Source organism: Bradyrhizobium sp. UNPF46, from assembly GCF_006658625.1.
Lineage (GTDB): Bacteria > Pseudomonadota > Alphaproteobacteria > Rhizobiales > Xanthobacteraceae > Bradyrhizobium > Bradyrhizobium nitroreducens.
In genome coordinates this window covers 1-56893 of record NZ_LFJB01000086.1, presented here as the reverse complement: position 1 = coordinate 56893, position 56893 = coordinate 1, and the positions used below count along the sequence as shown (strand labels likewise).

General features: G+C 63.0%; 51 protein-coding genes, 1 tRNA gene and 1 pseudogene. 32 read left to right on the top strand and 21 right to left on the bottom strand.

Annotated features, from left to right (window positions below; genetic code table 11):
- Positions 1 to 100 precede the first annotated feature (100 nt).
- Both UNPF46_RS31020 and UNPF46_RS31015 read right to left on the bottom strand, forming a co-directional pair.
- Positions 101 to 409, bottom strand: coding sequence for a DUF488 domain-containing protein (locus UNPF46_RS31020; protein ID WP_142252542.1), 309 nt, complete (start codon positions 407 to 409; stop codon positions 101 to 103).
- A 180-nt stretch (positions 410 to 589) separates the two neighbouring features.
- Entirely contained in the window at positions 590 to 1549 is a 960-nt protein-coding gene (locus UNPF46_RS31015) for a LysR family transcriptional regulator (protein WP_142252541.1), read from the bottom strand.
- Positions 1550 to 1767: 218 nt separating this feature from the next.
- On the opposite strand from UNPF46_RS31015, the gene UNPF46_RS31010 reads away from it, so the two are divergent.
- From UNPF46_RS31010 to UNPF46_RS30965, 10 genes are read left to right on the top strand one after another with little or no spacing between them, the layout of a single operon-like run.
- Complete coding sequence (locus tag UNPF46_RS31010) at positions 1768 to 3132, top strand: aromatic ring-hydroxylating dioxygenase subunit alpha (RefSeq protein ID WP_142252540.1); 1365 nt, start codon at positions 1768 to 1770, stop codon at positions 3130 to 3132.
- Positions 3110 to 3772, top strand: coding sequence for a hypothetical protein (locus tag UNPF46_RS31005; protein ID WP_246668769.1), 663 nt, complete (start codon positions 3110 to 3112; stop codon positions 3770 to 3772). The genes UNPF46_RS31010 and UNPF46_RS31005 overlap by 23 nt, the downstream gene beginning before the upstream one ends.
- A gap of 22 nt (positions 3773 to 3794) precedes the next feature.
- Complete coding sequence (locus tag UNPF46_RS31000) at positions 3795 to 4664, top strand: branched-chain amino acid ABC transporter permease (protein ID WP_142252538.1); 870 nt, start codon at positions 3795 to 3797, stop codon at positions 4662 to 4664.
- Complete coding sequence (locus UNPF46_RS30995) at positions 4661 to 5611, top strand: branched-chain amino acid ABC transporter permease (RefSeq protein WP_142252537.1); 951 nt, start codon at positions 4661 to 4663, stop codon at positions 5609 to 5611. The genes UNPF46_RS31000 and UNPF46_RS30995 overlap by 4 nt, the downstream gene beginning before the upstream one ends.
- Complete coding sequence (locus UNPF46_RS30990; RefSeq protein WP_142252536.1) at positions 5608 to 7218, top strand: ATP-binding cassette domain-containing protein; 1611 nt, start codon at positions 5608 to 5610, stop codon at positions 7216 to 7218. Before UNPF46_RS30995 ends, UNPF46_RS30990 begins: the two co-directional genes overlap by 4 nt.
- Before the next feature lie 10 nt (positions 7219 to 7228).
- Positions 7229 to 8428, top strand: a complete 1200-nt coding sequence (locus UNPF46_RS30985; RefSeq protein ID WP_142252535.1) for an oxamate carbamoyltransferase subunit AllG family protein — start codon at positions 7229 to 7231, stop codon at positions 8426 to 8428.
- Between the two features lie 26 nt (positions 8429 to 8454).
- Complete coding sequence (locus UNPF46_RS30980) at positions 8455 to 9594, top strand: ABC transporter substrate-binding protein (protein ID WP_142252534.1); 1140 nt, start codon at positions 8455 to 8457, stop codon at positions 9592 to 9594.
- A gap of 28 nt (positions 9595 to 9622) precedes the next feature.
- Positions 9623 to 10660, top strand: a complete 1038-nt coding sequence (locus UNPF46_RS30975; protein ID WP_142252533.1) for an FAD-binding oxidoreductase — start codon at positions 9623 to 9625, stop codon at positions 10658 to 10660.
- The gene (locus UNPF46_RS30970) at positions 10653 to 11198 is read left to right on the top strand and encodes an ureidoglycolate lyase (RefSeq protein ID WP_142252532.1); all 546 of its coding nucleotides are present in this window, start codon (positions 10653 to 10655) and stop codon (positions 11196 to 11198) included. The genes UNPF46_RS30975 and UNPF46_RS30970 overlap by 8 nt, the downstream gene beginning before the upstream one ends.
- Complete coding sequence (locus tag UNPF46_RS30965; protein ID WP_142252531.1) at positions 11195 to 12100, top strand: allantoinase PuuE; 906 nt, start codon at positions 11195 to 11197, stop codon at positions 12098 to 12100. The genes UNPF46_RS30970 and UNPF46_RS30965 overlap by 4 nt, the downstream gene beginning before the upstream one ends.
- 712 nt (positions 12101 to 12812) lie before the next feature.
- On the opposite strand, the gene UNPF46_RS30960 is transcribed toward UNPF46_RS30965, so the two are convergent.
- On the bottom strand, positions 12813 to 14402 hold the full coding sequence (locus tag UNPF46_RS30960) for a hypothetical protein (protein WP_142252530.1): 1590 nt from the start codon (positions 14400 to 14402) through the stop codon (positions 12813 to 12815).
- 227 nt (positions 14403 to 14629) lie between these two features.
- Between UNPF46_RS30960 and UNPF46_RS30955 the strand changes: the two genes are divergently transcribed.
- Genes UNPF46_RS30955 through UNPF46_RS30945 form a run of 3 tightly spaced genes read left to right on the top strand, consistent with a single transcriptional unit; the run spans position 14630 to position 16820 of the window.
- Complete coding sequence (locus tag UNPF46_RS30955) at positions 14630 to 15121, top strand: dCTP deaminase (RefSeq protein ID WP_142252529.1); 492 nt, start codon at positions 14630 to 14632, stop codon at positions 15119 to 15121.
- 20 nt (positions 15122 to 15141) lie between these two features.
- Entirely contained in the window at positions 15142 to 15663 is a 522-nt protein-coding gene (dcd, locus tag UNPF46_RS30950) for a dCTP deaminase (RefSeq protein WP_142252528.1), read from the top strand.
- Positions 15664 to 15677: 14 nt separating this feature from the next.
- Entirely contained in the window at positions 15678 to 16820 is a 1143-nt protein-coding gene (locus UNPF46_RS30945; RefSeq protein WP_142252527.1) for an alanine--tRNA ligase-related protein, read from the top strand.
- 5 nt (positions 16821 to 16825) lie between these two features.
- Here the strand turns inward: UNPF46_RS30945 and UNPF46_RS30940 are convergent, their stop codons facing one another.
- Positions 16826 to 18211: a tyrosine-type recombinase/integrase gene (locus tag UNPF46_RS30940; protein ID WP_142252526.1), complete on the bottom strand. Its 1386-nt coding sequence runs from the start codon at positions 18209 to 18211 to the stop codon at positions 16826 to 16828.
- 112 nt (positions 18212 to 18323) lie between these two features.
- On the opposite strand from UNPF46_RS30940, the gene UNPF46_RS37985 reads away from it, so the two are divergent.
- The 3 genes from UNPF46_RS37985 (at position 18324) to UNPF46_RS30930 (ending at position 21139) form a co-directional block, all read left to right on the top strand.
- Positions 18324 to 18400: transfer RNA gene (locus tag UNPF46_RS37985), tRNA-Glu, on the top strand.
- Between the two features lie 149 nt (positions 18401 to 18549).
- Positions 18550 to 19251, top strand: a complete 702-nt coding sequence (locus tag UNPF46_RS30935; RefSeq protein WP_142252525.1) for a hypothetical protein — start codon at positions 18550 to 18552, stop codon at positions 19249 to 19251.
- 382 nt (positions 19252 to 19633) lie between these two features.
- The gene (locus tag UNPF46_RS30930) at positions 19634 to 21139 is read left to right on the top strand and encodes a restriction endonuclease (RefSeq protein ID WP_142252524.1); all 1506 of its coding nucleotides are present in this window, start codon (positions 19634 to 19636) and stop codon (positions 21137 to 21139) included.
- Between the two features lie 140 nt (positions 21140 to 21279).
- Here UNPF46_RS30930 and UNPF46_RS30925 read toward each other — a convergent pair whose 3' ends face one another.
- Entirely contained in the window at positions 21280 to 22305 is a 1026-nt protein-coding gene (locus UNPF46_RS30925; RefSeq protein WP_142252523.1) for an alpha/beta hydrolase, read from the bottom strand.
- 1006 nt (positions 22306 to 23311) lie between these two features.
- Between UNPF46_RS30925 and UNPF46_RS30920 the strand changes: the two genes are divergently transcribed.
- The 3 genes from UNPF46_RS30920 (at position 23312) to UNPF46_RS30910 (ending at position 27023) form a co-directional block, all read left to right on the top strand.
- A complete protein-coding gene (locus tag UNPF46_RS30920) occupies positions 23312 to 24430 on the top strand; it encodes an alpha/beta fold hydrolase (RefSeq protein WP_142252522.1) in 1119 nt (372 codons plus the stop codon).
- A 166-nt stretch (positions 24431 to 24596) separates the two neighbouring features.
- Entirely contained in the window at positions 24597 to 26087 is a 1491-nt protein-coding gene (locus tag UNPF46_RS30915) for an amidohydrolase family protein (protein ID WP_246668767.1), read from the top strand.
- A gap of 3 nt (positions 26088 to 26090) precedes the next feature.
- Entirely contained in the window at positions 26091 to 27023 is a 933-nt protein-coding gene (locus UNPF46_RS30910; RefSeq protein WP_142252521.1) for a CobW family GTP-binding protein, read from the top strand.
- Positions 27024 to 27071: 48 nt separating this feature from the next.
- On the opposite strand, the gene UNPF46_RS30905 is transcribed toward UNPF46_RS30910, so the two are convergent.
- The 3 genes from UNPF46_RS30905 to UNPF46_RS30895 form a co-directional block, all read right to left on the bottom strand.
- On the bottom strand, positions 27072 to 27467 hold the full coding sequence (locus tag UNPF46_RS30905; RefSeq protein WP_142252520.1) for a GFA family protein: 396 nt from the start codon (positions 27465 to 27467) through the stop codon (positions 27072 to 27074).
- A gap of 1 nt (position 27468) precedes the next feature.
- Complete coding sequence (locus UNPF46_RS30900) at positions 27469 to 27840, bottom strand: hypothetical protein (protein ID WP_100178258.1); 372 nt, start codon at positions 27838 to 27840, stop codon at positions 27469 to 27471.
- Between the two features lie 102 nt (positions 27841 to 27942).
- Positions 27943 to 28320, bottom strand: coding sequence for a tautomerase family protein (locus tag UNPF46_RS30895; RefSeq protein ID WP_142252519.1), 378 nt, complete (start codon positions 28318 to 28320; stop codon positions 27943 to 27945).
- A gap of 158 nt (positions 28321 to 28478) precedes the next feature.
- Between UNPF46_RS30895 and UNPF46_RS30890 the strand changes: the two genes are divergently transcribed.
- Positions 28479 to 29084 carry a TetR/AcrR family transcriptional regulator gene (locus UNPF46_RS30890; protein WP_100178260.1) on the top strand — a complete coding sequence of 202 codons (606 nt, stop codon included), beginning with the start codon at positions 28479 to 28481 and terminating at the stop codon, positions 29082 to 29084.
- Positions 29085 to 29137: 53 nt separating this feature from the next.
- Here the strand turns inward: UNPF46_RS30890 and UNPF46_RS30885 are convergent, their stop codons facing one another.
- The 7 genes from UNPF46_RS30885 to UNPF46_RS30855 form a co-directional block, all read right to left on the bottom strand.
- Positions 29138 to 29611, bottom strand: a complete 474-nt coding sequence (locus UNPF46_RS30885) for a hypothetical protein (protein ID WP_142252518.1) — start codon at positions 29609 to 29611, stop codon at positions 29138 to 29140.
- A gap of 11 nt (positions 29612 to 29622) precedes the next feature.
- Positions 29623 to 30123, bottom strand: coding sequence for a hypothetical protein (locus UNPF46_RS30880; protein WP_142252517.1), 501 nt, complete (start codon positions 30121 to 30123; stop codon positions 29623 to 29625).
- Positions 30124 to 30321: 198 nt separating this feature from the next.
- Positions 30322 to 31233 carry a polysaccharide deacetylase family protein gene (locus tag UNPF46_RS30875; protein WP_142252516.1) on the bottom strand — a complete coding sequence of 304 codons (912 nt, stop codon included), beginning with the start codon at positions 31231 to 31233 and terminating at the stop codon, positions 30322 to 30324.
- A gap of 2 nt (positions 31234 to 31235) precedes the next feature.
- Positions 31236 to 32045 (bottom strand): ABC transporter permease, encoded by an 810-nt coding sequence (locus tag UNPF46_RS30870; protein WP_142252515.1) that lies wholly within the window; start codon positions 32043 to 32045, stop codon positions 31236 to 31238.
- Positions 32035 to 32892, bottom strand: a complete 858-nt coding sequence (locus tag UNPF46_RS30865) for an ABC transporter permease (RefSeq protein WP_142252514.1) — start codon at positions 32890 to 32892, stop codon at positions 32035 to 32037. The genes UNPF46_RS30870 and UNPF46_RS30865 overlap by 11 nt, the downstream gene beginning before the upstream one ends.
- Positions 32893 to 33942 carry an extracellular solute-binding protein gene (locus UNPF46_RS30860; RefSeq protein ID WP_142252513.1) on the bottom strand — a complete coding sequence of 350 codons (1050 nt, stop codon included), beginning with the start codon at positions 33940 to 33942 and terminating at the stop codon, positions 32893 to 32895.
- A 1-nt stretch (position 33943) separates the two neighbouring features.
- Positions 33944 to 35065 carry an ABC transporter ATP-binding protein gene (locus UNPF46_RS30855; protein WP_142252512.1) on the bottom strand — a complete coding sequence of 374 codons (1122 nt, stop codon included), beginning with the start codon at positions 35063 to 35065 and terminating at the stop codon, positions 33944 to 33946.
- A gap of 198 nt (positions 35066 to 35263) precedes the next feature.
- Between UNPF46_RS30855 and UNPF46_RS30850 the strand changes: the two genes are divergently transcribed.
- From UNPF46_RS30850 to UNPF46_RS30825, 5 genes are all read left to right on the top strand, one after another.
- A complete protein-coding gene (locus UNPF46_RS30850; protein WP_142252511.1) occupies positions 35264 to 36034 on the top strand; it encodes a GntR family transcriptional regulator in 771 nt (256 codons plus the stop codon).
- Between the two features lies 1 nt (position 36035).
- Positions 36036 to 36692 (top strand): aspartate/glutamate racemase family protein, encoded by a 657-nt coding sequence (locus tag UNPF46_RS30845; protein ID WP_142252510.1) that lies wholly within the window; start codon positions 36036 to 36038, stop codon positions 36690 to 36692.
- A gap of 146 nt (positions 36693 to 36838) precedes the next feature.
- Complete coding sequence (locus UNPF46_RS30840; protein WP_142252509.1) at positions 36839 to 38560, top strand: AMP-binding protein; 1722 nt, start codon at positions 36839 to 36841, stop codon at positions 38558 to 38560.
- A gap of 12 nt (positions 38561 to 38572) precedes the next feature.
- Positions 38573 to 41878 (top strand): acetyl-CoA carboxylase family protein, encoded by a 3306-nt coding sequence (locus UNPF46_RS30835; protein ID WP_181770191.1) that lies wholly within the window; start codon positions 38573 to 38575, stop codon positions 41876 to 41878.
- A gap of 197 nt (positions 41879 to 42075) precedes the next feature.
- Positions 42076 to 43941, top strand: a complete 1866-nt coding sequence (locus UNPF46_RS30825) for a sigma-54-dependent Fis family transcriptional regulator (RefSeq protein WP_181770190.1) — start codon at positions 42076 to 42078, stop codon at positions 43939 to 43941.
- 181 nt (positions 43942 to 44122) lie between these two features.
- On the opposite strand, the gene UNPF46_RS30820 is transcribed toward UNPF46_RS30825, so the two are convergent.
- Positions 44123 to 44692, bottom strand: a complete 570-nt coding sequence (locus UNPF46_RS30820; RefSeq protein WP_181770189.1) for a flavin reductase family protein — start codon at positions 44690 to 44692, stop codon at positions 44123 to 44125.
- A gap of 114 nt (positions 44693 to 44806) precedes the next feature.
- Positions 44807 to 45904 carry an LLM class flavin-dependent oxidoreductase gene (locus tag UNPF46_RS30815; protein WP_174719025.1) on the bottom strand — a complete coding sequence of 366 codons (1098 nt, stop codon included), beginning with the start codon at positions 45902 to 45904 and terminating at the stop codon, positions 44807 to 44809.
- Between the two features lie 214 nt (positions 45905 to 46118).
- Between UNPF46_RS30815 and UNPF46_RS30810 the strand changes: the two genes are divergently transcribed.
- From UNPF46_RS30810 to poxB, 3 genes are all read left to right on the top strand, one after another.
- Positions 46119 to 47045 carry a 2-dehydro-3-deoxygalactonokinase gene (locus UNPF46_RS30810; RefSeq protein ID WP_142252505.1) on the top strand — a complete coding sequence of 309 codons (927 nt, stop codon included), beginning with the start codon at positions 46119 to 46121 and terminating at the stop codon, positions 47043 to 47045.
- A 1-nt stretch (position 47046) separates the two neighbouring features.
- Positions 47047 to 47679, top strand: a complete 633-nt coding sequence (locus tag UNPF46_RS30805) for a 2-dehydro-3-deoxy-6-phosphogalactonate aldolase (protein ID WP_142252504.1) — start codon at positions 47047 to 47049, stop codon at positions 47677 to 47679.
- Between the two features lie 108 nt (positions 47680 to 47787).
- On the top strand, positions 47788 to 49524 hold the full coding sequence (gene poxB / locus UNPF46_RS30800) for a ubiquinone-dependent pyruvate dehydrogenase (protein ID WP_142252503.1): 1737 nt from the start codon (positions 47788 to 47790) through the stop codon (positions 49522 to 49524).
- Here the strand turns inward: poxB and UNPF46_RS30795 are convergent.
- Positions 49521 to 49886, bottom strand: a complete 366-nt coding sequence (locus UNPF46_RS30795) for a hypothetical protein (protein WP_181770188.1) — start codon at positions 49884 to 49886, stop codon at positions 49521 to 49523. The genes poxB and UNPF46_RS30795 overlap by 4 nt on opposite strands.
- A gap of 67 nt (positions 49887 to 49953) precedes the next feature.
- On the bottom strand, positions 49954 to 50862 hold the full coding sequence (locus UNPF46_RS30790) for a PaaI family thioesterase (RefSeq protein WP_142252502.1): 909 nt from the start codon (positions 50860 to 50862) through the stop codon (positions 49954 to 49956).
- Positions 50863 to 50996: 134 nt separating this feature from the next.
- On the opposite strand from UNPF46_RS30790, the gene UNPF46_RS37980 reads away from it, so the two are divergent.
- The 4 genes and pseudogenes from UNPF46_RS37980 (at position 50997) to UNPF46_RS30770 (ending at position 53795) form a co-directional block, all read left to right on the top strand.
- Entirely contained in the window at positions 50997 to 51317 is a 321-nt protein-coding gene (locus UNPF46_RS37980) for a hypothetical protein (RefSeq protein WP_174719027.1), read from the top strand.
- A gap of 174 nt (positions 51318 to 51491) precedes the next feature.
- Positions 51492 to 52034 carry a peptidoglycan-binding domain-containing protein gene (locus tag UNPF46_RS30780; RefSeq protein WP_142252501.1) on the top strand — a complete coding sequence of 181 codons (543 nt, stop codon included), beginning with the start codon at positions 51492 to 51494 and terminating at the stop codon, positions 52032 to 52034.
- Between the two features lie 128 nt (positions 52035 to 52162).
- Positions 52163 to 52384 (top strand): annotated as a pseudogene (locus UNPF46_RS38410) (hypothetical protein); the annotation flags it as partial.
- A 184-nt stretch (positions 52385 to 52568) separates the two neighbouring features.
- Positions 52569 to 53795 (top strand): LON peptidase substrate-binding domain-containing protein, encoded by a 1227-nt coding sequence (locus UNPF46_RS30770; protein ID WP_142252500.1) that lies wholly within the window; start codon positions 52569 to 52571, stop codon positions 53793 to 53795.
- A 19-nt stretch (positions 53796 to 53814) separates the two neighbouring features.
- Here UNPF46_RS30770 and UNPF46_RS30765 read toward each other — a convergent pair whose 3' ends face one another.
- Complete coding sequence (locus UNPF46_RS30765) at positions 53815 to 55290, bottom strand: amidase (protein ID WP_181770187.1); 1476 nt, start codon at positions 55288 to 55290, stop codon at positions 53815 to 53817.
- A 108-nt stretch (positions 55291 to 55398) separates the two neighbouring features.
- Entirely contained in the window at positions 55399 to 56505 is a 1107-nt protein-coding gene (gene atzD, locus UNPF46_RS30760) for a cyanuric acid amidohydrolase (RefSeq protein WP_142252499.1), read from the bottom strand.
- Positions 56506 to 56893 lie beyond the last annotated feature (388 nt).

Genomic DNA, 56893 nt, shown 5'->3' with positions numbered 1-56893 from the left:
TTTTGCTAGGATCTGCCGATGGCAGTCCGCCCATGATCTTTCGGCAAACATCAGCACCGTTCGAAGGCTGAAGCGTTTGACGCAGGCGATCGAAGGCATCTCAGAATGCTGCCGTCATCGCGTAATCTGCGTAGTTGCGAAGAAAGCCAGGAGGCCAGGCGTCGTTGGGACTGGTCCGCGCCACGGGGAGCTCGCGATAGCCGCCAAGCTCGGGAACATGGCGATAGTATATTCCGACCCCCGTGAGGGCCTGCTTGAGCGATCCTGCGTTGAAGTGGGGGTATCTACGCGAGGTAGGAAACCTACGCACGTCGATCAGCGCCTCAATCTTGGCCGACCGCAGAATATCGATAAAGTCAGGCAGGAGCCTATTCGAATGTCCGACGGTGAAAATAGGATCGGCGAGCATTTGCGGTTCATTGGTTGCCGCTAACACGGGTGCGTTCTGTGCAAGTTAGCAGTGGGGCGGTATGCTTGATAGTCGGCCCACAAACGCAAAGAGGACTGCCTTGAGCGGCTTCGGACAAAAGCTTGTTCGATCCATCCGTTTACCGTCGACAAGCGTTGAAGGAAGAACAGTTCTGCTTGGTCATGCGGTCGAGATGTGAAGTTTATGGACTGCTGCGCTCACAGACTTGAATAATTCGTCCACCAGTCTTGGCGCCCGGAAGCGATAGAGCCGGGCAAGTACCAGATTCTGCGGACGATCAATATCGGAGACCGGACGCGAAACTAGCTTCCCGTGGCCTTCGACCTGATAGGGCGGTACGAAATTTAGGAGCGCATAACCGAAACCGTTAGCGACTAGACTTCGCACCATCTCGAAGCTTTCGGTCCTATAGCCGATAGTCGGAGTTAGTCCCTTGCTGCCAAACAAAGATAGAAAATAGTCGCGCGTTCTCGGTTGGTCGAGGAGCACCATGGGCTCACTGGTCAGGTCCGTCAACGAACATGTCTGGCTGTGAGCCAGCGGATGTGAGGCCGGCAGCACGACCTGAACCGGCATCGACCGCAACGGGGCTGCGTGCAGCGTCGTCGGAATATCGTAATCGTACACGATGATGAGATCGAAGCCGCCGCCATGCAGCGCATCGAGCAAGGCCTCGTGCTTGTCTTCGCGCCAGCGCAGCTGAATCTCGGGATGATTGTCAGCCACTTCTTTCAGGATAAGCGGAATAAGATAGGGGGCGATGGTCGAAAGACAGCCGATGTTGATGCGCCCGACCGCCTTGTACGGCCCACGTTGCGCGACGGACTCGATTTCGCGTGCGTGCAGCAGAATGTTGCGGGCGTGGGCAGCGAGGTCTTGACCAGCCGAGGTCAGTATCAAGCCGCGGGCGTGTCGACGAATGAAAAGCTGAACCTGAAGAAATTCCTCCATTTGAGCGATGGCGGTCGAGATTGAAGCCGATGACACGTTGAGTGTTTCGCCGGCTCTTAGCACGCTCTCGTGGTTGGCCGTGGCAAGAAAATAGGTGAGCTGCCGCAGCGAGAGCTTCGGTACCGTCTCTCCGACTTCGAGTTTGTCTCGGTTCTTTTCCGAAGCCACGCTCTCTCCATATTTCGCCAGATCCCTAATTGCTCATCGAGTGAGCAAAGACAGCATCTCTTTTCGGCACGGCCGCTGAAACAGTTTGCAGTTCAAAAAATCCAAACCCGGCCTTCAGTTAAATATATTTGGCAGAACCAAGGCCCAACGCAATAGTGAGGTGGAGAGAATTTGGGAATGGTGCGGCGCACTCTGGCCGCCTAGCATGGGAGTTGGTTGTGGTTGCTCAGAAACAGTTTCTGACGGCGGCATATGGTGGCTACCTCAAGCAGGAGAGTCCTGGTGAGAACGTCGAGCTGACGCATGTAGAAAAGGGCTCTCTCGGCGGAGAGCTGCTGCGTCGCTATTGGCAACCGATAGCGTTGACTTCCGAAGTCGGCGATGTGCCGCTTGGTTTCCGCATGTTCGGCGAGGACTTGGTCGTGTTCCGCACCACCCAGGGCGAGTATGGCATTCTTGATCGCCACTGCAGTCATCGCGGCACGTCGCTGGAGTTCGGCCTTCCGACGGAAGACGGCTTGCGTTGCTGCTATCACGGCTGGCTGTTCGGGGTCGACGGCCGCGTGCTCGAGACGCCGGGCGATCCCCCCGGCAGCGCTTTGAAGGACCGTCTGTTTCATGGGGCTTATCCGGTCAAGGAATACAAGGGTTTGATTTTCGGATATTTCGGTCCGCCGTCGAGCATGCCGGAATTCCCCGTCTACGACAGTTACGACTATCCCGACGACAAGCTCGTCCCGTATTGCATCACCTATCCCTGCAACTGGCTGCAAGTGCAGGAGAACGTGATGGACCCGGCGCATGCGGTGTTCCTGCACACGCGCGTGACCTTCTCGCACTTCTCCGACACCTGGGGCGAGCTTCCGGTAATGGATTTCGTGGAGACGCCCACGGGGATGATCTACGTCACGACGCGTCGCTGGAAGGACAAGGTCTGGGTCCGCTCCAACGACATCATCATGCCGAACCTCGCTCAGGTCGGACACATCTGGGAGGACGGCCAGGACGCCAAGCAGTTCGGCCGCGTCGGCATCACGCGCTGGACCACCCCGATCGACAACACGACTTGCAAGGTCATCGGCTGGCGGCATTTCCATTCAGAGGTCAATCCGCGCGGGATAGGCAAGGAGGAGGACTGTGGCCTGGAAAAGGTTGACTTCTATGGACAGGGCATGGGCCAGTCCTTCGAAGAGCGCCAGCGCTTGCCCGGCGACTATGATGCCATCGTCTCGCAGCGTCCCATCGCGCAGCACGCGCTCGAGCATTTGACCTATTGTGACAAGGGCGTGGTGATGCTCCGGAAGTTGTTGCGGCGTGATATCCGCAGGGTAGCTGCCGGCGAGGAAGTGCCGACTTCAACGCTGCGCTCCAATGGCGTGATTCCAACCTATTGTCACGACACTGTGCTCTCGATCCCGTCGATCGCCGGGACCGACGATCTTGAACTGCAGGAGGAGGTAGGGCGTCGCGTGACCGAAATCGTGGTCGAGGGTGAGCACCATACCGCTGAAAATCGGCTCGCGATCGTCCGCGACCTTTTGATGGAATATGAGCGGTCGGTTGTTGCGCAGGCTGCGGCCTAATTCGAAGATTGCTGGGAGATACATCGTGTCGAGCAATAGTCCTATCCATCCCGGCAAGGTCGCCTGGACCGGCGAGAATCCCGGCATTTATCTCAAGGAAACGCAGGACGGAGCCTGGACCGGCCTGATGTGTTTCTTTCGGGTACTCTATTCGGATCACGGAATGGGGACCGGAATCGTCGTTCTCGATCAGCCGGGCGTGGCGCAGGGATATCCGGCCGTCCTGAATTTCTGCATCAGCGACAATGAGAGGCTGGCGCGCTATCTGATCGACGAGTTCTTCTCCAAGTTCGCCTCGTTCCGTGTCTCGCCGGGCATCCAGGCAGTCACCCATCTGTCGATGGTCGAGAGCCGCCGGGAGGGCAGCACGTCGTCGACATATTCGGAAATCGTTTGCAGCACGGATATTGAAGTCGTCGCAACCTGGAAGAAGCTCGGACCGGCCTACGCGGTCGATATGCCGGCGGAAAACGGTCCGACCAAGTTGCACCAGATGTACAGCCTGTTTCTCGATGCCGGAGAGGGCCTCATCACGATCAACGGCCGGCCGCTGGCTGGCAAGGTCGTGCAGCGCGACTTCGCCGGAACGCGAAAGAGTACCGCTTTCCTCGCGTTCTCCGAATCCTGGATGAGAGTCTGAACAAGTCCGAAGGGAAGATCCTATGTCCGACGCCCTGCAATTCCTCATCAGCGGACTGGTTGTCGGCAGCATCTATGGACTGATCGGCGTCGGGTTCACCTGCATCTACAACGTCACCGGGATCGTCAACTTCGCACAAGGCGATTTTGCCATGGTCGGCGCGATGAGTGCTATCGCAATCCAGACTGCCGGTGCGCCGATGTGGCTCGCCATCATCCTCGCAATCCTGATCACATGCATGGTTGCCACGCTGATCGAACGCACGGCAGTTCAGCCGGTTCGTGGCGATGTCATGCGCGGCATCATCGTCACGATCGGCGTCGGCGTCGTCCTGCAGGGAGCGGCTGCCGTCATTTGGGGAACGGATGCTGAGCCGATGCCCGCGTTCTCGGGTGAGAAGCCAATCCATCTGCTCGGTGCGACGCTGGTGCCGCAGTCCCTCTGGGTGCTCGGCGTGGCAGCCGTCGCGATGGTGGCGCTCGATCTGTTGTTTCGAAAGACCTATTTGGGCCAAATGTTCCGCGCCTGCGCCATGAATCCGTTTGCCGCCCGGCTTGTTGGTATGAAAGTCGAGACCATGAGTCTCGTTGGTTTCCTGATGTCGGGAGCTCTTGGAGCAATTGCCGGCATCGTGGTGGCTCCCATTGCGCTCACGCAGTACGATACGGGCCTGCAATTGGGCATCAAGGGCTTTGTTGCCTGCATCGTCGGCGGGTTCGGCGGTCCGATCGGCGCGGCCGTCGGCGGTATCGTGCTCGGGGTGCTCGAAGCGTTCGCCGCCGGCTATGTCAGCTCCGGTTACAAGAACGCGATTGCCTTTGCTCTGCTGATCGGCTTCCTGCTGTTCCGGCCCGGGGGATTGCTTGGAGACTATGAGCGGGTGCGCGCATGAAGAGGCTCCGCATCCCCATTCTGGTCGGCCTGCTCACGCTCTGCGTGTTCTCCAGGAGCGGCTATCTCGTCAGTCTGTTGGTCGTGATCGGGCTGCAGGCGATGCCTGCGATCGGACTTTCCTTGATCGCGGGTTATACCGGCCAGATATCGCTCGGACATGCCGCTTTCTACGGACTTGGCGCTTACGGCGCGGCGCTGATCGGAAAGTTGCTCGGCGTTCCAGCCTGGCTCGACGTACTGCTTGCGACGGCGATGGTTGCGGCACTCGCTTGGGCGATTGGCTGGCTCGTGTTTCGCCTTAGGGGCCACTACCTCGCGATGGCGACGCTGGCATTTGGGATCATCGTCCACGTTGGGCTGGTGGAGTTGCGCGACGTGACGGGCGGGCCTAACGGACTGACCGGGATTCCGCCGCTGACGATCTTCGGCCTGGCAGTCGATAGCGATTTCTTGTTCCTGCCGGTGGTTTGGGTCGTGACGATTGCGGGCATCGTTTGTGCGGAGAACCTCATCGCTTCGCCGACCGGGCTTGCGATGCGAGCGATTTCCGAGAGCGAGAATGTCGCGCGGTCGGTCGGCAACGACGTTCAATCGGTCAAACGCCTGGTGATGATGGTAAGCGGAATATTGTGCGCCCTCGGCGGGAGCCTTTATGCCCATTATGTCGGCTATCTCAGCCCCGGACCCTTCGACGTCGGTTTCTCTGTCAAGCTTCTGCTGATGGTAGCAGTCGGCGGATTCGCCGATGTCTGGGGTGTGCTCTTCGGGGTCATCTTCATCACATTGATTGGCGAGCTCTTGAAGCCGCTGGGTGCATACGACGTCGTGTCTTACGGCCTGCTCCTGGTGGTGAGCGTGATCTATTGCCCGAACGGTTTGTTGCGCGGAATTGCCGGGGTCGCAGACCGAGGCAAGCGGGTGATGAGCGCGGGACGCTCGGCATGAGCGAGCCATTGCTTTCGGTCCACAATGTTTCGATGAGCTTTGGTGCGTTCAAGGCGTTGTCGAATGTCGGCTTCGATGTCGGGCATAACGAGCTGGTGGCGCTGATCGGCCCCAACGGCGCGGGCAAGACCACACTCCTGAACGTCCTGTCGGGTGAATTGATACCCCAGGCCGGGAAAGTCAGCTTTGCCGGCCGCGACATTACGAGCGATCCTCCGCATCGGGTCGTTGCGCAGGGGCTGGCGCGGACGTTCCAGGCTGCAGAGCCGTTCCAGCGCCTTACGCTCAGGGAGAACGTCATGGTTGGGGGCGTGGCTCGCCAGAAGCTTGGCCTGCTGTCCTCAATGTTGGGGCGCGGGCGCAAGCTGATTGACGACGGCACGCTCGGCTCGGAGGCCGATAGCCATCTCGCGGCGGTCGGTTTGCTCGACTTGGCGGATCATCCCGCTTCTATACTGACGGCAGGACAGCGCCGGCTCCTCAGTATCGCGCGGATACTCGCTTCGGGTGCGCAGATGCTGGTGCTCGATGAACCCGGTGCCGGTTTGAATGACGTCGAAAAGCGCGCGCTCGGCGACATCATCCTGTCGCTGTCTAAAGCCGGCAAGACCATCCTTTTCATCGACCACGACATGCCGCTCGTCAGCCGCATTGCTCGCCGGATCATAGTCCTCGATCAGGGACGCGTCATCGCCAACGGCGAGCCGGCGCAGGTCAGGAGTGATCCCCGCGTGCTGCAAGCCTATCTCGGGCAGCGCGGAGTGGCTCCGGTGAAGGCCCCGCGTGTGCGTGCGCCTGCGGGTGAGCCGCTGCTCGAGGTTTCGCAGATGAGCGTGAACTATGGCGGGCTTGCAGCGCTGGACCGGATCTCGCTTGGCGTCGGTCGGGGAGAGATCGTGGCGCTGGTGGGAGCCAATGGTTCCGGCAAGAGCAGTCTGCTCCGGGCTATCGCGGGGATCGAGGTCTCCACGGCCGAACATGTCACTTTTGACGGGGTCGAGCTTGACGGCGTTTCTGCCGATCGGCGGGTCGCGCAGGGGATTAGCCTCGTACCCGAGGGGCGCGCGCTATTTTCATCCTTGACGGTGCTGCAGAACCTTTCCGCTGGACGATATGCGCGGCGGCGTGCCGGCGGATTCCATCACGTCATCTGGCGTAGCGCGTCGGAGCGGCGTCAGTTCGAGCAGCGGCTCGAAGCGGTCTACAAACTTTTTCCGATCTTGAACGAAAGAGCGATGCAACTTGCCGGCACGCTGAGCGGCGGGCAACAGCAGATGCTGGCCATTGGCAGGGCGCTTATGGGGGATCCGCGATTGCTGATGCTCGACGAGCCCTCGCTCGGCCTTGCGCCGCAGGTGCTCGCCGAGATCCTGCGCTGCGTCGAAAAGCTGCGGGACGAGGGTCTGACGATCCTTTTAGTCGAGCAGAATGTTACGGCAGCGCTCGCGATTGCCGATCGTGGCTATGTGCTGGCCAATGGCCGGGTGGTCGCGCAGGGCCCTGGCCGGGTGCTGCTGGACGACCAGCGCCTAACCGAGGCCTATCTTGGATCGAACGAGCCGCTTCCGGGCGATTCTGCGCCGAGCCCTCGCATTGTGGCGATGTGAGGCGCATGAGATGACACGTTTTTCGATAACCGCCGGCGACGTTGCGCGAACCGAACTGCACGCTGCGGACAAAGCCGCACTGGAACGCATGCACGCGGTCGAGCCGATCTGGCGGGGCGTGGCGCTGGCGCGCGACGTGATTGATTTTCCCGAACGCTCCATCCTTCATGCCGGTCCACCGGTTCGGCGGGGCCAGATCGCGCAGCCGCTGGTAAACAGCGCCATCATGGCGATCCTCTATGAGGGATGGGCGCGGGACATCGCGGCTGCTGCTGCTATGCTTGCTCGAGGCGAGGTGCGGCTCTTGCCGGCGCAAGACTACCGGACAATGGTTCCTCTTGCCGCGGTGCTGTCTCCCAACATGGCGGTCCAGATCGTTGCCGACGCACGAAACAAGGATAACGCAGCCTTCAGCCCACTCAACGGCGGCATGGCGTTGGCGCAGCGTCTCGGCCTTTGCAGTCGAAATGTTCTTTCGCACCTGCGCTGGATCAACGGGAACCTCGCCGCGACATTGGAAATCATTGTCGATCGCGACATTCGCCTGATTGAGATCGCGGACGCGGCGCTGGCAAACGGGGATGATTGTCACTCGCGTACGGCGGCGGCCACGACGCGGCTGGTGCAAGTACTCTCGCCGCGGCTGGGCGGTGAAACGCCGGAGCGGCGCTTCTTGGACCGTGCGTCCGGCTTCTTCCTCAATTTGTGGATGGCCGCGGTCAAATGCATCGCGCTTGCGGGTGAAGGCGAGGGGAGCAGCATGGTCACCGGATTCGGGGGAAACGGCATTGAGGTGGGGCTGAAGCTGGGCGGCGCTTCTGATCATTGGGTCGTAGCAGACGCGACTCCCCCCACGGGCAGTTTGCTTTCCGGATACAAGGAGGGCGACAGGCTTGGGGCGATCGGCGATAGCGCCCTGGTCGATGCGCTCGGCTTTGGCGCGATGACTTCGGCATCCTTGCTCGCTACCGCCACGCCGGAAGACCCGGAGTCTGTTGGACGGATGCGCCTGTTACCCCAGAGGCACCGGTCATTTTCGCGCACCGGCATCCATGTCGGAATGCCCGCCAGGAGGGTCGTCGAGAGCAGTTCCATGCCGGAAATTGTCCTTGGCATTCTTGATCGCGGCGGCAATGGCGGACGCATAGGCGGGGGCATCTATCACCCGCCGCGGGAATTGTTCGTCGACGCGAGTTCGGCACTCAATTGACTCAATCTTGCAAAGAGGGACCACACATGAAAATCAAGTCCGTACTGGCGTCATTGCTGCTCGTCGCCGCGGTGTCGGCCGCGCATGCGCAGGAGACGATCAAGATCGGTGGCCTGCTGGAGACCTCGGGCCCCATCGCTTCGCTCGGGCAGCCGGGGCTTGACGGCGCAATGCTCGCTGTGGAGCAGATCAATGCAAAGGGTGGCATCGGGGGAAAGAAACTCGAACTGGTCAACCTCAACACCGAGGGCGACAACACCAAGGCCGTCACGGCGGCCAAGCGCCTGCTTGACCAGAACGACGTGGTCGCTCTGGTCGGACCGATGAACAGCGGCTCGTCCTACGCCATCATCGATACCGTGCAGAAAGCGTCGACAGCCATGATCTCCAACGGCGGGTCTCGCGGCATCGTGCTGCCGCCACAGGACAAGAAATGGATCTTCCTGTCGCCACTGACCGACGTGTTGGTCCAGAGCGTAATGATGGCCGACATGAAGCGCCGCGGCGTCAAGAACGTGGCTCTTCTCAACGCAGATTCGCCGTTCGGCACCAGCGGCCGCGAACAGCTTGAAAAGAACGCGGCGTCCTTCGGCATAACCATCGTCGCGCAACAGGCGTATGGCAACGACGACAAGGATATGACACCCCAGCTCACCAAGATCCGCAGCACCAACCCGGATGCGGTCGTGATCTGGGCGACCGGACCGGGCCAGGCTATCGGCGTGAAGAACTACCGGCAGCTTGGCTTGACGGCGCCGCTCTATCTGTCGCACGCCGCGAACGACTTCAACTTCCTGCGGCTCGCCGGCGGGGCGGCCGACGACATTTTGATTCCTTCCTCGAAGATTTACGTCATCGACTCGCTGAAGGAATCCGATTCCCAAAAGGCCGGCCTGTCCTCCTTCGTGCGTGACTATCAGGCCAAATACGGCAAGCCCCCGGCTACCTTCGCCGGCAATGCTTACGATGCCGTCAATATGATCGCGGAAGCGATCCGCAAGGTCGGCCCCGATCGTGCCAAGGTTCGCGACGCGATCGAAGCGCTGAAGGATCATGTCGGGGTGACGGCCGTCTATTCTTATAGTGCCGACGATCATTTCGGCGCCAAGTCGGACAGCGTGGTCTTGCTGACCGTGAAGGACGGCAAGTTCGCGCTCGCGCAGTAGTTGGACAACCAGTCGGAGTTGAACCCGAATGACGACGATCATGCTGACTTTTGCCGACGGCGACAGCGTCCGCATCGCTAGCCGCAGCGGAGAAAATATCCTGGCGGCAGCACGTCGCGCTGGGATTCCGCTGAGCTCGGATTGCGAGGTTGGAGATTGCCAGACCTGCCGGGCGACGTGCGTTGCCGGAAAAGTCGAGTATGACGAACTGTCGTCGATTTCGCTGAGCCGGGAAGAAGTGGAGGGCGGCGAGATTTTGCCTTGCGTCACGATGGCTGCAAGCGATCTCGAACTTCGCATACCTTACGAACGGACGAAGCTCGTCCCGGTCAAGCAATTCTCCGTCAAGGTCGAGGAGATCAAACGGCTGAGCGGATCGGTCGTCGCGGTCACCGCTCGCATGCTGGGTCTTGCCCCGCTCAGATTTCTGCCCGGCCAGTACGTCCATCTTCAGGTTCCTGGAACGGCCGAATGGCGCTCCTACTCGATGGCCAATGCGCCGGGCGAAGACCGCATCCTGGAGTTCTACGTCCGCCTGCTCGACGACGGGGTGATGTCGCGTTATCTGACCGAGCGGGCCGCGCCCGGCGATGTGCTTTCGGGCCGTGGCCCGCAGGGAATATTCTATCTGCGCAGCGGAGTCCGGCCGCTGCTCATGGTGGCTGGTGGAACGGGCGTGGCGCCAATGGTTTCGATGTTGCGCCAGATGATAGCGTCAGGGGAACATCGTCCGGTCACGCTCTGCTTCGGCGTGACGGAGGCAAGCGATCTGTTCCTGGTCGAGGAATTGACCGCTATGGCGTGTTCTCTGCCGGAATGCGATCTTCGGATAGCGATCGCCCGCGCATCGCCGCGAGCCGGTTTCCACGCGGGATTTGTCACGGATCTGATCGCTGATGAGAAAGCTGCAAATTCTGATATTTACCTGTGTGGCCCGCCCGCAATGACGGACAGGGCAAGGGCGATGGTCACCGAATTCGGTGCGGTCGCTTCATCGATCTTCTCAGAAAGATTCGTGCCCAGCGCGGTAAGCGGCCTACAGGCTTCCACGAGTGCAAATGTCTAGCAGCAGTTCGCGGGAGCAAGACGGAACCCTGGCTGGAACTTCTTGCGAACTTATGGTCACGCCACGCCGGCTCTCGGCAGCCGGTTTCAGTCCATTCGGCGAAGTCATCGAGCCTGTCGGTACGGCAGTTCGGCACATGGTTACGTCAGCGTTCGAGACCGATGGCCTGCCATCGGAGCGGCTTTTGTGGGTCTATCAGTTGCCCGCACCTGCTTGCCTTCCACTGAAGGTAACCACGATGGAGCGGCATCCTCACTCGGCGCAGTTCTTCAGTCCACTTTCCTGCAGCGAATTTCTGGTCGCCGTGTGTCTAAGCGGGGAAAATGGCGAACCGGACATTGGCAAGCTGGCCGCCTTCATCGCCCGCAGCGGCCAGGGCATTGTTTACCGGCCGAACGTCTGGCATCACCCGATGGTCGCTTTGGATGGACCTGCGGTCTTTGTCGTCTCTCTTGCCAAGGGTTGTGCGGACGATAGCGTTTCCGTTACGATCGGTAGCCCTGTCACGATCGTCTCGATGCCGCAGGAGATGTCATGAGCGTACCGGTCGGGCGCGAGCGAGATTTCGTCGGTTATAGTGGTCGATTTCCAGATCCGAAATGGCCGGGTGACGCCCGCCTTGCGCTCAATCTTGTCGTCAACTACGAGGAAGGATCCGAGCCCTCGATAGCAGACGGTGATCGCGATAGCGAAACCGGGTTGATAGATGCCGCCGGTCCAGGAGGCCACGACCTTGCCGCCGAATCGATGTTTGAATATGGCAGCCGCGTAGGCTACTGGCGGCTGTCGCGCATCCTCGCTGAGCGCAAGCTGCCGGCAACGGTGATGGCCTGCGCTCTTGCGCTGGAGCGCAATCGTGCGGTCGCGGCTGATATCGTCACACGCGGTTGGGATGTATGCGCGCACGGCTGGCGGTGGGAGAATCACGCCCGGCTGGCCGAGGCTACCGAGCGCGATCGGATCGCACGTGCCATCGAGAGCTTGGCGCGGACTACCGGACAGCGCCCGCTCGGCTGGTACTGCCGCTACGCGCCGGGTGAAAACACGAGGCGGCTTCTGGCAGAAGAAGGCGGCTTCCTCTACGATTCGGACGCCTACAACGACGAGCTTCCATATTGGGTGCGCGTCGCTGATCGGCCGCACCTGGTCGTTCCCTACAGCCTTGTCACGAACGATGCCAAGTTCATCCGCGGTTCGATCGCAACTGCCAACCAGTATTTCGAAATGCTGCGCGACAGCTTCGATATGCTGTACCGTGAAGGTGAAACAGCGCCCCGCATGATGTCGGTCGGATTGCACCTCCGGATCGTTGGTCATCCCGGACGTGCGGTCGGCTTGGAGCGATTTCTTGATCACGTGATGAAGCGCGATCGCGTCTGGATCTGCCGTCGCAGCGAAATCGCGCGACATTGGCATTCCCATCATCGGCCGCTAGTTTAGCCAAGTGCCTCGAGGTTTTCGTTGCCTTGGGGCTGCCAGTATTAAGTCAGGTATCGTGGCGTTCTTTCACGGGCACGTTATGGTTGCAGGGAACTCGTCCCGAGCCTGTCATCGGGATCAACGAAGCAATGGCGGATCTGTCCCATTAGTACTCCGCCGGACTGACACTCTCTCCGCCACGGTGGTCGGCCGTCACACTGCTTTGAATGCGTCGTTCGACAAACTTCCGAGTTAGGCGGACGATCGGAGGAAATATCGCAGATTTGGGTCGTGTGGGGAAAATCGGTAGCGGTCTCCTGACTCGAACCCCCCATGGCTCACATACCAGCTCGTTCGTCCAAGCGCTTGTTTCAATGCATTTTCGAGCCTATCTGGCGAGACGGCGCGGGGTTCATCCTGACACATACTTTTGGCTTGAGCCGACCATCATGTCCCTAGGCAAACCGTGCCTGCATCGAGCGGCGTTCTCTCTGGGAACGCCGCAACGAAATCGCAACGAATTGGGTGAAACGACCGTGAACAAAACGGGACGGGATCGCTTGCCCTACTGAGAAAAATCAATTACTTAGAAGATAGCCACTACGTTCGGGACGCAGGGGTCGTCGCTTCTGATCTGCTAGCAACTCGACGTGAAGCTCTTGCAGGCGAAGAGAACGTCCTACTTCGTGGAAAGTAGCCTCTTGCCGCCTCGTTCAGCACATTATGAGCGAGTTCAAGCCGACTCGAACCGGTCACGGTACGCGGCATACTCCAAACAGTCGTTTTCGCCGCGCTCCAATAGCCTTTGTACGAGACCGCTCAGTTCGTCGCGCCGACGTCGGATGGTCTCCATAGCGACGTTCATAGGCACGATTGAGCAGCATGCCTCGGCCATGAATCTGTCTAGCAGCAGTTCCTCGATTTGATCAAGGGAGGGGGAGTCTCCCAATTTTGCGAGCTCATCCTTCACTGTTCGTCGGAGCAATTCACGCTCCTCAGGCGCGAGCCAAAGCAAGTCGCGGAATGCGGCGCGCCGTTGTCTCATGTTCTGCCGCGCCTTAGCTTGAGAGTCTGCCTCCCACGCCTTCGAGTAGATCACACCTCCCAATCTAGTCGTTTTTACATATTGGGAGAGTGAGGCGATCGTGGTGAAGTAATCCCTAGCGCCTGCTTTGGCACTTAGGAAATCACTATACACTGACAAGTCGGTATCGGCTCGGTTGGATTCCGAATCTTCGAGGCGCGGTCGTGCGCCTATGACCGACCAGCCCCCGGTTCTAGGCGCCTCCCGCGTCGTCCCCATGAGGGTGCCAACTGAGAAATTGTGCTTCACCGGCTCAGAGGCGGAAGCCAGATAGAGGCATCCGCACCTCGTCGTGTCGTCGGAGCAGAAGGCGACCAGATCTAGCATGAGGAGATCGCCCCGCCTGGAAACACTCGTCACTGTAAAGACCAGGTCATCCACCGTGCTGAAAAAGTATCCTAGCTTGGACTGCGCGCCATCCCCAGTCCAAATTGTTCTCTCGCCGATTTCCTCCGCCTGTGGTCGAAGCCAAAGCACGTCACGAACGATCGTTTCGACGAGGAGAGGGTCCTTATTCACTAGTCCTCGACTCTGCCGTATCAAGCAGAATAGTCCGTAATCCTTCCGTACCGCTGCGGAACCAGGGTGCCTGAGCCCGTGCAGCCGCGATTTGAGGAAGTTCTCATCGTGTGCCGGGATCCCCGGAAAAGGGAGCGCTTGGTTTCTGACGAAGTAGGTGCCGATCCGGTCCGACCCAAGCACACGTTTAACAACTGTCGAAAGCTGTTTGGCTGCATCGGTCTTCTGATGCGCACTATTCTTGCGACCCTTTGCGCGGAATTCCTCGAATTCGATGTGCAGCGGACCCGATATCTCCGAGCCTTCTTGGTCGGAGGTCTTCTCGTCATACGAGAAATCCTTGAGGACGCGATCGAGACGGAAATGATATTTGCTGAGCGCTTCGCGGAAGCTAGTGAAGAATCCCAAGCTGTTGCGGGACTGCGTGTGATCTTCCAAGAAAGCATCCAAAAGCGCTTCCAGAAACTCGCCTGACTCCTCCATTGCGCTTCCACTCTCACGCAGTTGCTCCCGGTCAAATCGGGCAAAGTATTTCGTCAATCGATTTGGCCATCTCACGGACCCGTGGTGGACCAATGCCGAAAATTTGCTGCGGACCGTGGGGTGGGTTGGCAGGGAGTGATGCAACTGCTCCAGTGCTGCGATGAAGGTGGTACAGAAGAAAGCATAGGGCGTCTGGGCGGCGTCCGCATCGAACGGCGCGAATTCTACGTCTTCCATTTGCCTTGAGCCCTTCCCCGCAACTAAAAGTAGCCTATCAATTTTTCCGATTGTAGCAAGAATTACAAAAATTGCGGTTGCGCCGGCGGTTATCGAATTGAGTTTATTAGATTATTCGCAATTCAGAGCATTGGTGCCCGCGCTTGGTGACGCTAAACTATCGTCCTCATACGGCAGTCAGAAATACCTTCGAAGCGGACGCGTTGATCGAGTTTCGGGAGCGCTCAATGATTTTGACGGGTTCAGAAATTCGGTCAATGCGATCGATCGGTCGGATCAAGATCGAACCGTTTGAGCCGTCGCAGATCAATCCGAATAGCTACAATTATCGTCTTGGAAGGCAGATCGCCGTTCCGACATTTAAGGATGGGCAACTCAATTTCGAACACGCCGACTTGCCCGCCGATGGCTATGTGCTCAAGCCGAGAACGATGTACCTCGGCCACACGTTCGAAGTGCTTGGCAGCAACACTTTCGCAATGCGCCTGATTGGGCGTAGTTCGTTAGGCCGTCTAGGTCTCTTCCTACAGGTTTCGGCTGATCTTGGGCATACGGGCTCATCGCACCAGTGGACGCTGGAAATTGTCGCAGCGCTGCCGTTCAAAATTTATCCGTACATGCGGATAGGGCAGATTTCGTTTTGGCAGAATTATGGAAGTCCAAATCTCTATCGTGAAGGATACGCTGCCTTTAGTGGTCCAACCCCATCGAGGCTTTAGCTTGGAGGCTATTTTCAGTCATGATCTTGACCGGCAATACCATCATTCAAGAAGTTAGTCGCAAGAAAATCAATATTGATCCTTTCGATTCAGCGAAGGTGACAACTAATTCCTATGACCTGACGTTGGGGTCCACCTTTATCCGTTACACCGAGCCAATAATCGATCCTCAAAAGCCAAACGCGCATCAGCGCTTTACGGTCGGGCCTGAAGGCGTACTTATGAAGGCCGGCGATTTCCTACTCGGTCATAGCACCGAGATAATTGGAAGCGATCACTACGTGCCGCTGATCCATGCAAAATCTGGCTTTGCGCGCCTCGGTTTATTTGTCCACGTCACAGCTGATATCATCGACATAGGATCACACGGCCAAGCGACGTTCCAACTGCACAGCACCCTGCCAATTCGGTTGTACCCCGGTGTGGCGATCGCGCAGGTGACATTTTGGATTCCGAAGGGGGACATCCAGTTATACGAAGGAAAATATCAAGGATCGCGCGGGCCCCGCGCTTCCGAAGTGTACAGGGACTTTGCGGCCTAGGACGTCAGGAAAATATGAGCGCGAGAATTGCCGGGCGAGAAGTTGCAACCGATGCGCGGCTTGACCGTCGTGCAATCGCGGATCTCAGAGACGTTATTCGCCAACGATTTTGCTCATTCTTCCGATCTCAAGGCTATTTGCCACACGCGCCTGGGTCGATCATTCCAGAAACTGATACCAGTGTATTGTTTACGGGGTCGGCAATTAGCACGCTGAAACCACACTTAGCTGCCAGCTCTGTGCCTCACGAGGGGTTGTTCATTGTCCAGAATTGTCTCCGCACTCAAAATCTGAAGTACTTTGGTAATGATGCTCATAATCTGAGTTGGGCTTCCTACTTCTCCGGACTCGGGGCCCTCGTCCGGCCGGACCAAGTGGATCGCCTTGCCGCCGATACCTGGCGGTTCTTAGTTGACGAGCTAGCGCTTCCAGTCGAACGGCTGCGCATTCAGGCCGCATCAAAAGATGTCGATCTGCTTCACTATTGGCGTTGTGCAGGCCTTCTAGGCTGCGTCGAACTCGATGCGTCTCAGCCGATCGCTTATACGCACAAATTCGGAATGGATGGAATAAGCGGACGGAACTGCAATTTCGGCGTGGTGCACAACGTGACAGGTGCCATCCGCGATATTGGAAATATCATTGTGATAGAAGCAGGAGGTCGTCCAACTGCTGTAGAGATCGGTTTTGGGGTGGAAACCATCATTAGCCGCATCCTGGACCTTCCTAACCCAATGGTGGCCTCACTTGCTTGTGACTTCTTGCTACCTTTGTCCCCCCTGGTAACTCAGCTGGCAGATGCCATTAGCGCCACTGTCGTCATCTTGGATGCGGGAGTTCGGCCTGGTCCTACGGGCAGGTCATACATACTTCGTCGTTACTTGCGGTCGACCGCCGAACTGTGTGAGAAGACAGAAGTCGATCCGGCCGAAGTCAGCGCGTGCGCCGAGCTATTCGAACGTGAAGAATTCGGAGTCGCGTCGGGAATTGCAGATAAAATAGCAGAGTATTTGAACGCGATGAAATTGCGGAATGGACACACAGCGAGAACAATGAACGAGAAGGTCAGTGCGATTTTTATGACTCTTCGACGAGGGTGTGAATTCGGACCTCGCGAGCCGATCGCGGTCGGGAAAGCAATGCGCGGCACAATCTAAGACAACTACGCGCGTTTGCCCATCGGCACCACGTTTCCATCACTCCGCGGAACTAGGGACACGACTGCCGCCCTTGCGAGGTCTTCCAAGGCGGTCGCAATGTATTTCGCGTAGTGCCGCTCGATCATTTTGACTGAGGTGTTGTGCAGTTTGGCGACCTGTTGGATGGGCAAGCCCTTTCGGAGACCGCGCACGATGCTCGAGTGCCGCAAAGCATAGGGAATCACCTCCGGCATACCGGCGCGCTCGCGAATGGCCTTCCAGGGACGTGCAAGTTCGGCTCTTTTCCACGGACCGCGTTCAGACTTCTTCCACGCGATGCCCCTCGGCTCCTGTTCATGGATCCATCGCTCGAAAAGAGGTGCATCGCTTGGCCGCCCGGCGATTGCGGGCAAAAGCACCTCAATCACATCGTCGGCCACTGGGACCGGGTCTGAGCCGCTATTGCCGCCGCGCCCCTTGTAGGAGCCCGGCACCATCAAACGCCGTGCAGAAACCTGTACGTCGCCCACGCGCATTCGCCTGACCTGGGCATACCGCGCGCCGGTCGCGGCCAGACATACGACGATCCGACATAGATCGCCATCAAATCCTTGCTCCTGATCGACTTCATACGCAGCTTGAAGGATGCCGCCAATCTCCTCATCCGTGAGAATCTGATTATCCCGAGCAACCGACACAACGTCATCATCATCGATCCGCTCGGCTTTGAAGCCGGCCTTCACAATGGCGAGGAACGTCGGGTTTAGTTTCTTCCGATCTGCGGAAAGCCGTGGCCACGCGGCATTTAGCGCGGCCTTGAGGTCATTCACGAACCGCTGCTTGGTCGTGACCTTTAAGTCCTCCGGCAAACCCTCACGCCACGTTATCAAGTCGTCTTCTTTCAAGGCATGCAGATGCACCGATGCAAGAGGAGCAGCTTCCGCAGCTTCCTGATTGCCGCGCTTTTCTTGACCAAGAACGTAGCGCCGCAGCTTGGTACCGGCGTCGGATCGGACGTCGCGACCTGTTCGGCGCTTTTCCCGAGCATCGCGTTCCCTGACGTAGGATTCAACGGCCGATCGCACGGTAGGAGCCGGGCCCGCTGCCTGCGACGCGGCTTCTGTTCTGGCTCGGGCTACGGCCTCCCGTGCCGTTCTCACGGCCTGTTCGAAGGTCAGAATCCCGTCGGCGGGCTTGTCATTGATGTCGTTGGCGACGCCGACTGGCTCCTGCTTGTAGTTGCCGCCTTCGTGGTGATTACGCCAGCGGATAAACCAAACGCCGCTCTGTCTTCCTTTGCGATAGCCCAGATGCGCTTCTGCATCCAGGCGACGCCAATGCACGCCAAGCTCGAGCCTAGAGCGCGCTTTAGCCGTCGTAACTTGAGCCTCGGTGAGAGTCTTAGACATAGCGTTCGCCGGTGTTACGTCGAATATCCGTTGAATATAAACCCATGTACGTTGGCGAACAATACTGGACTATTGGCATGCAACATATTGAAATTATTGAACGTCGGCGGACGCTGGCGAACGGAGAAGGACTCATTATTTGGCCCTCTCAAGGCTGAAACAGGGGTTCGATTCCCCTAGGGAGCGCCAGCAATTTCAGTGATTTAGCTGGCCTCATTCTTTCCCCATCTTCGCCGACCAAGTTAGAGCCGCGTATCGCGCTATCCCAAAGGGGCAATCGGCCTTGAACAACGTGCGTCGGCTTACCAAGATGATGGTGGCGGGAGGAGGTCGTTCTAATGGTGATGCAAGAGGATGATTTCGCCGAAGCGGCGGATTGCCCCCCGGACATTGCATTTGTCCGCCTTGAGAGAAAACTCCGCGTCAGGCTGAACAACCAAGCCAACTTGAGTGTTTACGAACTAATCGAGTACATGGAGCATACTAAAGCAGTGGCCGATGCCCTTGGCCTTACGTTCCTTGCCCCATTTACGATCCCTCATCCAAGCTCTTCAGACGTTCCCGACGAGTTCAGGATCTTCAAGCGTGAAGTTGATCGCTTCGCAATCCGGAGCCAAATCGCCAACGCCCGGGCTGGCGATCCGCAGACAGTGGTGCTCAGTCCTGACGAAAAGAAACACGTCCGCGCGTATATCGAGAAGGTGAAGGAGATCATCGAAGTATCTTCACTTGCGCAGGATAAGAAGGAAAATCTCCTCGACAAGCTCAATGCTTTTCTTAAGGAGCTGGACCGCGACCGCACCGGGCTCCAGAAATTCAACGACATCTTTCTGTCGCTCGCACGCACCGGCGGGGCTGCTACGAAGGAAATGGAGCCTGCCTGGAAGTGGGTTAAGCTCGCCGCCGAGGTGCTGGGGGTCCGACAGGAGGCGCAGGAGACAAGGCAGCTTCCATCGCCAACGAAGAGCGACGGTCAAGCAAGGCGTCAGCTTCCCTCGCCTGCAAAGAAAAAGGGAGATGAGGACGCTCCTGCCCCTTAAGGCCCTTCGGTGCGTAGCCGACGGGTTCGGCCGCACGAACTGCTAAGGTTATGAGGCCGGTCTCCTAGGCACACCGGGCCCATCTATAAGATCACTATCCACCGATTTCACAAAGTGGCGGATACAAGCGCGCTTTCGCTTGCGCAGACCGCAAATCACCGAGCACATTCTTCTTGTCGCAGTCCTGATTCTTTCAATGGAGGACTGCGCCTATGAAGAAGTTTTCTGAGTCTCGTTTTTGGCGACGCCTTGTCTGGTTGATGAAGCGGATCGATGCCGCCGTCACGGTGACCGCGCGAGTCATTAGCATCGTCGCATTCTGTGCCAAAGCATGGCTCTTCCTAGATCGATGGTTTGATCACCATGTTTAGAGGCCTACTTCATGGCTCGTAAAGCCGCAATAACGCGGACCTTTGGACCCATTCACTTTGAAGACCTTGACCCGCATCGGTTCGAGGACCTCGTGCGCGAGCTGATTTATGATTTCCGGCAATGGCAGAGTATCGAGGCTACCGGAAGGGCTGGCGGCGACGCCGGCTTCGACATTCGTGCATTCGAGAAGCTACCTTCCCTAGCTACTGACAGCGACGAGGACGAGCCTGTCGAGCCGCAACATCCGATGGAAGGTCCTAGATGGATGATACAAGTAAAGCGTGAAAAGACCATCACGCCATCTGACGTGAGGAAGATCTTGTCTGATGTCGATCCGGGCGATCCACCGTATGGCTACATCCTCGCTGCGTCGGCGGTCTTCTCGAAGCCGTCTTATGACCTCTTTCGTGCCGAACTCCGAAAGAAAGGAGTGATGGAGTTCTACCTATGGGGCCGCCCTGAACTTGAAGACATGCTGCACTTACCGAAGAACGATCGCATTCTCTTCACATTTTTTGGGATATCCCTCGTAAGCCGTCGGCGTGCACGCAGCACCGAAATTCGGACTGCGGTGAACACCAAGAACAAGCTCTACACGCTCTTAGGAGACCCACACGCCTTCATCGACAGAGAGGTCCTTATCAGAGACATCAATGATCTGCACTATCCCTACGCGGATGAATATCCCGACTTCAAGAAGCGGCCACGCTGGATTTATCGGACCGTAGTTCGTCATCATCCAAAGGGGCTGCTAGTTCAGAATCGCGAGTTTTTCGCTTTTGTCGACAAGATCAACAAGGAATGGGATTTCACCGATCATGCCAACCGGTTGGTGCTCCGCCGGAAGGATGTCGACGACGAAGAGCGTAAACAAGAAAGCAAGAAAGTCCAAGAAGTCCATACATGGTGGGACTTTCTACCTCGTTCGCAACGGGGAAGCTTTGAGATTGTTGGCTTCTTACCGTACTCTGATATCGCGCTTATCGATGCCAAGGGAGATGGAAGCTTCGAATGTCCCCACCTGTACGTTGAGTTTTCTAGCGCTTCTGGCCCTTATGCCGGCTTCTACGAAAAGCTCACAGTCGGAGGCGAGAAGGTACCATTAGATGACTCCTGGCGCCGTATCTCGTTCTTTCCTAAGCCTTTCCAGTCTAGGAAGATAAAGCGTCGCATACATCGCGACCGAAAAGTCGCTTTAGCTTCCGATGTGTTGAGCGCCTACCTGAAATACGAGCTCTCGCTCGATGAATTGGCAGCGATAGATGGCCGGTACGATTTCTTGCGGCAAGGAGATGTTGTCTTCATCGAAGGCGCTATTCGAAATCCGCATGAATCTGAGCGCGCGGTTGAGGTGCGGCACGTATTCAAGGGGCGGCTGGGCGACTATTTGGCAGATCAGCCTGAGCGTTTGAAGGTGCGACACGAAATCCAGCGCCAAGTAACTCGGGACGTTACAGACGATCAAGAGGTTGTAATCGTGGAGATCGCGCCCACTTGGCTTAAAGATGATGACTGACGGCACCGAGCGCACCGGGCGGACAGTCTGTTATCACCTGCTTTTGCAAATGCGAGGGACAAGATCACGCGGAAACGACAACTAAATCACGATGACGCTTTGCCCAAATCTCATCGCGTTTTAAAACGCCTCACCGCTCCCTACGCCGTCGTCCCATCGATCGACCGCCGGATCACCTTCTGCACCTCCGCGTTCGACAGGAACAGGTCGTGGTTGATGATGCCCCAGCCTTCCGCTGAGGCATCGACCACGCGCACGCCGAGCCGCGCGATGGCGGCTTTCTCGGCTGCGCCGACCCGCGTCATGCCGCCGGCGAGCTGTCCCGACAGCGCCAGCGCGCGATCGTTGGTCGAGGCGATCACGGTGATCTTGCCGGCGAGCGGGCCGATGCGCTGGACCGCCGACGAGAACACGTCCATGTCGATGTCGGGCGCGGCGAACACCACCGCGCCGATCTTGCCGGTGACCGTGTCGCCGTATTTCGCATAGAGCTGGCGCAGGCTTTCGAGCGTCAACATGGTTCCCATGCTGTGCGCAACGATGTGCACGCGGCCGGCGCTTGGTGCCGACACCAGCGCAGAGAGCACGCGCTCGAAATCGTCGCGCGACCACATCGCGCTGTCGCGGTCATAGGCATAGTCGAACAGTCCGGCCTTGGAGGGCCAGGAGAACACCACGGTCCGGCCGCGGAACCTGATCCCATCGGAGAGGTGGGCTGCATCCAGCACCGCCGTCTCGAACGTCTGCTTGAAGCCGTGCACATAGATCAGCACGTCGCCTCCGCCGGTCTGCGCAGCGAGATCGCCGGCGTCGGCCGGCACCGGTTCGATCCGATCAAGACGCCAATCGCCTATTCCGACCGAGGCGAGCGACAGGCGGCTCTCGTCCGGAGCCACCAGCCTGGCGCGCGCGAGCGTCATGCTGGACGCGCGCTCCGGCCCGAACCAGGGTTTGGTGCGACCGCCATTCACAGCCTTGCGCGTGGTGGCGACAAGCAATGTGGGATCGGCCGATAGCGACGACGCATCGAAACGCGCGCCGGTCGCGCCGAGACCTGCGCATCCGCCGAGAGCAACTGCGCTCCCCACCGAGAGAAGTCCGCCCAGGACGGCGCGGCGCGAAACAGCATGGCGGGAGTCGCGTTGCAGAAGAGATCTGACGATCACATGGAACCTTTGGGAACTTTGCCCGCCATAACGCCGCCCCGCCCTGTCCCTGAATGACAATGGGGGCGAGAAGACGGCGGAGTCTGTCTTGTGCAGTCATGCGCAGGGCAATGCGTCGCGCCGGCGCTCGGGAGCGACCGAGTCGGAGAGCAGCATCGGCCGGATGCGCGGATGGATTTCCAATGCTGGGCGAAACAGCGCACCGTGCTGTCAACCCCTTTCCGCGAAAATATTCCACTTTACCGAAATTCGGATTTGTCGTATGCGGTGGCCATCCCGGCCCACCAGAGGGGCGGTCGTACGTCGTTTCGAACGCGGGCTGGGAGTTGCGGTGGACGCGGGCGGCGTTAAAGGCGGAGCTTGCGCGTGCAGGGCGAGAGAACCTCGTGAGCGCGCGTGATCCGCGAAGACGAACGGCGCTCCTGCGTACGGCAAAACCGCGTCGTCCTGGCCGTCGTTGCCACGGTCAAGCTGTTCGAAGATGCGCGAGCTCAACCGGGCGAACGGCATCGTCAATTCGAATGGCGAGGGAGGCCAAAAGGAAAGTTCGGCTCCCGGGAGAGCGCGGCATACTGGCCGTCAGACCATCGCGCAGGGAAGGCCTGGTATCGGCTGCCCTGTATCTCCCCTGTGCACGGCGTGTGCATCTGTTCAGCACGGGGGTCTTCACGGGTGCCAGCCGGCGCCCGGCCTTCCCTGCACCCTTTCTTTCGAGAGGGTGTGACGAGGAGCACAGCTCGGGCAAATCATTGCCGCGAGACCGCGACCGCGTGCCTCAAACCGACCTGCGACAATCGCGCACGGTTCGACGGGCCGGTTCCAGCCCGGCGCGAGGCCAGGTGCAACACAATCTCAACCGAACCGGCTTAGGCCTGTCGCCTGTTCATTCCAAAGTCTTTTACGACGGGTCTCCTGCATGACATCGGCTTGGCGTTTCTCTCTCCTGCTTCTCGTCCAGCTTCTCGCGGGGGGCTCCGCCCATGGGCAGGAAGGCCAAATCGTCAAATTGTCGGCCAGCATCGAATATCAGCGCATCGCGCGCTGGGATGCCGATCAGCTCAACAAGATCCTGCAGGTCGACACGCCTGCCTTCGCCGGGATCACCACCGCCTACAGCCCGGCGCGCAACGCCGTCCAGCTCTATCGCGTGACCTATTCGTCCGTCGTGCCCGAGCGCGGCAACAAGCCGACGATCGCCTCCGGACTGCTCGCGATCCCCGAGGACAGCGGCACCTCGTTTCCGATGGTGTCGTATCAGCACGGCACCGTCTACGGGAAGCAGGAGGTCCCCTCGTTTCCGCAGCAGTCGCCGGAAACGCAATTGATGATCGCCCAGTTCGCCGGCCAGGGTTACGTCGTGATCGGCGCCGACTATTTCGGGCTGGGCACGTCGTCGGAGCCGGAAGGCTACATGGTGAAGGCGAGCCACCAGCAGGCGACCTCCGACATGCTGACGGCGAGCCGCGCCGTGCTCGATCATCTCAAGCTCACCACGACGAAACTGTTTCTCGCCGGCTGGTCGCAGGGCGGGTTCGTGACCATGGCCATGCTCGAGAAGCTCGAGCAATCGGGCGTCAAGGTCGATGCGGTCGCCACCGCGAGCGCGCCGGTCGACGCGTTCGTGGCGCTCAACGGCTTCCTCAATTTCCCGCGCAAGAACGATGCGAGCTGGGTGAATTCGCTGTTCATCCTGACGGCGTTCTCCTTCGAGAACTATTACGGCGTGCCGGGGCTCGCGCGCTCGCTGATCGCGGATGCCTATTACGACGTATCGCGCAAGGCCTACATGCGCGAACCCTTCAATCCGGCCGACGTCCCCACCGACCTGCACAAGCTGATCCGCGCCGACTATTTCGATCCGCAGTTCTTCGCGGCATCGGCCTACGGGCGCCTGGTCGCGCAGACGCAGGCGTATCGCTGGATCGTCAAGAGCCCGGTCCGCAACTATTACGGCGAGAGCGACGAAGCCATCAGCGTCGGGCTGGGCCAGCTCGCCATGACCTATCAGCGCGCGATCGGCAGCGGCAACCAGGCCGTGGAGGCGGTCTCGACCGGCAGCACCAGCCATCGCGGCACCTTCGCGACGGCCGTGCCGAAGTGGAAAACCTGGTTTGATGGGCTCTGACGGCGCGCGCGATTCCGCATGATGCGTCGGCATTGGCGGCGGTAGTCGCTCCCCCGAAAATCTGCCTCTATGCGCGCCGGGACGGCACGCGATGCGGCCGGTCTCCGCCTCCAAAGCTGCTGCCGGGCCTTTGGGGGTTTTGGCAATCGTTTTTCGGGGTGACGATATGAGCGGTTTGGTAATCAGCGGCGGTCGGGTGGTGGATCCCGCGAGCGGGATGGACGCGATCGGCGACGTGGCGGTGGTGGATGGCAGGATCGCCGCGGTCGGCACGGGCCTCGGCGGGGCCGAGCGGGTGATCGACGCGACCGGGCTGGTGGTCGCGCCCGGCTTCATCGACCTGCATGCCCATGGCCAGTCGATCCCGGCCGACCGCATGCAGGCATTCGACGGCGTCACCACCACGCTCGATCTCGAGGCCGGCGTGCTGCCGGTCGGGTCGTGGTACGAGCGCCAGGCTCGGAAGGGCCGCGTGCTGAACTACGGCGCCGCCACCAACTGGGCGTTCGCGCGCATCGGCGCGATGACGGGCTCGAATGCCGAGAGCTCCCTGGAGGCGTTCGGCAACGCCATGCGCGACCGCCGCTGGATGGACAATGTCGCGACCGATACGGAGGTATCAGGCATTCTCGAGCGGCTTTCGCGCGGCCTGAACGAAGGCGGCATCGGTATCGGCATCCTCAACGCCTACGCGCCGGGTGCCGGCGTGCAGGAGTTGACCGCGGTGTGCCAGCTCGCGGCAGCCAAGGACGTGCCGACCTTCACCCATGTCGCCTTCATGTCGCGGATCGATCCCGAGAGCGCGGTGGAGGCCTATGTTCGCCTGATCGGCTATGCCGGCGCCACCGGCGCGCATATGCACATCTGCCATTTCAACTCGTCGAGCAAGACCGACGTCGAACGCTGCCGCGGGCTGATCGAGAAGGCGCAGGCGCAGGGCCTCCCCATCACGGTCGAGGCCTATCCTTACGGCACCGGCTCGACCGTGCTGGCCGCCGCCTTCTTCAGCGATCCCGAATTCGTCGAACGCAACGGCACCGGCTATGATTCCGTGCAGCGCGTCACCGACGGCTATCGTTTCCACGACCGCGAGGAGCTGTTGAAGGCGCAGGCGGAGGAGCCGTCCTCGCTGGTGCTCTGGCACATCCTCGACACCGAGCACAACGCGCATCACCGCGACCTGCTCGACATGTCGGTGCTGTATCCCGGCGGCGCCATCGCCTCCGACGCGATGCCGTGGACGACGTCGGACGGCAAGACCTACACCGGCGATGCCTGGCCGCTGCCCGACGATGCCACCTCGCATCCGCGCTCGGCCGGCTGCTTCACCAAGTTCATCCGCGAATGGGTGCGCGAGCGCAAGACCGTGTCGCTGCTGGAAGGCGTGCGCAAATGCGCGCTGATCCCGGCCGAGATTTTGTCGCAGAGCACGCCCGCGATGCGCGCCAAGGGCCGGCTTGCGAAAGATGCGGACGCCGACATCGTCGTGTTCGACTACGAAAAGCTCTCGGATCGCGCCACGTTCACGGCGATGAACCGTCCGTCCGAGGGTGTGCGGCATCTCGTCGTCAGCGGCCAGCCGCTGATCAGCGACGGCATCCTCGACGTGGACGCGCGGCCCGGCAAGCCGGTGCGCCGCCCGGTCGTCGCGAGCTGATCGATGCCGGTCCCCATTCTCCTGGTCACGGGTTTTCTGGGGGCCGGCAAGACCACGGTCGTGAACCGGCTGCTGGCGCATGCGGAGGGGCGGCGGATCGCTGCCGTGGTCAACGATTTCGGCGCGATCAACATCGACGCCGAGCTGATCGCGGGTGCCAGCGACGGCGTCGTGAGCCTAGCCAATGGCTGCATCTGCTGTTCGCTCGAAGGCGATCTCCTGCGCACGCTGTCGACGCTGCTGCGGCGCGATCCGAAGCCGGACTATATCGTCATCGAGACCAGTGGCGTCGCCGATCCCGCCGACATCGTGCGCAACCTCATGGACCCCGTGATCCTGCGCGAGGCGCCGCTGGAGACGGTGCTCTGCGTGATGGACGCGGCGACACTGCCGTCCGCGCTGGATGACGCGTTGCATCGTTCGCAGCTCCGCGTCGCCGACATCGTCGCGCTGAGCAAGCTCGATCTCGCGGACGAGGGCGCGGGCGCGCGGATGCGCGAGGCCATCCGCGCGCAACGCGTCCCTGCCGTGGTGGTCGATGCAAAGCACGGCGCAATTCCGTCGGCCCTGCTGTTTCCCGCGCATGTTGCGCGCGCCCCCGCGCCGCGCGAGCCCGGCCCAAAACGCCCGGCGGAAGAACGCTTCGAGACCTTGAGCTGGACCTCGGAGCGTCCGCTCTCGCTGCCGCGTCTGCAGCAGGCGATCGGCAAGCTGGCACCAAAACTTGCGCGCGCAAAGGGTCTGTTCGAGACGATCGAGCAGCCCGGCCGCCAGATGGTGTTTCAATTCGCCGCCGGCCGCGCCACGCTGGCCCCTGGCGATGATGCGCCGGCGGCAGGCGCGCCGCGCGCGCGGATCGTCTTCATCGCCGAGCTCGGTGTGCTCTCGAAGGCGGAGCTCGACGCGATCATGGAGGCTTGTGTTGCCGGCAGCTAGAGCGGTTCGCGCCAATTGCAGGCGTGCCAGATCAGATCGGGCGCAGCCTCAATCCTCGACCGCCAATCCGTCGCCGTGCGCATACCATTCCGCGCGCGACGCCCAATGCACATGCCGGTCGGGTGTCGCGCCCAGCGGCTGGTCGAACGCGCCGGCATGGATGATGGCTTCGCGCCCGCTGCGCGTGAGATGCGGCATCGGGCTGCCGCAAGTCCCGCAGAACGCGGTGGCAAAGCTGCGCGCGTTCGGCAGGTCGAAGCGTCGCACGGATGTTTCCCCGCGCAGCCAGCGCAGTGCCCCGGCCTTCACGATCACCTCGCAGGCATGCGCGGTCCCGGTCGCCTTGCGGCACCGCGAGCAATGGCAGTTGAGGAAGCGGTCGAACGGACCCTCGACCTCGAACGCGACCTCGCCGCACAGGCAGCTTCCGCGGAATGCGGCCATCTCATTCCCCCTCCGGCTCGGCGGGCTTCTCGGCGGCCTCCTCGGCGTGGACCGCCGGAGCGCCGTGTGCGCCGCGCAGCCGGATCATGGTGTCGATCACGTCGACCTCGATCTTCAGCATGTCGAGATCGCGCGTCATCTCGCGCACCTCCTGGCCCTTGCGCGCCAGCTCCTCGGAGACGTCGACCGCCATCTTGCGTTCCGTCACGTTGCCCTGCGTGTTGACGAACAGCTTTGCCCGCATCCATTCGAGCCGCGCCCGCTGGGTGTCTCGCTCGAATTTCCTCTCCGCGTAGCGGCGCCGCGCTTCCGCATAGGCGCCCACCAGCGCGGTTTCCGGCAGGCTCCACAATTGCTCGACCGACATTGTCATGCCGTTCAGGTCCCTGGGCTGCGTGGGGCAGAGTGTACTCCCGCGCCTATCAGACCCTTCCGGCCGGCAATTCTCAAGAGGGGATCGGCAGATCCGCCAAGCTCACGCGAATTGGGCGACGCCGTGTCCGACCGACCAGTTCTCCGCGGGAGCGTCGAGCACGTTGATGAACACGTCCTCGGGCCGGATGCCCGGACTTTCGCCGAGCAGGTCTGCGATGCGCCGGTACAGCGCTTTTTTCTGCTCGGTGGTGCGCGAGGCGAACACGGTGATCTGGATCAGCACGGCATCCTCGCTGCGGTCGACGCCGTAGGCATTGCCGCAGCGGAAGTTTGCGGGCGAAAGCTCGCTGATGGTCATGAACTCGTCGCCCTCGGGCACGTTCAGCGCCTCGCGCATGGCGCGGTAGAGACTGTCGAGGATGGCCTGGCGATAGACGTCGGGCTTTCCTTCGCGCATGGAGATGTGGGGGAGAGGCATCGTACGTCCCTCTGCATGCAGGCTCGATCAGCCAGGCGCATCATCCGCGCCGGCCGTCGGCTCATTGACGAAACGGGCTATCAATCCCGATCAGTTTTTGACACGATGTCGAGAAAGCATGTTCTTGACACCGTGTCAAATATTTTGAGAGGCGGGATTTGAGGCCGCGCGAGTTCGATCACGACGATGTACTGCGCATCGCGTTCGACCAGTTCTGGCGCAAGGGGGTACGCGGCACCTCGCTGTCGGACATCGCGCGCGATGCCGGCGTGCAGCGCGGCAGCCTCTACAATGCGTTCGGCAGCAAGGAGGCGCTGTTCCTGCAGGCCTATGAACGCTATGCGGGGGATTATCTCGCAGCGCTGCAAAAGGCGCTCGGCACAGGCTCCCTGCGCAAGCGCCTCACCGCATTCTTCGATCTCACCATCACCAATTTCCGCTCGGGCACGCCGCCGCGGGGATGTCCGACCACGCGCGGGCTGATGGAGCTCGGCGCTGCCGAAGGCGAGGGGCTGGATGAAGACGCACGCGAGGCGTTTGCAAGCCTGATCTCGCGCATCACCGCACTGGTGCAGGACACGTTGGCGGCGGGTGCGGCGCGCGGTGAATTCGACGGCAATCCCGCGGCCGCGGCGCTGCACATCATCACGGTGACGCGCGGGCTGGCCGTGCTAGAACGCGCCTTCGGTGACGAGCCGCAATTGCGCAAGATCGCCGGGCACACGATCGATCTCGTGCTCGGCAGGAAGGGAGGTAGCGCATGATCCGGAAAAGTGTGAAGCGGTTTTCCGGAAAGATCATGCGCAAACAACAGCTATCAGCACAACGCGAGCGCGTTGACCGCCCGTGTCGCCGCATCTTCCTTGCCGGAGCCGACGAACTGGCCGACGATGGATTCGAGCTCGCCCGGCTGGTTGCGGCGCGCGACCGTCAAGAGGCGCATCAATTCAGCCTCGTCCTTGGACAGGCGCCGGCACGACGGCGGCATGAAGCACAGCTCGCATGGCCGGCCGCTGCGCAGGATTCGGACCAGCGCTGCAGCCCGTGCCACCAGCAGCGGACTGTCGGCAATATCAGGCGCCTCGTCGGCGAAGCGATAGGCCGCTTCCCAGCAATCGGACGCGCCGGTCGAATAGGCCGCTCCGATGAAGCGGAACAGCGACAGCGCGACGCGGCAGAAATCATCGTAGCTTTCGACGCCGGGACGCGCCGCAAGCGCGGCCTGGAGCGGACAAAGCCGCGGCTGGCCGGCGTCCGGGATCGTCACAGAACCGCAAATATCCGGGGTCATCAACGATCTCGTCAGTGCAATGTCGGGCTTCCGACCAGCCAGCTCTTCATCGCCATGGTGCGATCATGCTCGAAGGACCGCACCTGCCGGTCGGGCAGGACGAGGCCCGCCATGCGGAAGATCGTGGCGAGACCGCGCACCGGCGCGAGCGCCCAATCGGCGCCGACTGGCGGCAGCCAGTTCTCGAACCGCTCGCGCACGATGTCGATGCGATCCTGCTGTGCCGCGGCGATGGCGTGCAGAATTCCGTGCTCGCTGTCCGACATGCGCGGACAAGTCGGACAGTGCACTTCGATGGCTGTATGGGCGGTGCAGGCGAAGATCTCGATGATCGATTCCAGCGAGAGCACGGCATCGCCCACGCGAAAATGGTCGTACACTTGCTGGATATCGGCTGCGGTCGGAACCGCGCCTCCGCTGCGCGCCTTGGCCCGGAATCCCCAGATGAAGAGCCGTTCCGCGGCGCTCAGCGCCGGCAGGTCGAGCGTTTCGTGATGTGTCGATGGATGCATGGAGCCTCTGGCCTCTGCAGCGCGTGCGCCATCGCCGGCGCTGGATGTGTGCATCGATCGTTCCGCCAGAGCCCTCTCCAAGTCAACGCAGGCAGGGGCGATATCGAGGGCTTCTAGATTTGAAGCGTTCGATGTTCGGACGCGGGGTGTGGCCCGGCCGGGAGGCGAGCGAAGTGAAGTCGCAGGCGTGCGCGCGGCCTAGCGCGACTTCTTCTCTGCGACATCGCGAAAATGCTTCGCGATGTCGGCGCGCGTTGCAACCCAGACCCGGCCCTCCAGTTGCGCCAGCTGGGCCAGAATGGCGCGCACGGCACGGAAGCGTGCGGGCCGGCCGCATATGCGCAGGTGAAAGCCGATCGACAGCATCGAGGATCGGCCGCGCTCGGCCTCCTCGGCCAGCGTCGCAAGCGCGGCGCCAACGTAGTTTGAAAAATCCTCCGGCTGCACGAAACCGTTCGGGTGGAAGAACTTCATGTCGTTGGTGTCGAAGCCGTAGGGCAGGACCAGCATGGATCCCCATGGCGACCGGCTCCAATACGGCAGATCGTCGTCGAGTGCATTGGAATCATAGGCAAAGCCGAGCTGGGTCAGGAGATCGCGTGTCCAGATGCTCTGGCTGCCGCGCGACATGAAGCCGACCGGCGTGACGCCGGTCGCGCGGGCGATGACGTCGCGCGTCTTCTCGATCTCGCGACGCTCGGTTTCGGCATCGCCATAGAGCGCGTGCGGCAGCCAGCGCCAGCCATGCACCGCCGGCTCGTGCCCAGCCTCGGCCACGGCACGGGCAAGATCCGGCACGCGCTCGACGGCGCGGCCGCACATCATGAATGTCGCACGGATCTTTGCCTCGGCGAACACGTCGAGGAAGCGCCACAGGCCCGCGCGCAGGCCGTAGTCGAACACCTGCTCCTGCGCGAGATCGCGAACGCCCGGCGGTGATGTCGAGGCGACCTCGCCATAGCGCTCCGTCTCGGCATCGCCCTGCTCGATCGCGAGCTCGGCGCCCTCCTCGAAATTCACCACCAGCGACACCGCGACGCGGGCGCCGTTGGGCCAGACGATATCGGGTCGTGCTCTTCCATATCCGCGAAGATCGCGCTCGATCGGCATGGTCAGCGGCTTCCGATCTGGCGGCTGACGCCGCCGAAGATTTCGGCGCAGACGAGACCTGCCAGAGTCAGCAGCACGATGACGCCGGAGACGGCGGCGACGCGCACGTCGAGGCTGCCTTCGAGAATGGCCCAGAGCTTGATCGGCAACACCTCGGTGCGCGCATCGGCCAGGAACAGTGACACCGGGACGTTGTCGAATGAAGTGAGAAACGCAACAAAACAGCTCGCGACGATGCCGCGGCGGATCAGCGGCAACGTGACGCGGCGGAAAGTGTACCAGCGGCTGGCGCCAAGGCTGAGCGAGCAGGTGATCAGCACCGGATTAAGCTGCTGCACCGACGCTCCGACCATCCGGATCACGAAGGGCACGCAGATGATGGTATGGCCAAGCACCAGCGTCGCCGCTGACAGGCGGATGCCGAGCAGATTGAAGACCAGCAGCAGCGACAGGCCGAACGCCATCGCGGGCAGCACCATCGGCGACATGAACAGCGCATCAAGGAACCGCGCCGTCTTCAACTTGCTCCGCGCAAGCCCGAGCGCCGCGGCGCCGCCCAAAACGGCGGAGAGGATCGTCGCGGCCGCGGCGACCTTGAGACTGGTCAGCGCGGGCTCGACGATCTCCTGCGACTGGAGCAGCTCGACATACCAGCGCAGCGACCAGCTCGGTGGCGGGAATTTCAGCGTGATGCCGCCGGTGAAGGAAATGATCAGCACGACCAGCGTCGGCCCCAGCAAGAGCAGCATGCCGAAGCCGGTGATTGTACCGACGACGGTGGAGTAGATCCGGTCAACGAGACTACGCTGCATCGACGCCTCGGACGAAGCGGCGGGACAGGGCACCGATGGCAAACACGATTCCGGTCACTGCCAGCGTGAAGATCAGCGACAGCGCGGCCGAGAACGGCCAGTCCTGCACGCCGACGGCCTGCTGGTAGATATAGGACGGCATCAAAATGATGCGTCCGCCGCCGACCAATGTCTGGGTGATGAAGGCGGTCGCGGCGGCAGCGAAGACGAGCAGCCAGCCGGCGATGGCGCCCGGCAGCGTCAGCGGCAGGATGACTGTGATGAAGATCCGGGCGCGGCTCGCGCCCAGCCCCTCTGCCGCGCGCGTCAGATTGCCGTCGAGCCGCAGCAGGCTGTTGATCACAGGCAGCGCCATCAGGGGAAGCTGGATTTGCGTCAGCGCCAGGACCATGCCCTCCCAAGAGTAAAGCAGGCGTGCCGGGGCCTGCCACAGCCCCAGCGACAGCATGGCGGAATTGACGATGCCGTCGCGGCCGAGGATGACGATCCAGGCAAAGGTTCGCACCACCGTACTGGTCAAGAGCGGCAGCATGATCAGGAAGGTGATCAGGGTGCGCATGAACGGGCCGCTCGCGACATAGACGAGCGCGAGCGGGTAGGCGAGGATCAGCGTCGCCAGCGCGACCTCCGCTCCCAACCAAAGCGTGTCCGACAGCACCTTGAGGCTGAACGGATCAGACAGGAATCGCAAATATTGGACCAGCGATAGGCCCGAGAATTGCGGATCGCGGAACAGGCTGACCAGCACCAGTGCGGCCAGCGGCAGCACGAAGGCTGCGAAGAACAGCGCTGCCAGCGGGATCACCGGCAACAATTGTCTCGATGCATTCGCGCTGGCTGACGACATCTAGATCTTCACTTCCTTGCTGAAGCGGGTGATCCATTCGCCGCGCAGCGGCTGGAACTTGGTCCAGTCGAGCAGCACGTTGTTGGCGACGAGGTCGTCGACGCTCTTGGCCACCGTGAGGTTGGCGCCGGTCAGCGCCACCTTGCCGTTGGTCGGCATCATCATCCAGGGCGCTGCCTCCAGGCCCTTCTGCGTCTCGACCGACATCACCGTGTCGAGATAGTCGAGCACCGCCTTCGGATCCTGGTTGTTCTTGACGATCTGCGCGCTGGTGCGGATCACGACAGCACCGGACTTCGGCTTGGCGAAGGCGATGTCGACGCCCTTGGCGGCGAGCAGCGCGACGTTGTTCCAGAAATTGAAGGCTATATCGATCTCGCCCTGCTGGAACAGCGCCGCCAGCGCGCCGGGCGACGCGGCGATCGCCCCGACATTCGGCAGCAGCTTCCTCATGGCCGCGAAGGCCGGCTCGATATTGGTCTCGGAGCCGCCGTTGAGCTTGGCGATCTCGACCATGAAGGCGGTGCCGAGGCTGGAGCCGAGCCCGGTGATGCCAACGCGGCCCTTGTATTCCGGCCTCCACAGATCCTCCCACGAGGTCGGCGGCGTCGTGATCTTCTTCGGATTGTAGGCGATGCCGATCAACTGACAGGTGATGACAGGCGCATAACCGTCGGGATGGCGGAACGCGCTCGGAATGTCGGCAAGGGATTTCGACTGCTCGACCGGGAACTTCTCCAGCACGCCACTCGCGATCGCCGGGATCAGCGGGCCCTCGTCGAACAGCACCACGTCGAACGGCGGGGCGTTGCGCGAGGCCTGGATCTTGCCGATCTGGTCGACACCCAAGAGCGGTGTGAAGGTGACGCTGCCGTCGCCGGTCTTCTTGAAGGCCGGCCCGACCACCGAACGGAAGGCTTCGTCGAAGCTGCCGGGATAGGTCGTCGCCACGATCGAAGTGGCGGCGCGCAACGATGTCGGCCATCCCAGGCCTGCCGCCGCAAGCGCGGCCGAACCCGAGGTGAGCAGCGATCTACGGGACAGGCTCATATCAAACACTCCTCTGCTGATGCTTGGAAACGTCGTCGACCGGCGTGCTGAAAATGCTGACGCGCGAGACATCGGAGATCGCGAGCCAGGCCGTCTCTCCGGCCCGCGCTCTTGCAGTGCCGGCTGCGCGGGCCTGACTGATCTTCACGGCCTCCCCGCTCGCGGTGACGCCTTCGGTGACGCTGATGGCGCCGAGCGGCACGGTGGCGCGGATCGTGACGGGGATGGCGCCGGTCCGTTCGGCGCCGAACGCGATGTTTTCAGGCCGGACGGAGAGCGTCACCGGCGTGCCGCGCCTGCGCTGAACCGAACGGCCGAGATCGATCTCGGGGCCGGCGTCCAGCTGCACGCGGTCGGCGTCGGTGACGGTGCCGCGAAGGAGATTGGTGTGGCCGATGAAGCTCGAGATGAACAGGCTCGCCGGGCGGTCGTAGAGCGCATCCGGGCTGTCGATCTGCTCGATGCGCCCCTTGTTGAGGACGACGATGCGGTCGGCCATCGACAGCGCTTCCTCCTGGTCGTGCGTGACGATGATGGAGGTGACGCCGAACGTCTTCAACAGGCTCTTGATCTCGATCTGCATGTCGAGGCGCAAATTCTTGTCGAGGGCCGAGAACGGCTCGTCGAGCAGGACGAGGCCCGGATCGATTGCAAGCGCACGCGCCAGTGCGACGCGTTGCTGCTGTCCGCCGGAGAGTTCCCCCGGAAGCCGTCGCGCGTAGGTCGCCATCTGGGCGAGGCCGAGCATCTGCTCGACCTTCGCCGCGATCTCGGCGTTAGGCCGTTTGCGTGCGCGCAGTCCGTAGGCGACGTTCTCGAATACGCTCAGATGCGGAAACAGCGCATAGTTCTGGAACACCATGCCGATGCGGCGGCGATTGGCGGGGATGTGCTCGACCCGCGCGCCATCGAAGCGGACTTCGCCCGTGGATGGACGCAGGAAGCCCGCGATGATCTGAAGCATCGTGGTCTTGCCGCAGCCGGAGGGCCCGAGCAGCGCGATCAGCTCGCCGGCAGCGACGGTGAGATTGATCTCGTCCAGCGCAACCGTCGCGCCAAAGGCGTGGCCGATGCCTTTCAGATCGAGCGAATGTCCGCGCACGTCACTCAACGCCAGCTCCATCCTTATCGCTGCCCTGCGCGAGGGGGTAGCAATCGCCGTGCCAGCGCGGCTCGCTTGCTAAGGCCTTGGAAATGCCGTGGTAATATATTGGCGCCAATAATTGGCGCCAATGCAATATATGTATTGTGAACAATTATGCGGCAGGTTTGGATGGAAAATGGGCTGCGGCGGCCTGCCAGAATCCTGTAAAAGCGAGACATGAAGCGAACCCGTACCCTCAAGCGCAAGCCGAAGCGCTCCGAGCCGAAGCACAGGGAGCCGGAGGCCGTCGATCCGCGCAGCATCGACGACGATCCGGTGGTTCAGGGTATTCTGACCGCGATCAGCCAGAAGCGGCTCAAGCCGGGTGCCAAGCTCGGCGAGGACAAGCTCGCGGCGGCGTTCGGCACCACGCGGATTCACATCCGCCAGGCGCTGGCCCATCTCGCCTCGCGCAAGGTCGTGATGCAGATTCCCAACCGCGGCGCCTTCGTGTATCGGCCGAGCTGGGAGGAGGCGCAGGACATCTTTGCCGCGCGCCGCATCATCGAGACCGCGGCTGTGAGCGCCGCGATCGACCGGCTGGACAAAGCCGGCAGGGCCGAGCTGAAGGCGCATATGGATCGTGAAGCGCGCCACGATCGCAACGACCGCTGGGCCTCGCTGTCGCTGACGGCGGAATTCCACGTCTTGGTCGCCAAGCTCGCGGGCAACCGTGTGCTGCTGGAGATGTCGCGCGAGCTGATGCTGCGAACATCGCTGGCGATCGCGACCTTCGAGCAGCCGGGCGAGCCGGATTGCTCGCCCGATGCGCATCCCGATATCGGCGCGTTGATCCTCGCCCGCGACAAGGCCGGTGCGATCCACGCCATGCGTCATCACATAGAGGAGATGGAGCAACGGATCCGGCCGAAGGAAGGTGAAGACGAGGTCGACGAGCTCACCGCAATCTTCCAGGAGATCGGCGCACGGGCGCGGGCGGGCGGATAGCATGACCGGCCGGCGCATCCTCCTGATCAATCCGAACAGCAATGAGGCGACCACCACGATGATGGTGGCGATTGCGAGGTCCGCTGCCGCCGATGGTTTCGACATTGTCGGCGCCACCGCGAAGCGTGCGCCCGCGATGATTCTCTCGGCGGATGCGCTGGAGGCGGCGGCGCCGGAGGTTGAGGAGATCGCGCGGGTCAACAGCTGTGAGTGCGACGGCATCATCGTATCGGCATTTGGCGATCCCGGGCTCGCTGCGATAAAGGCCGCGATGAAGCTGCCCGCCGTCGGCATCGGCGAATCCGCGATGCTGGAAGCTGCCGGGGACGGTCGCCGGTTCGGCGTGGCGACCACGACGCCGCTGCTCAATGCGAAGATCGATGCATTGCCTGATGCGCTGGGGTTGCGATCGCTCTACACCGGCACGCGCTTTGCCGACGGCGATCCGCTTGAGCTTCTGCGCAATCCGACGCAGCTGCGCACGGCTCTTGCCGGCGCAGTCGAGGCCTGCATCGCGCAGGACCGAGCGGAGGCGGTCATCATCGGCGGCGGGCCGCTGGGTGAAGCGGCACGCGAGCTTCAGCCGATGTTCGCCGTGCCGGTCGTCACGCCGATCCCGTCAGCCGTGCGGCGGATCATTCGCCTCGTTGAGGCGTAGCGTGATTTTTCCGCGCCGCGGCATCGGCCGCGACGCGGAAAACTGTTTTCCTTGACATGACCTCTGCCGTGCTCGACGTGTAACGACGTCGCGCGACGCCACATTGCGTGCCGTCGCGACGAGAAAAGCAGCACGGGAAAGACGCCATGAACGCGGGCCTCGACGAGAAGAGCTACCTCGCCACCTTGCGCGGCCTGTGGGACAAGGCCTGGCCGCAGGGCGTGCCGCGCTCGCCGAACTATCTGCACGGCGAAGTTCCCTTGACGGAATATCTGCGCGCCTGGGCGAAGCGGAGCCCCACGCGGCCCGCGGTGATCTTCTACGGTCACGTCATGACCTATGCCGAGCTCGACCAACAGAGCGACCGCTTTGCGGCGCTGCTGGCCGCCAAGGGCGTGCGCAAGGGCGATCGCGTCGCCGTGTTCCTGCCGAACTGTCCGCAATTCCACATCGTGTTCTTCGGCATTTTGAAGCTCGGCGCCGTCCATGTCCCGGTCAGCCCGCTGTCGCGCGCGTTCGAGCTCTCCTACGAGCTCAACGACACCCAGGCCGAGGTGATCGTGGCGCTCGACCAGCTCATCCCCGTCGTCGAGCAGGTCCGCGGCGAGGTGCGCCTGCGCGAGATCATCGTCACCAGCTTTGCCGACGTCGTTCCGGCGACGCCTGCCTTTCCCGCGCCGGACTCGATCCGCACGCCACGCGTTGCGGTCGCTGGCGCGACCGATCTGCTGCCGGCGCTTGCCGCGCTGCCCGCGCCAACGCCGCTGCCGCCGCCCGGCCTCGATGACGTCGCCGCGCTCAACTACACCGGCGGCACCACCGGCATGCCCAAGGGCTGCGTCCACACCCACCGCGACATGGTCTACACCGCCGCCGCCAACTACAACATCTCGGTGCTGTCGGACGAGAGCAGCGTGTTCCTGTCGTTCTTCCCGGAGTTCTGGATCGCCGGCGAGAATTTCGGCCTGATCTTCCCGCTGTTCTCGGGCGGCACGCTGGTGCTGCTGGCGCGTTGGGACGCCGTCGGCGCGATGGCGGCGATCGACAAGTACAAGGTCACGATCACCGCGATGCCGGTCGACGGCGCGGTCGAGCTGATGGATCATCCGCGCTGGAGCGAATTCGACCTGTCGTCCTTGAAGCAGGTGCGCGTCGTCTCCTTCGTCAAGAAGCTCAATGCCGATTACCGCAAGCGCTGGAAGGATCTCACCGGCACGATCCTGATGGAGGCGGCCTGGGGCATGACCGAGACCCACACCTCCAACACCTTCACGTCAGGCTTCCAGGACGACGATTTCGATCTCAACAACCAGCCGATCTTCGTCGGCCTGCCGGTGCCCGGCGCCGAGTTCAAGATCACCGATTTCGAGACCGGCGCGCTGCTGCCGCTCGGCGCCGAGGGCGAGATCCGCGTGCGCACGCCCTCGCTGCTCAAGAGCTACTGGAACAAGCCGGAAGCAACCGCGGAATCGCTGATCGACGGCTGGCTGCGCACCGGCGACATCGGCACGATCGACAAGGACGGTTTCCTGCACTTCCTCGGCCGCCGCAAGGAGATGCTGAAGGTCAAGGGCATGAGCGTGTTTCCGCCGGAGATCGAGGCGCTGCTCGGACAGCATCCGAAGGTGCTGGGCTCGGGCGTGGTCGGGCGCGACGACGCGGACAAGGGCCAGGTGCCGGTGGCCTATATCCAGCTCAAGCCGGAGGCGGTCGGCACCGTGACCGCCGCGGATATTCGCGCCTGGTGCGCCGAGCGCATGGCCGTCTACAAGGTTCCGGAAGTGCGTATTATCGAGGCCCTGCCGCTGACGGCGACGGGCAAGGTGAAGAAGCAGGATCTCGATCCCAATGCGCCTGCTGCTGTCTGAGTGAGAGAGACGATGTCGTTCAAGAAGCTTCTGATCGCCAATCGCGGCGAGATCGCCATCCGTATCGCGCGCGCCGCGGCCGACGCCGGCATCGCGACGGTGGCGATCCATCCCGCCGACGATGCGCTGTCGTTGCATGTGCGCGTGGCCGATGACGCCGTCGAAATCCCCGGCCGCGGCGCCCGGGCCTATCTCGACATCGAGGCAGTGGTGAAGGCGGCGAAGAGCGTCGGCTGCGATGCCGTGCATCCCGGCTATGGCTTCCTCAGCGAGAATGCGGCGTTTGCAAAGGCCTGCGCTGACGCAGGCCTCACTTTCGTCGGGCCGAAACCGGCGGCGCTCGAACTGTTCGGCGACAAGGTGGCGGCCCGGCAATTGGCGAAACGTTGCGGCGTGCCGATCATCGCCGGCACCAGCGGGCCTTCCTTGATGGAGGAGATCACGGCATTCTTCACCTCGCTCGGCAGCAACGCGGCGATCGTGATCAAGGCGATGGCCGGCGGCGGCGGGCGCGGCATGCGCGTGGTCGAGAACGCATCCGATCTCGCGGAAGCCTATGCGCGCTGCCAGTCGGAGGCCAAGGCCGCGTTCGGCTTCGACGGCGTCTATGCAGAGCGGCTGATCCGGCAGGCGCGCCATATCGAGGTGCAGATCATCGGCGACAAGCACGGCGCGATTTCCCATCTCTGGGAGCGCGAATGCACCATCCAGCGCCGGCACCAGAAGCTGGTCGAGGTCGCCCCGAGCCCGTCGCTGAGCGATCCCCTGCGCGGCCGCATCATCGAGGCGGCGAAGCAGCTTGCGACGGCGGCCTCTTACGACAATCTCGGCACCTTCGAGTTCCTGGTCGACGGCACCGCCGAGGACAGTTTTGCCTTCATCGAGGCCAATCCGCGGCTCCAGGTCGAGCACACCGTGACGGAAGAGGTGCTCGGCCTCGATCTCGTCCGCGCCCAGCTCGCGGTCGCTGCGGGAGCTTCGCTGGCCTCGCTCGGCCTGGCGCAGGGATCGATCCCGAAGCCGCGCGGCTATGCCATGCAGCTGCGCGTCAACATGGAGACGCTGGACGTGTCAGGCGCGACGCATCCGACCGGCGGCGTGCTCGCTGTGTTCGAGCCGCCGTCGGGTCCCGGCGTTCGCGTCGATAGTTTCGGCTACGCCGGTTACAAGACCAGCGCGGCCTTCGACTCGCTGCTCGCAAAAGTCATCGTGCACACGCCGGGCGAAGCCTGGCACGACGTCGTCGCCAAGGCCTCGCGCGCTTTGCGCGAATTCCGCATCGACGGCGTCGTCACCAACATCGCCTTCCTCCAGGCGGTGCTGGCGCATCCCGATTTCAGGATCAACCGCATCGCGACCGACTTCATCGATCGCAACATCGCAAAGCTGGTCGAAGCCGCCGATGGTGCCGCCAAGCCGCTTTACTTCGCGGCGACGGAGCACAGTGGTGCTCACGGCACCGAGGCGCACGTCGCACAGATGGTGCCCGAAGGCACGGTGATGGTCGCTGCGCCCTTGCAAGGCACCATCGTCACCATCCAGGTCAGGGAGGGCGAGATCGTGCGCCCGGGCCAGCAGCTTGCCGTGATCGAGTCCATGAAGATGGAGCATCTCGTGATGGCCGAGCAGGGCGGCCGGGTCATGAAGCTCGTGGCTGGCGATGGCGTCACGCTGCTGCATGGCGAGCCGATCATGTATCTCGAGCCGCTCGACGTCGCGGCCGACAGCGCGGCGGCGGAAGCCGATGTCGACCTCGACCATATTCGCCCCGATCTTGCCGAGCTGATCGCGCGCCAGGCCAACACGCTGGATGCGAACCGCCCAGCCTCGGTCGAGCGCCGACGCAACACCAACCAGCGCACCGCGCGCGAGAACGTCGCGCAACTCGTCGACGACGGCTCGTTCATGGAGTACGGCAGCCTTGCGATCGCGGCGCAGCGTCGCCGCCGCAAGCTCGATGACCTCATCAAGAACACGCCGGCCGACGGCCTCATCATGGGCGTCGCCACCGTGAATGGCGAGAAGTTCGGCCCCGAGGGCGCGCGCTGCATCGTCGTGGCCTACGACTACACCGTGCTCGCGGGTACGCAGGGCCACATGAACCACAAGAAGATCGACCGCATGCTGACCTTGGCGGAAGACTGGCGCGTGCCGCTGGTGTTCTACGCCGAGGGCGGCGGCGGCCGGCCCGGCGACACCGATAGGCTCGGCATGACCGGCCTCGACGGCCCGTCCTTCGTGCAGTTCGCACGGCTCTCCGGCCTCGTGCCGGTCATCGGCGTTGTCTCCGGCTATTGCTTCGCCGGCAACGCCGCGATGCTCGGCTGCTGCGACGTGATCATCGCCACCAAGAACGCCTCGATCGGCATGGGCGGTCCCGCCATGATCGAAGGCGGCGGCCTCGGCGTCTATCATCCGGCCGAGGTCGGCCCTGTCTCGTTCCAGTCGCCGAACGGCGTCATCGACATCCTTGTCGAGGACGAAGAAGAGGCGACATCCGTCGCGCAAAAATACCTGTCCTATTTCCAGGGCGCGGTGACGGAGTGGCAGGCCGCCGACCAGCGCCTGCTGCGCCGGGCCATCCCCGAGAACCGGCTGCGCGTCTACGACATCCGCAGCGTGATCGACCTCGTCGCTGACAAGGACAGCGTGCTCGAGCTGCGCCGCGACTACGGTGTCGGCATGATCACCGCGCTGATCCGCATCGAGGGCAAGCCGTTCGGCCTGATTGCCAACAACCCGCGCCATCTCGGCGGCGCCATCGACGCCGATGCCGGCGACAAGGCCGCGCGCTTCCTGCAGCTGTGCGATGCCTTCGATCTGCCCGTGGTCTCGCTCTGCGACACGCCCGGCTTCATGGTCGGCCCCGAAGCCGAAAAGACCGCGATCGTGCGCCACGTCTCGCGCATGTTCGTCACCGGCGCCAGCCTCACCGTGCCGCTGTTCGGCATCGTGCTGCGCAAGGGCTATGGCCTCGGCGCGCAGTCGATGATCGGCGGCGGCTTCCACGCCTCGTTCTTCACCGCGGCGTGGCCGACCGGCGAGTTCGGCGGCATGGGCCTGGAGGGTTACGTCCGCCTCGGCTTCCGCAAGGAGATGGAGGCGATCGCCGACCCCGAGGAGCGCGAGACCTATTACCGCAACAAGGTCGCCGAGCTCTACGCCAACGGCAAGGCCGTCTCGATCGCCTCGGTGTTCGAGATCGACAACGTCATCGACCCCGCCGAGACCCGGCGCTGGATCATGGCGGGGCTCCGTTCGGTGCCGAAGCCGCCCGCGCGGACGGAGAAAAAGAGGCCCTGCATCGACACGTGGTGAGCGCAGTGCAGCAATCTTGATTGCGTTGCGCTAGAGCTTCAGCCGTCATTCCGGGGCGATGCGAAGCATCGAACCCGGAATCTCGAGATTCCGGGTTCGGCTCGTCGAGCCGCCCCGGAATGACGAGGGGTTCCCGATTGACATCTCCATCCGCAGTGCCAGACTTTGCACAATAATACAGGGTGGAGACGTCCGCGATGGCGAGCCTTTCGGCCTCGAACCATGTCGCCCGTGTCTTGTCCGTCGCCAATCATGTGGCCGACGTCGATGCCTCTTCGCGGATCGCCAATTCCTGGCGGCGGTGCCTGGTCAATCACAAGCTCGATCCGGCCCGGCAGGGACCGCCGCAGACGTTGACCGAAGCCGAAATCCGGCACGTTGCCGGGCCGATGGAAGAGACGATCAGGCTCGCAACGCCTGAACTCGATGACCTCGCCCGCGTGCTGCGTGACGCCGGCTATTGCGTCAATCTCGCTGACGCCAACGCCACCATGCTGTTCAGCCGCCTGCCCGGCGAGGCGGATGCGCGTCTGTTCATGGACTGGAAGATCTACACCGGCTCGAATTTTGCCGAGGCCTGCGAGGGCACCAATGGTCTGGGGACCTGCCTCGCCGAGCAGAAGCCGATCCTGGTGCATCGCGACGAGCATTTTCGCGCGCAGTGGCACATGTTCTCCTGCGCGGTCGCGCCGCTGTTCGACCATGTTGGCCGCCTCGCCGGAGCCATCAACATCACCTCTTGCCGGGAGGATCTCGAGCGCGCTGCGCATCAGCTCGCGCTTGCGGTGACGATGGAGGCGACCCGGCGCATGGAAGGGGCGATCTTCCGCGATCATTTCCGCAACGCCTGGATCGCGACCGTGCCGGGCGACGGCGGCAGCGGTCTGCTTGCCTATGACGACGATCGCCGCATCGTCGGCGCCTGCCGTTCGGCGCGCGCACTGCTGGGCCTCACCGACGGCTTGATCGCATCCGGGATCGACCTGTCGCGCTACGTCAAGTTCGATCATCATGCAGGCCGCGGCGCGGACGAGCTCGTCGAGCTGCGCCGCGCCGACGGCAGCGCGCTGGGCCAGGGTCATGTCGCGCCGCCGCTGCGCGCAAGATCCTCTACGCGCCCGGTTGCACCGCGCCGCGACGCGCCTGTCGACCGTTTCGACGCGCTGTATCGGCTCGCCGGCCGCGATCCCGGGCTGATCAGAAGCGTCAAGCGGCTCCGCAGCATAGGCGATCACAATCTGCCCGTGCTGCTGTATGGCGAGACCGGCGTCGGCAAGGATTTGTTCGCCCGCGCCATCCACGCCGCGAGCGGCCGGGTGCGCGGCAATTATGTCGCGCTGAACTGCGCGGCGATGCCGGAGAGCCTGATCGACGCCGAACTGTTCGGCTACGAGGCCGGCGCTTTCACCGGCGCGCGGCGCGACGGCTCGAAGGGGCTGATCGTGCAGGCCGACGGGGGCACGCTGTTCCTCGACGAGATCGGCGACATGCCGATCGCACTGCAGACGCGGCTGTTGCGGGTGCTGGAAAACCGCGAGGTCTGGCCGCTCGGCGCGCTCAAGCCTGTCGCCGTCGATATCCGCCTGATCAGCGCCACCCACCGCGACCTCGGCCGCATGGCCGAAGAAGGCGCATTCCGCGCCGATCTCTATTTCCGCCTGCGCGGCCTGGAGGTGCGGCTGCCGGCCCTGCGCGAACGCGCCGACCGGGACGACGTCATCCGCCAGATCGCGCGCGAGGAGGCGCCGAATTGCCGCGTCTCGGACGAAGCGTGGTCGCGGCTCTCCGCTTATTCCTATCCCGGCAACATTCGCCAGCTCCGCCACGTGCTGCGGCTCGCCGGCTGCACGGCGGAGGATGCGGTGATCACCGATGCCGATCTCGATCTGCCGCCGTTCGGCGGGCGAGCAGAACCCGATCTCGCCGCGGCCGAGCGTGCCACGATCGTCGAGGCGCTGCGCAAGCATGGCGGCCGCGTCACTGAAGCTGCCCGCGCGCTGAAGCTTGGCCGCGCGACGCTCTATCGGAAAATCAAGCAGCTGAAGATCGAGGCCGCGCAGTAGACGTTTCCTTCTTCCCCTCTCCCCCTTGTGGGAGAGGGTGGATCGCCGCGTAGCGGCGAGACGGGTGAGGGGTTTCTCTCCACGAGTCCAACTCTCAGCTGAGCGCGCGGAGATATACCCCTCATCCGGCGCTTCGCGCCACCTTCTCCCACAAGGGGAGAAGGAAACAGCGCAGCGTTCCTTACGAAAAATCGCTCCAGCTCAGATGCCGCGAATCGCGGTCGCCGACCGTCACGGTGCCGCGGATTTCGTGGGGGACGTGGAAACTGCTGCGCAGATAGACGAGTGGCGAAGCCCCGTCGGAATGCGACACGCTGCGCACCTCGCCGACGAAGATCGAATGCGTCGTCGTCTCGAACTCCTGCGCCAGCATGCAGTCGAATGCCGCGACCGCATCCGTCAGCACCGGCGCCCCCGTGGCCCCGCGCGTCCACTGGCCGAAGGCGAAGCGGTCGTCACCGTTGACGCCCTTCTGGCCGCTGAAGGTGAGCGCCAGCATTGCGTGATCCTCGTGCAGGAAGTTGATCGCGAACGCGCCTTCCTCGCGGATGCGCGCATGTGCGCTGGCATTGCGGTTGACACAGACGATCAGCGAGGGCGGCTTGTCCGACAGCGAGCAGGCCGAAGTCACCGTCAATCCCGTGCGCTTGCCGTGCTCGGCGCCCACCGTCACCAGCGCCACGGCGCCGGCGCATTGGCGCATCGCCTGCTTGAAATCCTTGGCGTCAACAGGATTGGCGTCCACCGTCACGCGGAAACCTCCGAAATGAATGCGGGTGCGGCACGATCGCGCCGCACCCGGCGCTAAGAGTCTAGCGTGATCTCTTCGGAAAACCGCTACGCACTTTTCCGGATCATGCTTGCGTCAAGCCGCCTTCTTCGCGGAGCCGAGATGCGCAACGCGCGGCATCACCTCGTTCTTGAGCAGCGAGAGCGAGTGGTGCCAGGCTTCCGGCTTGTGCTTGTAGTCGAAGCCGAACACGCAGAGCACGCCGAAGCCGCCGACCTCGTCGTAGATCTTCTCGATCTTCTCGGCGACCGTCGCCGGCGAGCCGACGATCCAGTTCCGCTTGGCGCAATATTCGACGGTGACATCGCTGTCAGGCACATCGGGCGCGTGCTTCAGATAGTCCTTGAAGCCGAAATGGCCGAGCAGCGGCAGGAAGTACTCGCTCATCATCCGGCCCATCATGTCGCCGGTCGAGAGCCTCCAGGCCTCCTCGTCGGTGTCGGCGACGAACACCTCGCGCACGAGGCGCCAGTCGGCACGGTTCGGCTTGCGCCCGGTTTTGGCGGCGCCGATCTCGACCGAGTCCCAGTGGCTGCCGACATAGGCCGGGTTGAGGTTGAGGCTCATCGGAATGAAGCCGCGCTCGCCGGCAAGCTTCAGCGTGTCCGAGTTCTTCGAGAGGCCCGCAACGCCGATCGGCGGATGCGGCGCCTGCAGCGGCTTGATGTGGGGCTTGAGGAAGTCGAACATCGTGTCCGGCTTGGTCACCGTCCAGAACTTGCCCTTGTAGGTCCAGGGCGCGGGATCGCTCCACATCTTCAGGATGATCTCGAGCGCCTCACGGGTCATGTCGCGGTTCTGCCCGCTCATGCCGTCGACGTTGAACATTGCCCAGTCGCTTGGCAGGCCGCTCGCGGCGACGCCGAAATTGAGCCTTCCCTCGGAGAGATGGTCGAGCATCGCGACGCGGTTGGCGAGCTCGGCAGGGTGGTGATAGGGCAAAAGGAAGCCGCCCGGTCCGATGCGCAGCTTCTTGGTCTGCATCAAGGCCTGCGCGATCAAGAGGTCCGGCGTGGGATTGGGTTCCCAGGGCGCGGTGTGGTGCTCGCCGATCCAGGCCTCCTGGTAGCCGAGCTCGTCGAGCCAGCGCAGGACCTGCAGGTCCCAATCATGTCCTTCCTTCAGGCCGCACTCCGGCGGATGCGAAGGCATCGTGAAATAGCCGATCTCCATGGGTTTCCTCTCCATAATTGACGCGTCTTGTCGCGCGGTTCACGGATGTGAGTGGGAGAGCTTCAGCAAGCGGTGTGCCAGCGCGAGACGTGTCCGAACTTGCGAGAAAGGGCTGGTTTGGAGCGGCAAGAGCCGATATCCCGGGGCAGATGTCCGCGTCGTCGTCTCATTGTCGCGAGACGGCGTCTCGGCCGTGAGACGAGGACAGTTTCGCATGACCGAACCCGCTTATGCCGCGGTGGACTGGGGCACCAGCAGCTTTCGCCTGTGGCTGGTCGATCGCGCCGGGGAAGTGCTGGCCCAGCGCCGCAGCGATGAGGGCATGCTGGCGGCGGCGAAGACCGGCTTTCCCGCCGTGCTGCGATCGCATCTTGCGGCAGTCGAAGCGCCGGATCATCTGCCGGTTCTCGTCTGCGGCATGGCTGGCGCCAGGACCGGCTGGGTCGAGGCCGGCTATGTCGACACGCCGGCGCCGCTCGCGGCCGTCCTGAAGCAGGCCGTGCGCGTGCCCGGCGAGGCGCGCGACATCCGCATCCTGCCCGGCATCGCGCAGCGCGATGCAGCCGCGCCGGATGTCATGCGCGGCGAGGAAACGCAGCTGCTCGGCGCGCTCGGCTTTGAAGCCGCGGGCGAGGCGCTGGTCTGCATGCCCGGCACGCATTCGAAATGGGTGCGCGCCAGGGGCGGCATCGTCGAGGGTTTCTCCACCTTCATGTCCGGCGAGCTGTTCAGCGTGGTCTCGCGCGAGACCATTTTGTCGTTCGCGGTCGCCGGCGCCGACGAGGCCGAGGACGTCGCGAGCTTCAAGGCCGCCGTGAAAGCCGCCTATGCGGCGCCGGCCTTCGCCGCCAATCTCCTGTTCACGGCACGCTCGCGCCAGCTGCTGTTCGGTGGCACGCCGGCGGCAGCGCGCGAGACGCTGTCGGGCACGTTGATCGGCGTGGAGCTCGCGGCAGGGCTCTCCGGCGTTGTGCCGAAAGCGGGCATCACCCTGATCGCATCGGGCCGGCTGGCCGCGCTGTACCGCCACGCTTTCGACGCCTTGTCGGTCACCGTGCAGCCGGTCGATGCGGATGAAGCCGTCCGCCGCGGCCTGTCGATGGCGGCTGCCGCGATCTGGGCGAAGTCAAGGGATCTTTGAGATGAGCGTTGCCTTTCCGCCGATGAAGCGTCCGCTGGTCGCGATCCTGCGCGGCGTCAAGCCCGAGGAGACCGAAGCCATCGTCGGCGTCCTGATCGAGGCCGGCTTGACCGCGATCGAGATTCCCCTGAACTCGCCCGATCCGTTTCGCTCCATCGCAATGGCCGTGAAGCAGGCAGCTCCAGGCGTGCTGATCGGCGCCGGCACGGTGCTGACCACCGCGGATGTCGATCGTCTCAATGACGTCGGCGGCAGACTGATGGTCTCGCCGAACGTGGATACGCAGGTGCTCGCGCGTGCGCATCAATACGCCATGATCACGTTGCCCGGCGTGTTCTCGCCGACCGAGGCGCTGCTCGCCGCGCACTCGGGCGCATCGGGCCTGAAATTCTTTCCGGCCAGCGTGCTCGGCGCCTCCGGCATCGCCGCGATCCGCGCCGTGCTGCCGGCTGGCGTGATGATCGCCGCGGTCGGCGGCGTCTCCGACCAGAACTTTGCCGAATACATCAAGGGCGGCGTCACCGCCTTCGGGCTTGGCTCCAGCCTCTACAAGCCCGGCATGAGCGCCGCCGACGTCGCATCGCGCGCGAAGGCGACGATCACCGCCTATGATCGGGCAATTGCGAAAGACTGATCCGTCAATAAACTAGCCGTGAACCTGTCATAGCCTATTGTGCCTCATATTGCCGCGATGCTGATGTTGATACATCGCGCAGTGTGACCGGCGCATCAGGAGACCGACATGGCGATCAACAACGTGGCCGATCTGTTCGTGGAAACGCTCGAGCAGGCCGGCGTCAAGCGCATCTACGGCATCGTCGGCGACAGCCTGAACGCCCTGACCGAGGCGCTGCGCCGCCGCGGCACGATCGAATGGGTCCATGTCCGCCACGAGGAGGTCGCCGCCTTCGCGGCCGCCGGCGAAGCCGAGATGACCGGGAGCCTCGCGGTGTGCGCGGGCTCCTGCGGCCCCGGCAATCTGCATCTGATCAACGGCCTGTTCGACGCCCATCGCAGCCGCGTTCCCGTGCTGGCGATCGCCGCGCAGATCCCGACCGCGGAGATCGGCGGCGGTTACTTCCAGGAGACCCATCCGCAGAACCTGTTCCGCGAATGCAGCCATTATTGCGAGCTGGTCTCCGATCCGAGCCAGCTTCCTTTCGTGCTGGAGAACGCGATCCGCGCGGCGGTGGGCCTGCGCGGCGTCGCGGTCGTCGCCATGCCTGGTGACGTCGCCTTCCGCAGCCCGCCGAAGCGCGCGCTGTCGACGACGCGCGGCCTCAGCGTGGCCGCGCCGAAGGTGGTGCCGCATGCCGATGAGCTGCAGGCGCTGGCCGATCTCCTCAACAGCGCCGACCGCGTCACCCTGTTCTGCGGCCGCGGCTGCGCCGGCGCGCACGCGCCGCTGATGCAGCTCGCCGAGACGCTGAAGAGCCCGATCGTGCATGCGCTCGGCGGCAAGGAGCATGTCGAGTACGACAACCCTTACGACGTCGGCATGACCGGCTTCATCGGCTTCTCCTCCGGCTACGCCGCCATGCATGCCTGCGACACGCTGGTGATGCTCGGCACCGACTTTCCCTACAAGCAGTTCTTCCCCGTTGACGCGAAGGTCGCACAGGTCGACATCCGCCCCGAAAATCTCGGACGGCGCTGCAAGATCGATCTCGGCCTCGTCGGCGACGTCAAGCTGACCATCGAGGCCCTGCTGCCGCTGCTGAAGGCGAAGGCGCAGCGCAAGCATCTCGACGATGCCGTTGCGCATTACAAGAAGGCGCGCGAGGGACTGGACTCACTGGCCAAGGGCACGCCTGGCAGCAAACCGATCCATCCGCAATATCTCGCCAAGGTGATCAGCGACCATGCCTCCGACGATGCGGTCTTCACCGCCGATGTCGGCACGCCGACGGTGTGGGCGGCACGCTATCTCGGCATGAACGGCCGTCGCCGGCTGATCGGCTCCTTCGTGCACGGCTCGATGGCCAATGCGATGCCGCAGGCGATCGGCGCGCAGGCCGCGCAGCCCGGCCGCCAGGTGATCTCGCTGTCGGGCGACGGCGGCTTCACCATGCTGATGGGCGATCTCATCACGCTGACGCAGGAGAAGCTGCCGGTGAAGGTGGTCGTCTTCAACAACGGCGTGCTCGGTTTCGTCGCGCTGGAGATGAAGGCCGCGGGCTTCGTCGACACCAATGTCGACCTGCAGAACCCTGATTTCGCGGCGATGGCGCGCGCGATGGGCATCTTTGCAAGGCGTGTCGAGGATCCCGGCGAGCTCCCCGGTGCCGTGAAGGAGATGCTGGCGCACGACGGGCCGGCGCTGCTCGACGTCGTCACCGCCAAGCAGGAGCTGTCGATGCCGCCGACCATCACGGCCGAGCAGGTCAAGGGCTTCAGCCTCTGGGTGCTGCGCGCGGTGATGAACGGCCGCGGCGACGAGGTGCTGGATCTTGCGAAGACGAACCTCTTGCCGCGTTAGCCCCGCTTCACCGAAGGCGCGGGCAGCTGCTCGTGGCGGCGCTGGAAGCGCTGCCAGTGCAGCACGGCGCCGATCACCAGGGCCGGCAGGAAGCCGAGCACGATCAGGAAATGCGGCAGCTGCGTCGGTGAGACGAAGGCGATGGCGATGTCCGAGATCAGCCACAGCGCCGCGAAGATCACCGCGAAGTCGGTGCGCGGGCAGCGCAGGTAATAGAACACGGCAGTGATGACGATCGCGGGGCCGATTGCCACCGCGATCATGATCGCGGTCAGCTCCTTCGGCGTCAACGCGTCGAGCATCATCGAGGCCAGCAGCCACAGCGCGGCGAACATGGCAACGATGTCGAGCGGATGCCGCAATCCAATACCTCTCGCGGAGACGTACTATCGTTGTGGCCGGAGCCGCGGCCGTCAAGTCAAAATGCGCTCATTCCTCGTCATGTCCCGGCGTCGGGCGCAGCATGAAATGACCGAAAGCGGTGGCGATCGGCTTGTCCGCATCGTCCTGCCAGGCGCGCGCCTCGAAGGCGACGATGCGGCGGCCCTGCTTCACGATCGAGACGTTGGCGAACGTGTCGAGCGCGCGGCCGGAGCGCAAATAGTTGACGGTGAGCCCAATCGGCTTGGGCGGCGCGGCCGTGGCGAGCTCGCGCCCGACGCCGATGACGGCGGTGGTTTCGAGGAAGGCCCCGGTCATGCCGCCATGGATCGCGGGCAGGATCGGATTGCCGATGATCTTTGGTGAGAACGGCATCGTCAGCGTGCCATCGTCGTTGACGCGGATGCCGAGCCAGCGCGCAAAGGGGCTGCGTGCGAACGGCCCAGCCGGATCCTCCGGCGCCTCCAGCGCCGGTATGTCCAGCGCACTCATCCGGCGATCGGCGAGCATGTTGGTGCGGTTGGCGCCGACCATGAAGCAGGCGGTCGCGGTCGCCACCGGATCGTCCTCGGATTCCTGATAGGCGGTGGAGCGCACGAAAGCGATCGAGCGCGTGGTGCGGTAGCAGACCGAATGCGCCTTGATGTCGAGGCCGGGCGTCGCCGGCTTCTGGTAGTCGATGCGCAGGTCGAGCGTCGCGATCGCGCGCGTGCCGTCGAGCGCAAGCTGCACGGCCATGCCGCAGCTCTCGTCCAGCATCGCGGTGACGACGCCGCCATGCAGCACGCCGGTCTCGGTGTCGCCGACGAAGACGGGACGATAGGGCAGGCTGGACCAGGCTTCGCTGGGCGCGAAGCGGTCGAGCTGGAGCCCGCTGATGTGGCCGTAGTCGGAGCGGCGGCCCTTGATCGCCTCCGCGAGTTCCTCGAAGGCAAGCGTGGTTGGTGTGGTGCTCATGGGGAGGTTCTAGACCAGTCGGGCGCCGCGCAAAACCCCGGATAGGTCCCGCGCGGGCCGGTTTGGCCTCGACAGGGCGGACCGAAGCGCCGATGGTGGGCGCTTCGTTCGTCGACGAACTGCAAGGAGCGCCCATGGCCGACCCCGAAACGCCCGCCGCCAATCAGGGGCCCGTCATCATTTCGAGCTCCAGCTCGGAGCGGGCGCCGATCATCTATTTCGACGGCGCGTCGTGCTTCGGCCATCACAACGGCGCGATCCAGATCGAGCTCGCCGCGAACCTGTTGATGCCGGTCGGTGCCGCCGTCAGGGTCGACGTGGTCCAGACCGCGCATCTGCGCTGCAGCGTCGCCGCCGCGCTGGCATTGCGCGAAGCCCTCGACAAGGCGCTGGCGATGTACCAGCAGGGCCAGCAGCAACCGCCGGCGGAGGACATCCCGGCAGTGAAGAACTGAGATCTCGCTTTTGGGAGATCGTGTTCGGCCTTCGTGGTTCGAGACTTCCGCGAACCCGTCATCGGGCCACGGCACGCGACGGGACATCGAGAGCGTGCAGCATGGCAAGGCCACTACCGTTGCCTCCCGGCCTGCGCTAGTCTCGCGGCAAGACACGCGGACTGGAGAATTCTCATGGCGGATGCGGAAGGCAGATCTGTCGCGCCAGCCTGGCTCACGTCTCCCTTGGTGCTCGCCGTGGTCGGTCTGATCGGAACGGGTACCGGCGCCGTCCTGCAAGGTTTCTGGAATACCAGGCTCGAGCGCGAGAAGTTCGAGTTTTCCCTGATCGCGAAGGCGTTGACAGCCCCCACCAAGGACGAGGCCGCACAAAATCTCAAATTCCTGGTCGAGGCAGGGCTGATCAACCAGTTCAACTCGGAGAAGATCGCCAAGCTGGCGGCCAATCCGAAAACGCTCCCCAGCTTCCTCGGCGTGCCCGGGTTTGTACCGGTGCGGCAGGGCAAGACGATCTTGTCACGTATCGGCACCTATCAAGGTGCGATCGACGACGAGGCGAACGAAGCCTATTTCAAAGCGATCGTCGACTTTCAAACCGCGCAGAACCTGACGCCCGACGGAATGATCGGGGCCCAGACATACGACCGGATGAAGAGCGAATACACGAAGGCGACCGGCACCTGGCCGCCGACCGAGAGTCCCAAGCCGAAGCCCTGATCGGGCCTCCGCTCACCCGTTCATCACATGCACCTTCGGCTTCTTGCCGCCGTTCCACTTGCCGTCGAGCGCGCGCTCGATCTGGGCGGCGAGTTGCAGCAAGAGGCCGTCATTGGCCTGCGCAACCCTGCTTCGGCCATCACGACGATGCGATCCAGATCGAGCTCGCCGCGAACCTCCTGCTGCCGGTCGGTGCCGCCGTCAGGGTCGATGTTGTCCAGACCGCGCATCTGCGCTGCAGCGTCGCCGCCGCGCTGGCGCTGCGCGAAGCCCTCGACAAGGCGCTGGCGATGTACCAGCAGGGCCAGCAGCAGCCGCCGGCGGAGGACATCCCGGCGGTGAAGAATTGAGATCGCAATTGACAGCGATTTATCTTTGCGCCACCTTCCGTGCAGGTTGATACGACCTGCCGGTTGCACCCTCCGTGGAATGGTGAACGTATCGAGCCGTCATCGGCCTCCCCTTTGCCCGAGCGTCCGGGTCAGCAACGCAACCGCCTGATACATCTGGATCGCTCATGCAGAGGACGAACCGATGCGCGATTTTCGCGATGCCAAGGCTATGGCGCAGACCCTGCGCGAATCCCTGACCACCAAGGCCGTCACCATCAGTTACAGCGAAAGCCTCGAACTGGTGTCGAGAATGCTGGGCGTTGCCGATTGGAATACACTGTCGGCAATGCTTCAGACCAGACGCCGCGACACGCCGGCGCCGATCGTAAGGCTCAAAGGCTCGACGGCGGTCTATCCGGCCGTCCCCTTGCGCGACTTCGTGCCGTTTCCAAACGCAAGCTTTCCGCTGTTCGTCGCGCGCGAGAACACCGTGCTGGCGCTCAACCATGCGTTCGAGGGCGCACGTGAGATGGTCTGTGCAATTCAGCGCGACGCGACCGTCGATGAGCCGCAATTTGCCGACGTCTACGAGGTCGGTCTGCTCGCTCAATTGGTCGAGCTCGAACGGCTCTCCGACGGCTCGATCAGGGTCCTGACGCGCGGAATCCGCCGCGTCGGGCTTCGCAGCTTCGCGGCGACGAACAACGGTTACCGGTCCGAGGCCTTCGAATTGCCCGTCAGTCCACCTGCTGACGCTCCTGACCTGGTCCGCCGGACCATCCAGCGCTTCGAGGATTATGCGGCGGCCCACGGTCTGCTGATGCCTGATGTCTGGCTGTTCCTCGACCAGACGCGCGACGTCGGGCATATCGCCGATACAATGGCGACGCGGATGAAGCTGTCGGTCAAGGACAAGTATGAGCTGCTGGCAATCCTCGATCCCGTGAAGCGGCTGGAGAAGATCGATGCGTTGCTCGACGTGTCGTCTCTCCCGTTCACGCCGGCCTATGGCGCCACACGCCGCCGGGCGCTCGATCTTGCCGACCGGCGCCGGCATCAGTTTGCAACGCTGGAACACCTTCTGCTGGCGTTGACCGAAGACGGCGATGCCGCGCCTGTGCTGCAGGCCTGCAACGCCGATCTCGGCACGCTCAGGCAGAGCCTGACCGACTATCTAGACAAGGAGCTCGCTCGCATGGTGGTCGAGACCGGTGCTGCAGCGCCGACCGCTGCATTCCAGCGCGTCGACCGCCGGGCCGCGCTGCACGCCCAGGAGGTCGGTAATTCTGCCGTGACCGGCGCCAACGCACTCGTCGCCTTGTTTCCGGAGACACGAAGTCCCGCGGTGCGCTTCCTCGCCGAGCAAGACGTATCGCGCTGGCGCGTGGACAAGGCCATCGCGAAAGCGAGTGCCGAGGACAAGGGCTAGAGGAGAAAGCGGCGGCAGCTCACGCCTTGGTCACATGCACCTTCGCGGTCGCGCCGCCGTTCCACTTGCCGTCGAGCGCGCGCTCGATCTGGGCGGCGAGTTGCAGCAAGAGGCCGTCATTGGCCTGCTTGGCGATCGCCTGGATGCCGAGCGGCAGGCCGTGGTCCTGGCTCGCCATCGGCATCGAGATTGCGGGCATGCCGCAGAGATTGGCGAGCGGGGTGAAGGCGAAGAAGCGCCAGAGATTGCCGAACCAGTCGAGCACATCGGGATTGTCGGAGATGGTGAGATATTCCCTGGTGCCGACTTTCGGCGTCGGCAGCGCGGTGATCGGCGTCAGGATCACGTCCCACTGCTCGAAGAAGGCGCCGAAGCCACGCGAGGTGGTGTTGAACACGCCCTGCATCTTCGCGCGCTCGGCGAATGTCGTGTGCCGGCCGGCTTCCCAGATCCGGATGTTCATCGGCTCGATCAGGTCTTCGGGCGGCTTTTCCAGCCCGCGCGCGGCGAGCATGTTGGAGATGACCACTGCGAAGTTCGAGATGTAGCACATCGTCTGTGCCTCGAACGCGGCGCGGAAATCCAGCTCCGGCAGCGCGTAGTCGACATGATGGCCGAGGCCTTCGAGGAAGCGGCCGGTCTTCTCCAGCTCGGCTGCGAGTTCAGGCGTCGCGGTGTAGTCGCCCCAGGTGTGAGACAACGCGATGCGCAGCTTGCCCGGATCGCGCTTGATCATCTCCGAATAAGGCTGCGCCGTGGTCCAGAACGGCATGAACTCGCCGGGCGCAGGGCCGCGGGCGTGATCGACGAAGGCGGCGGTGTCGCGCACGCTGCGAGACTGGCAGCCCTGGATCGAGACGAGGCCGGTAAGGTCGGACATGTGGGGCGCGAGCGAGAACACGCCGCGCGAGACCTTCAATCCGATATTGCCGTTGACGCCGGCGGGAATGCGGATCGAGCCGCCGCCATCGGTGGCATGCGCGATCGGCACCACGCCGGCGGCGACCATCGCCGCGCTGCCCGCCGACGAGCCGCAGGTGGTGTAGTCGGTATTCCAGGGATTGCGGGTGACGTAGACGGCGGGATTGTCGGCCGAAGAGCACACGCCGAATTCCGGCGTCGTGGTGCGTCCGATCAGGTTGAGCCCCGCCTGGCGGAATTTACCGGTGAGGAAGGTATCGGCCGCGGCGCGGTTGCCGCGCATCAAGAGCGAGCCCATCTCCTGGAGCCGGCCCTTCATGGTCGGCCCGAGATCCTTCATCAGGAACGGCAGGCCGGCGAAGGGACCTGCGAGATTGGCGCCGTCCTTGGCGGGATCGGCGATCACGTCCTCGAACAGCTCGACCACGCCCGACAGCGCCGGATTGACCTTGGCGACGCCGGCGGCGGCCTGCCGCGCCAGCTCCTTCGCGGTCAGTTCGCCCTTGCGGACCCGCCCCGCCAGCGCGACGCCATCGTGCTGCGCCCATTCCGTCCAGCTCATCGGCAAAGTCATGAAGTCAAATCCCTTGAGGTGCGGCGTCAGCTTTTGAGCAAGGTCCCGCGTGAATCAACTGAGCCGGCACGAGGGGCAGGGTTGCGCCGGGCGGAGAGGTCGGCGTCATTAGAACAGTCGCGCGATCGCCGCAACCGGGCCGCCGCCGGCCGGCCCCTGATGCTCGGCGCCGCCGGAGACATAGACCATTCCGGTGCCGGCAAGGCCCGCGATCAGGCCGCCGACCGCAGCGCGGGCATGACGTGTCGAGCTGATGTCGGTATCTTCCAGCATGGTGTGACGGAAGCCGCGCACGCTGCCATCGGGCGAAGCCTCGGCCTTGGCGAAGATGTTGACGAGCTCGCGGCCCGCTTTTGCCTGCGGCGCGACCTCGAGCCCGACGCTCTGCAACGCAGACACCACCGCGGGCGCGTCGATCGCGTCGTTCATCACGGCATGCCCGATCTCGAAAGCGCTGGCTGAAGTGTCCGAATTGCCGAGCACGATGACGACGTTATGCATCAGCTCGATTCCGGACGAGGTCGAGGCGACCTTCGAGAACAGATCATGGCGCCGCAGCACGTCCTCGTCGCGGATGTCGGATGTGACCTCGCCGAGCGCGACCGCAACCCCGAGCGCGGAGGCGCCGCGCGAATAGGCCATCGAGCTGTAAGAGCTGGTCGTCGCGGTCTTGTTGCCGCGCGCGGCCGCCGCCTCGACGCGCTCGCTGGTGAGCAGCGGGCACTTGATCTGCACGAAATGGACGTCGGCGGGATCGCTGATGCCGGCATCCGCCATCGCGGCCTTCACGGCCTTGGCGGTCTCGGCGATCTGCGCCGAGCGGCCAAGCTCTTCAGGCAGGAAATCCCGGGTCTGCGCCATGCCGATGCTCAGGCGCTTGCCTGAGATGCCGGGCGGACCACGGATCTCCGCGCGGGTAAACACCGTGATGTGCGGGCTGAGCACGCCCTCGGTGCCGCCCGACATCACGAACGCAATGCGCTGCTCGACCTCATGTGGCGTCAGGCCGAGCTTCGGCGCGAGGGCAGTGCACAGCGCCGCAACGGCATATTCCCGCGTGAAGTCGTTGACGCCGCCATTGCCCTCGGTCTTGCCGAGGATCGCCAGGATTGCGGCTGGATCGATCGCGCCTGAAACGATCAGGCTGATGAGGCCGGAGACGTCGCCAGGGCCCTTGGTGGCGACCTTGAAGACGCCGACCGATGTTGATCGCATAAGAGAGTCCCCGTGGAAGGTTCGGTGGTCCGGCAGGGCTACCAGCCGTGGAAGCGGAGTGGATGTCAAGACGCAACAGTCTAGGTCATTCCGGGGCGCGCGAAGCGCGAGCCCGAAATCCATCGAGCAGCGCGCTATGCGGTCAAATGGATTCCGGGCTCGCGCCGAGTGGCGCGCCCCGGAATGACAGCGGAATGACAGCAAAGACGATGGTCGCCGACGTCGCTGTTTCGCGGGCCTGTCAATCGCGCCCACCAAAAATATTCCACTTTACCGAAATTCGGTTTCGGCGTATGTGTTGCCCATCCTGATCCGGCGAAAGGGGCGGTCGTACGTCGCAACGAGCCGCGGATCGGGGAGCGGTGGACGCTATCAGCGTCGTGCACGG

What these genes read in the sequence shown, in the direction of transcription:
- UNPF46_RS30965 (WP_142252531.1), top strand. Translation starts at nt 11,195, where the DNA reads ATGAGCGTACCGGTCGGGCGCGAGCGAGATTTCGTCGGTTATAGTGGT.
- UNPF46_RS30870 (WP_142252515.1), bottom strand. Translation starts at nt 32,045, where the DNA reads ATGCAGCGTAGTCTCGTTGACCGGATCTACTCCACCGTCGTCGGTACA.
- UNPF46_RS30855 (WP_142252512.1), bottom strand. Translation starts at nt 35,065, where the DNA reads ATGGAGCTGGCGTTGAGTGACGTGCGCGGACATTCGCTCGATCTGAAA.
- dcd (WP_142252528.1), top strand. Translation starts at nt 15,142, where the DNA reads ATGATCTTGACCGGCAATACCATCATTCAAGAAGTTAGTCGCAAGAAA.
- UNPF46_RS30995 (WP_142252537.1), top strand. Translation starts at nt 4,661, where the DNA reads ATGAAGAGGCTCCGCATCCCCATTCTGGTCGGCCTGCTCACGCTCTGC.
- UNPF46_RS30815 (WP_174719025.1), bottom strand. Translation starts at nt 45,904, where the DNA reads ATGGAGATCGGCTATTTCACGATGCCTTCGCATCCGCCGGAGTGCGGC.
- UNPF46_RS30975 (WP_142252533.1), top strand. Translation starts at nt 9,623, where the DNA reads ATGACGACGATCATGCTGACTTTTGCCGACGGCGACAGCGTCCGCATC.
- UNPF46_RS30790 (WP_142252502.1), bottom strand. Translation starts at nt 50,862, where the DNA reads ATGAGCACCACACCAACCACGCTTGCCTTCGAGGAACTCGCGGAGGCG.
- UNPF46_RS30880 (WP_142252517.1), bottom strand. Translation starts at nt 30,123, where the DNA reads ATGCATCCATCGACACATCACGAAACGCTCGACCTGCCGGCGCTGAGC.
- UNPF46_RS30930 (WP_142252524.1), top strand. Translation starts at nt 19,634, where the DNA reads ATGGCTCGTAAAGCCGCAATAACGCGGACCTTTGGACCCATTCACTTT.
- UNPF46_RS30835 (WP_181770191.1), top strand. Translation starts at nt 38,573, where the DNA reads ATGTCGTTCAAGAAGCTTCTGATCGCCAATCGCGGCGAGATCGCCATC.
- UNPF46_RS30860 (WP_142252513.1), bottom strand. Translation starts at nt 33,942, where the DNA reads ATGAGCCTGTCCCGTAGATCGCTGCTCACCTCGGGTTCGGCCGCGCTT.
- UNPF46_RS30985 (WP_142252535.1), top strand. Translation starts at nt 7,229, where the DNA reads ATGACACGTTTTTCGATAACCGCCGGCGACGTTGCGCGAACCGAACTG.
- UNPF46_RS30940 (WP_142252526.1), bottom strand. Translation starts at nt 18,211, where the DNA reads ATGTCTAAGACTCTCACCGAGGCTCAAGTTACGACGGCTAAAGCGCGC.
- UNPF46_RS37980 (WP_174719027.1), top strand. Translation starts at nt 50,997, where the DNA reads ATGGCCGACCCCGAAACGCCCGCCGCCAATCAGGGGCCCGTCATCATT.
- UNPF46_RS30840 (WP_142252509.1), top strand. Translation starts at nt 36,839, where the DNA reads ATGAACGCGGGCCTCGACGAGAAGAGCTACCTCGCCACCTTGCGCGGC.
- UNPF46_RS30955 (WP_142252529.1), top strand. Translation starts at nt 14,630, where the DNA reads ATGATTTTGACGGGTTCAGAAATTCGGTCAATGCGATCGATCGGTCGG.
- UNPF46_RS30980 (WP_142252534.1), top strand. Translation starts at nt 8,455, where the DNA reads ATGAAAATCAAGTCCGTACTGGCGTCATTGCTGCTCGTCGCCGCGGTG.
- UNPF46_RS31020 (WP_142252542.1), bottom strand. Translation starts at nt 409, where the DNA reads ATGCTCGCCGATCCTATTTTCACCGTCGGACATTCGAATAGGCTCCTG.
- UNPF46_RS30935 (WP_142252525.1), top strand. Translation starts at nt 18,550, where the DNA reads ATGGTGATGCAAGAGGATGATTTCGCCGAAGCGGCGGATTGCCCCCCG.
- UNPF46_RS30960 (WP_142252530.1), bottom strand. Translation starts at nt 14,402, where the DNA reads ATGGAAGACGTAGAATTCGCGCCGTTCGATGCGGACGCCGCCCAGACG.
- UNPF46_RS30845 (WP_142252510.1), top strand. Translation starts at nt 36,036, where the DNA reads ATGACCGGCCGGCGCATCCTCCTGATCAATCCGAACAGCAATGAGGCG.
- UNPF46_RS30910 (WP_142252521.1), top strand. Translation starts at nt 26,091, where the DNA reads ATGCCGGTCCCCATTCTCCTGGTCACGGGTTTTCTGGGGGCCGGCAAG.
- UNPF46_RS30990 (WP_142252536.1), top strand. Translation starts at nt 5,608, where the DNA reads ATGAGCGAGCCATTGCTTTCGGTCCACAATGTTTCGATGAGCTTTGGT.
- UNPF46_RS30805 (WP_142252504.1), top strand. Translation starts at nt 47,047, where the DNA reads ATGAGCGTTGCCTTTCCGCCGATGAAGCGTCCGCTGGTCGCGATCCTG.
- UNPF46_RS30900 (WP_100178258.1), bottom strand. Translation starts at nt 27,840, where the DNA reads ATGACAATGTCGGTCGAGCAATTGTGGAGCCTGCCGGAAACCGCGCTG.
- UNPF46_RS31000 (WP_142252538.1), top strand. Translation starts at nt 3,795, where the DNA reads ATGTCCGACGCCCTGCAATTCCTCATCAGCGGACTGGTTGTCGGCAGC.
- UNPF46_RS30905 (WP_142252520.1), bottom strand. Translation starts at nt 27,467, where the DNA reads ATGGCCGCATTCCGCGGAAGCTGCCTGTGCGGCGAGGTCGCGTTCGAG.
- UNPF46_RS30970 (WP_142252532.1), top strand. Translation starts at nt 10,653, where the DNA reads ATGTCTAGCAGCAGTTCGCGGGAGCAAGACGGAACCCTGGCTGGAACT.
- UNPF46_RS30915 (WP_246668767.1), top strand. Translation starts at nt 24,597, where the DNA reads ATGAGCGGTTTGGTAATCAGCGGCGGTCGGGTGGTGGATCCCGCGAGC.
- poxB (WP_142252503.1), top strand. Translation starts at nt 47,788, where the DNA reads ATGGCGATCAACAACGTGGCCGATCTGTTCGTGGAAACGCTCGAGCAG.
- UNPF46_RS30825 (WP_181770190.1), top strand. Translation starts at nt 42,076, where the DNA reads ATGGCGAGCCTTTCGGCCTCGAACCATGTCGCCCGTGTCTTGTCCGTC.
- UNPF46_RS30780 (WP_142252501.1), top strand. Translation starts at nt 51,492, where the DNA reads ATGGCGGATGCGGAAGGCAGATCTGTCGCGCCAGCCTGGCTCACGTCT.
- UNPF46_RS30810 (WP_142252505.1), top strand. Translation starts at nt 46,119, where the DNA reads ATGACCGAACCCGCTTATGCCGCGGTGGACTGGGGCACCAGCAGCTTT.
- UNPF46_RS30865 (WP_142252514.1), bottom strand. Translation starts at nt 32,892, where the DNA reads ATGTCGTCAGCCAGCGCGAATGCATCGAGACAATTGTTGCCGGTGATC.
- UNPF46_RS30875 (WP_142252516.1), bottom strand. Translation starts at nt 31,233, where the DNA reads ATGCCGATCGAGCGCGATCTTCGCGGATATGGAAGAGCACGACCCGAT.
- atzD (WP_142252499.1), bottom strand. Translation starts at nt 56,505, where the DNA reads ATGCGATCAACATCGGTCGGCGTCTTCAAGGTCGCCACCAAGGGCCCT.
- UNPF46_RS30895 (WP_142252519.1), bottom strand. Translation starts at nt 28,320, where the DNA reads ATGCCTCTCCCCCACATCTCCATGCGCGAAGGAAAGCCCGACGTCTAT.
- UNPF46_RS30765 (WP_181770187.1), bottom strand. Translation starts at nt 55,290, where the DNA reads ATGACTTTGCCGATGAGCTGGACGGAATGGGCGCAGCACGATGGCGTC.
- UNPF46_RS30885 (WP_142252518.1), bottom strand. Translation starts at nt 29,611, where the DNA reads ATGACCCCGGATATTTGCGGTTCTGTGACGATCCCGGACGCCGGCCAG.
- UNPF46_RS30945 (WP_142252527.1), top strand. Translation starts at nt 15,678, where the DNA reads ATGAGCGCGAGAATTGCCGGGCGAGAAGTTGCAACCGATGCGCGGCTT.
- UNPF46_RS30770 (WP_142252500.1), top strand. Translation starts at nt 52,569, where the DNA reads ATGCGCGATTTTCGCGATGCCAAGGCTATGGCGCAGACCCTGCGCGAA.
- UNPF46_RS30850 (WP_142252511.1), top strand. Translation starts at nt 35,264, where the DNA reads ATGAAGCGAACCCGTACCCTCAAGCGCAAGCCGAAGCGCTCCGAGCCG.